Origin of the sequence: Aeromonas sobria, from assembly GCF_050266975.1 — a bacterium.
In the GTDB taxonomy this organism is placed as follows: Bacteria; Pseudomonadota; Gammaproteobacteria; order Enterobacterales; family Aeromonadaceae; genus Aeromonas; species Aeromonas sobria_B.
Genome location: NZ_JBKISU010000020.1, coordinates 1 through 56,090, shown reverse-complemented (window position 1 = coordinate 56,090; position 56,090 = coordinate 1). Strand labels below are relative to the sequence as shown.

General features: G+C 62.4%; 55 protein-coding genes, 2 tRNA genes and 1 riboswitch (1 of these 58 running past the window's edge). Of the genes, 39 read left to right on the top strand and 18 right to left on the bottom strand.

Going from position 1 to position 56,090, the window contains the following annotated elements:
* The 5 genes in view from ACLHZ1_RS12810 to ACLHZ1_RS12790 are tightly spaced (at most 51 nt apart) and all read left to right on the top strand, a layout consistent with a single transcriptional unit that may run on beyond the window.
* On the top strand, window positions 1-464 hold the 3' portion of the coding sequence (locus ACLHZ1_RS12810) for a tRNA-uridine aminocarboxypropyltransferase (protein WP_427262390.1). Its footprint begins 160 nt before the window's first position; only the last 464 of its 624 coding nucleotides appear in the window; its start codon lies beyond the left edge, outside the window; it ends in the stop codon at window positions 462-464.
* A gap of 13 nt (window positions 465-477) precedes the next feature.
* Window positions 478-1,167 (top strand): 7-cyano-7-deazaguanine synthase QueC, encoded by a 690-nt coding sequence (gene queC / locus ACLHZ1_RS12805; RefSeq protein ID WP_408796491.1) that lies wholly within the window; start codon window positions 478-480, stop codon window positions 1,165-1,167.
* A 51-nt stretch (window positions 1,168-1,218) separates the two neighbouring features.
* On the top strand, window positions 1,219-1,890 hold the full coding sequence (queE, locus tag ACLHZ1_RS12800; protein ID WP_427262389.1) for a 7-carboxy-7-deazaguanine synthase QueE: 672 nt from the start codon (window positions 1,219-1,221) through the stop codon (window positions 1,888-1,890).
* Window positions 1,891-2,121, top strand: a complete 231-nt coding sequence (locus tag ACLHZ1_RS12795; protein ID WP_408796489.1) for a DUF3820 family protein — start codon at window positions 1,891-1,893, stop codon at window positions 2,119-2,121.
* A complete protein-coding gene (locus ACLHZ1_RS12790) occupies window positions 2,118-2,678 on the top strand; it encodes a cob(I)yrinic acid a,c-diamide adenosyltransferase (protein ID WP_427262388.1) in 561 nt (186 codons plus the stop codon). Before ACLHZ1_RS12795 ends, ACLHZ1_RS12790 begins: the two co-directional genes overlap by 4 nt.
* A gap of 82 nt (window positions 2,679-2,760) precedes the next feature.
* On the opposite strand, the gene ACLHZ1_RS12785 is transcribed toward ACLHZ1_RS12790, so the two are convergent.
* A complete protein-coding gene (locus ACLHZ1_RS12785) occupies window positions 2,761-3,162 on the bottom strand; it encodes an H-NS family nucleoid-associated regulatory protein (RefSeq protein WP_041994249.1) in 402 nt (133 codons plus the stop codon).
* A gap of 316 nt (window positions 3,163-3,478) precedes the next feature.
* A riboswitch (Lysine riboswitch) is annotated at window positions 3,479-3,650 on the top strand.
* An 86-nt stretch (window positions 3,651-3,736) separates the two neighbouring features.
* On the opposite strand from ACLHZ1_RS12785, the gene ACLHZ1_RS12780 reads away from it, so the two are divergent.
* Both ACLHZ1_RS12780 and ACLHZ1_RS12775 read left to right on the top strand, forming a co-directional pair.
* The gene (locus tag ACLHZ1_RS12780; RefSeq protein ID WP_427262387.1) at window positions 3,737-5,311 is read left to right on the top strand and encodes a Na+/H+ antiporter NhaC family protein; all 1,575 of its coding nucleotides are present in this window, start codon (window positions 3,737-3,739) and stop codon (window positions 5,309-5,311) included.
* A gap of 80 nt (window positions 5,312-5,391) precedes the next feature.
* Window positions 5,392-5,973, top strand: coding sequence for a thymidine kinase (locus tag ACLHZ1_RS12775; protein ID WP_041994243.1), 582 nt, complete (start codon window positions 5,392-5,394; stop codon window positions 5,971-5,973).
* 80 nt (window positions 5,974-6,053) lie between these two features.
* On the opposite strand, the gene ACLHZ1_RS12770 is transcribed toward ACLHZ1_RS12775, so the two are convergent.
* Entirely contained in the window at window positions 6,054-7,391 is a 1,338-nt protein-coding gene (locus ACLHZ1_RS12770; protein ID WP_427262386.1) for a flavohemoglobin expression-modulating QEGLA motif protein, read from the bottom strand.
* 156 nt (window positions 7,392-7,547) lie between these two features.
* On the opposite strand from ACLHZ1_RS12770, the gene ACLHZ1_RS12765 reads away from it, so the two are divergent.
* Together ACLHZ1_RS12765 and ACLHZ1_RS12760 are read left to right on the top strand one after the other, a co-directional pair.
* Window positions 7,548-8,003, top strand: coding sequence for a YbjN domain-containing protein (locus ACLHZ1_RS12765; protein ID WP_408795337.1), 456 nt, complete (start codon window positions 7,548-7,550; stop codon window positions 8,001-8,003).
* A 135-nt stretch (window positions 8,004-8,138) separates the two neighbouring features.
* Window positions 8,139-8,226, top strand: a tRNA-Ser gene (locus tag ACLHZ1_RS12760).
* Between the two features lie 199 nt (window positions 8,227-8,425).
* On the opposite strand, the gene cspD is transcribed toward ACLHZ1_RS12760, so the two are convergent.
* The gene (gene cspD / locus ACLHZ1_RS12755; protein WP_041994233.1) at window positions 8,426-8,644 is read right to left on the bottom strand and encodes a cold shock-like protein CspD; all 219 of its coding nucleotides are present in this window, start codon (window positions 8,642-8,644) and stop codon (window positions 8,426-8,428) included.
* A 230-nt stretch (window positions 8,645-8,874) separates the two neighbouring features.
* On the opposite strand from cspD, the gene clpS reads away from it, so the two are divergent.
* Window positions 8,875-9,192, top strand: coding sequence for an ATP-dependent Clp protease adapter ClpS (gene clpS / locus ACLHZ1_RS12750; RefSeq protein WP_041994230.1), 318 nt, complete (start codon window positions 8,875-8,877; stop codon window positions 9,190-9,192).
* 59 nt (window positions 9,193-9,251) lie between these two features.
* On the top strand, window positions 9,252-11,504 hold the full coding sequence (gene clpA / locus ACLHZ1_RS12745) for an ATP-dependent Clp protease ATP-binding subunit ClpA (protein ID WP_427262385.1): 2,253 nt from the start codon (window positions 9,252-9,254) through the stop codon (window positions 11,502-11,504).
* 65 nt (window positions 11,505-11,569) lie between these two features.
* Here the strand turns inward: clpA and infA are convergent, their stop codons facing one another.
* The 3 genes from infA to aat form a co-directional block, all read right to left on the bottom strand.
* On the bottom strand, window positions 11,570-11,788 hold the full coding sequence (gene infA / locus ACLHZ1_RS12740; protein ID WP_005300033.1) for a translation initiation factor IF-1: 219 nt from the start codon (window positions 11,786-11,788) through the stop codon (window positions 11,570-11,572).
* Between the two features lie 68 nt (window positions 11,789-11,856).
* Window positions 11,857-12,573: an arginyltransferase gene (locus tag ACLHZ1_RS12735; protein WP_408795343.1), complete on the bottom strand. Its 717-nt coding sequence runs from the start codon at window positions 12,571-12,573 to the stop codon at window positions 11,857-11,859.
* Complete coding sequence (gene aat / locus ACLHZ1_RS12730) at window positions 12,570-13,277, bottom strand: leucyl/phenylalanyl-tRNA--protein transferase (protein ID WP_427262384.1); 708 nt, start codon at window positions 13,275-13,277, stop codon at window positions 12,570-12,572. The genes ACLHZ1_RS12735 and aat overlap by 4 nt, the downstream gene beginning before the upstream one ends.
* A gap of 20 nt (window positions 13,278-13,297) precedes the next feature.
* On the opposite strand from aat, the gene ACLHZ1_RS12725 reads away from it, so the two are divergent.
* Window positions 13,298-13,768: a glycine zipper 2TM domain-containing protein gene (locus ACLHZ1_RS12725; protein ID WP_427262383.1), complete on the top strand. Its 471-nt coding sequence runs from the start codon at window positions 13,298-13,300 to the stop codon at window positions 13,766-13,768.
* A gap of 103 nt (window positions 13,769-13,871) precedes the next feature.
* Here ACLHZ1_RS12725 and ACLHZ1_RS12720 read toward each other — a convergent pair whose 3' ends face one another.
* Together ACLHZ1_RS12720 and trxB are read right to left on the bottom strand one after the other, a co-directional pair.
* The gene (locus ACLHZ1_RS12720) at window positions 13,872-15,113 is read right to left on the bottom strand and encodes a diguanylate cyclase (RefSeq protein WP_427262382.1); all 1,242 of its coding nucleotides are present in this window, start codon (window positions 15,111-15,113) and stop codon (window positions 13,872-13,874) included.
* Between the two features lie 57 nt (window positions 15,114-15,170).
* Entirely contained in the window at window positions 15,171-16,121 is a 951-nt protein-coding gene (gene trxB, locus ACLHZ1_RS12715; protein WP_427262381.1) for a thioredoxin-disulfide reductase, read from the bottom strand.
* A 1,072-nt stretch (window positions 16,122-17,193) separates the two neighbouring features.
* Here trxB and lrp point away from each other — a divergent pair.
* From lrp to purF, 8 genes are all read left to right on the top strand, one after another.
* Window positions 17,194-17,685, top strand: a complete 492-nt coding sequence (lrp, locus tag ACLHZ1_RS12710; RefSeq protein WP_005300047.1) for a leucine-responsive transcriptional regulator Lrp — start codon at window positions 17,194-17,196, stop codon at window positions 17,683-17,685.
* Window positions 17,686-17,876: 191 nt separating this feature from the next.
* Complete coding sequence (locus ACLHZ1_RS12705; RefSeq protein WP_427262380.1) at window positions 17,877-20,375, top strand: DNA translocase FtsK 4TM domain-containing protein; 2,499 nt, start codon at window positions 17,877-17,879, stop codon at window positions 20,373-20,375.
* Window positions 20,376-20,430: 55 nt separating this feature from the next.
* Window positions 20,431-21,039, top strand: a complete 609-nt coding sequence (lolA, locus tag ACLHZ1_RS12700) for an outer membrane lipoprotein chaperone LolA (RefSeq protein ID WP_408795359.1) — start codon at window positions 20,431-20,433, stop codon at window positions 21,037-21,039.
* Between the two features lie 70 nt (window positions 21,040-21,109).
* Window positions 21,110-22,453 carry a replication-associated recombination protein A gene (locus ACLHZ1_RS12695; RefSeq protein WP_427262379.1) on the top strand — a complete coding sequence of 448 codons (1,344 nt, stop codon included), beginning with the start codon at window positions 21,110-21,112 and terminating at the stop codon, window positions 22,451-22,453.
* Between the two features lie 212 nt (window positions 22,454-22,665).
* Window positions 22,666-23,961 (top strand): serine--tRNA ligase, encoded by a 1,296-nt coding sequence (gene serS / locus ACLHZ1_RS12690; protein ID WP_427262378.1) that lies wholly within the window; start codon window positions 22,666-22,668, stop codon window positions 23,959-23,961.
* A gap of 234 nt (window positions 23,962-24,195) precedes the next feature.
* Window positions 24,196-25,785, top strand: coding sequence for an AbgT family transporter (locus ACLHZ1_RS12685; RefSeq protein WP_427262377.1), 1,590 nt, complete (start codon window positions 24,196-24,198; stop codon window positions 25,783-25,785).
* A 124-nt stretch (window positions 25,786-25,909) separates the two neighbouring features.
* Complete coding sequence (locus ACLHZ1_RS12680) at window positions 25,910-26,401, top strand: CvpA family protein (RefSeq protein WP_041994188.1); 492 nt, start codon at window positions 25,910-25,912, stop codon at window positions 26,399-26,401.
* Window positions 26,402-26,419: 18 nt separating this feature from the next.
* A complete protein-coding gene (gene purF, locus ACLHZ1_RS12675) occupies window positions 26,420-27,940 on the top strand; it encodes an amidophosphoribosyltransferase (protein ID WP_427262376.1) in 1,521 nt (506 codons plus the stop codon).
* A gap of 79 nt (window positions 27,941-28,019) precedes the next feature.
* Here purF and ACLHZ1_RS12670 read toward each other — a convergent pair whose 3' ends face one another.
* A complete protein-coding gene (locus tag ACLHZ1_RS12670) occupies window positions 28,020-28,619 on the bottom strand; it encodes a Yip1 family protein (protein ID WP_427262375.1) in 600 nt (199 codons plus the stop codon).
* Window positions 28,620-28,771: 152 nt separating this feature from the next.
* Here ACLHZ1_RS12670 and miaE point away from each other — a divergent pair, with 152 nt between their 5' ends.
* Window positions 28,772-29,539 carry a tRNA isopentenyl-2-thiomethyl-A-37 hydroxylase MiaE gene (gene miaE / locus ACLHZ1_RS12665; protein WP_427262374.1) on the top strand — a complete coding sequence of 256 codons (768 nt, stop codon included), beginning with the start codon at window positions 28,772-28,774 and terminating at the stop codon, window positions 29,537-29,539.
* Window positions 29,540-29,672: 133 nt separating this feature from the next.
* Here miaE and ACLHZ1_RS12660 read toward each other — a convergent pair whose 3' ends face one another.
* From ACLHZ1_RS12660 to pspF, 6 genes are all read right to left on the bottom strand, one after another.
* Window positions 29,673-30,473, bottom strand: a complete 801-nt coding sequence (locus ACLHZ1_RS12660; protein ID WP_427262373.1) for an ATP-binding cassette domain-containing protein — start codon at window positions 30,471-30,473, stop codon at window positions 29,673-29,675.
* A 97-nt stretch (window positions 30,474-30,570) separates the two neighbouring features.
* Window positions 30,571-31,569, bottom strand: coding sequence for an oligopeptide/dipeptide ABC transporter ATP-binding protein (locus tag ACLHZ1_RS12655; protein WP_427262372.1), 999 nt, complete (start codon window positions 31,567-31,569; stop codon window positions 30,571-30,573).
* An 82-nt stretch (window positions 31,570-31,651) separates the two neighbouring features.
* Window positions 31,652-32,545 (bottom strand): ABC transporter permease subunit, encoded by an 894-nt coding sequence (locus ACLHZ1_RS12650; protein WP_427262371.1) that lies wholly within the window; start codon window positions 32,543-32,545, stop codon window positions 31,652-31,654.
* 35 nt (window positions 32,546-32,580) lie between these two features.
* The gene (locus ACLHZ1_RS12645; protein WP_408795381.1) at window positions 32,581-33,540 is read right to left on the bottom strand and encodes an ABC transporter permease; all 960 of its coding nucleotides are present in this window, start codon (window positions 33,538-33,540) and stop codon (window positions 32,581-32,583) included.
* Between the two features lie 78 nt (window positions 33,541-33,618).
* On the bottom strand, window positions 33,619-35,214 hold the full coding sequence (gene sapA / locus ACLHZ1_RS12640) for an ABC transporter substrate-binding protein SapA (RefSeq protein ID WP_427262418.1): 1,596 nt from the start codon (window positions 35,212-35,214) through the stop codon (window positions 33,619-33,621).
* 63 nt (window positions 35,215-35,277) lie between these two features.
* Complete coding sequence (gene pspF, locus ACLHZ1_RS12635; protein ID WP_427262370.1) at window positions 35,278-36,336, bottom strand: phage shock protein operon transcriptional activator; 1,059 nt, start codon at window positions 36,334-36,336, stop codon at window positions 35,278-35,280.
* A gap of 195 nt (window positions 36,337-36,531) precedes the next feature.
* Here pspF and pspA point away from each other — a divergent pair, with 195 nt between their 5' ends.
* The 16 genes from pspA (at window position 36,532) to alr (ending at window position 50,847) form a co-directional block, all read left to right on the top strand.
* Complete coding sequence (gene pspA / locus ACLHZ1_RS12630; RefSeq protein WP_427262369.1) at window positions 36,532-37,209, top strand: phage shock protein PspA; 678 nt, start codon at window positions 36,532-36,534, stop codon at window positions 37,207-37,209.
* A gap of 3 nt (window positions 37,210-37,212) precedes the next feature.
* Window positions 37,213-37,449: an envelope stress response membrane protein PspB gene (pspB, locus tag ACLHZ1_RS12625; protein ID WP_041994160.1), complete on the top strand. Its 237-nt coding sequence runs from the start codon at window positions 37,213-37,215 to the stop codon at window positions 37,447-37,449.
* Entirely contained in the window at window positions 37,446-37,850 is a 405-nt protein-coding gene (gene pspC, locus ACLHZ1_RS12620) for an envelope stress response membrane protein PspC (RefSeq protein ID WP_427262368.1), read from the top strand. Before pspB ends, pspC begins: the two co-directional genes overlap by 4 nt.
* Complete coding sequence (locus ACLHZ1_RS12615; RefSeq protein WP_427262367.1) at window positions 37,847-39,262, top strand: YcjX family protein; 1,416 nt, start codon at window positions 37,847-37,849, stop codon at window positions 39,260-39,262. Before pspC ends, ACLHZ1_RS12615 begins: the two co-directional genes overlap by 4 nt.
* 59 nt (window positions 39,263-39,321) lie before the next feature.
* The gene (locus ACLHZ1_RS12610) at window positions 39,322-40,359 is read left to right on the top strand and encodes a YcjF family protein (protein ID WP_427262366.1); all 1,038 of its coding nucleotides are present in this window, start codon (window positions 39,322-39,324) and stop codon (window positions 40,357-40,359) included.
* Window positions 40,360-40,545: 186 nt separating this feature from the next.
* Complete coding sequence (gene phhA, locus ACLHZ1_RS12605; RefSeq protein ID WP_427262365.1) at window positions 40,546-41,340, top strand: phenylalanine 4-monooxygenase; 795 nt, start codon at window positions 40,546-40,548, stop codon at window positions 41,338-41,340.
* A gap of 45 nt (window positions 41,341-41,385) precedes the next feature.
* Window positions 41,386-41,724: a 4a-hydroxytetrahydrobiopterin dehydratase gene (locus ACLHZ1_RS12600; protein WP_427262364.1), complete on the top strand. Its 339-nt coding sequence runs from the start codon at window positions 41,386-41,388 to the stop codon at window positions 41,722-41,724.
* A 158-nt stretch (window positions 41,725-41,882) separates the two neighbouring features.
* Window positions 41,883-43,430, top strand: coding sequence for a transcriptional regulator TyrR (gene tyrR / locus ACLHZ1_RS12595; protein ID WP_427262363.1), 1,548 nt, complete (start codon window positions 41,883-41,885; stop codon window positions 43,428-43,430).
* A 204-nt stretch (window positions 43,431-43,634) separates the two neighbouring features.
* Window positions 43,635-44,189: a YfiR family protein gene (locus tag ACLHZ1_RS12590; RefSeq protein WP_427262362.1), complete on the top strand. Its 555-nt coding sequence runs from the start codon at window positions 43,635-43,637 to the stop codon at window positions 44,187-44,189.
* Window positions 44,186-44,950 (top strand): CHASE sensor domain-containing protein, encoded by a 765-nt coding sequence (locus ACLHZ1_RS12585; RefSeq protein ID WP_427262361.1) that lies wholly within the window; start codon window positions 44,186-44,188, stop codon window positions 44,948-44,950. Before ACLHZ1_RS12590 ends, ACLHZ1_RS12585 begins: the two co-directional genes overlap by 4 nt.
* 43 nt (window positions 44,951-44,993) lie before the next feature.
* Window positions 44,994-45,467 (top strand): diguanylate cyclase domain-containing protein, encoded by a 474-nt coding sequence (locus tag ACLHZ1_RS12580; RefSeq protein ID WP_427262417.1) that lies wholly within the window; start codon window positions 44,994-44,996, stop codon window positions 45,465-45,467.
* Window positions 45,464-45,943: an OmpA family protein gene (locus ACLHZ1_RS12575; protein WP_427262360.1), complete on the top strand. Its 480-nt coding sequence runs from the start codon at window positions 45,464-45,466 to the stop codon at window positions 45,941-45,943. The genes ACLHZ1_RS12580 and ACLHZ1_RS12575 overlap by 4 nt, the downstream gene beginning before the upstream one ends.
* A gap of 169 nt (window positions 45,944-46,112) precedes the next feature.
* On the top strand, window positions 46,113-47,228 hold the full coding sequence (locus ACLHZ1_RS12570; RefSeq protein ID WP_427262359.1) for an ATP-NAD kinase family protein: 1,116 nt from the start codon (window positions 46,113-46,115) through the stop codon (window positions 47,226-47,228).
* A gap of 102 nt (window positions 47,229-47,330) precedes the next feature.
* Entirely contained in the window at window positions 47,331-47,609 is a 279-nt protein-coding gene (locus tag ACLHZ1_RS12565) for a YfcL family protein (RefSeq protein WP_041994133.1), read from the top strand.
* A gap of 99 nt (window positions 47,610-47,708) precedes the next feature.
* Window positions 47,709-49,373 carry an AMP-binding protein gene (locus tag ACLHZ1_RS12560; RefSeq protein ID WP_427262358.1) on the top strand — a complete coding sequence of 555 codons (1,665 nt, stop codon included), beginning with the start codon at window positions 47,709-47,711 and terminating at the stop codon, window positions 49,371-49,373.
* Window positions 49,374-49,782: 409 nt separating this feature from the next.
* A complete protein-coding gene (gene alr / locus ACLHZ1_RS12555; protein WP_427262357.1) occupies window positions 49,783-50,847 on the top strand; it encodes an alanine racemase in 1,065 nt (354 codons plus the stop codon).
* A gap of 118 nt (window positions 50,848-50,965) precedes the next feature.
* Here alr and ACLHZ1_RS12550 read toward each other — a convergent pair whose 3' ends face one another.
* Together ACLHZ1_RS12550 and ACLHZ1_RS12545 are read right to left on the bottom strand one after the other, a co-directional pair.
* A complete protein-coding gene (locus ACLHZ1_RS12550) occupies window positions 50,966-52,651 on the bottom strand; it encodes an aspartate:alanine antiporter (RefSeq protein WP_408795421.1) in 1,686 nt (561 codons plus the stop codon).
* Window positions 52,652-53,432: 781 nt separating this feature from the next.
* Window positions 53,433-53,508 (bottom strand) — tRNA-Asn (locus tag ACLHZ1_RS12545).
* Window positions 53,509-53,640: 132 nt separating this feature from the next.
* Between ACLHZ1_RS12545 and uvrB the strand changes: the two genes are divergently transcribed.
* The gene (uvrB, locus tag ACLHZ1_RS12540; protein ID WP_427262356.1) at window positions 53,641-55,653 is read left to right on the top strand and encodes an excinuclease ABC subunit UvrB; all 2,013 of its coding nucleotides are present in this window, start codon (window positions 53,641-53,643) and stop codon (window positions 55,651-55,653) included.
* The gene (locus tag ACLHZ1_RS12535; RefSeq protein ID WP_427262355.1) at window positions 55,650-55,922 is read left to right on the top strand and encodes a YkvA family protein; all 273 of its coding nucleotides are present in this window, start codon (window positions 55,650-55,652) and stop codon (window positions 55,920-55,922) included. Before uvrB ends, ACLHZ1_RS12535 begins: the two co-directional genes overlap by 4 nt.
* 68 nt (window positions 55,923-55,990) lie before the next feature.
* Here ACLHZ1_RS12535 and ACLHZ1_RS12530 read toward each other — a convergent pair.
* A partial coding sequence (locus tag ACLHZ1_RS12530) for an IS3 family transposase (RefSeq protein WP_427262416.1) occupies window positions 55,991-56,090 on the bottom strand: 100 nt, incomplete at its 5' end.

Below are 56,090 nucleotides of genomic sequence, written 5' to 3'. Positions count from 1 at the left end.
TGCTGGCAGCCAGCCTGGCCCATGCCGAGATCCGGGTCGGGGAGGACTTTCGCGAAGACGCGGTCCTGACCCGCTGGCTGACGGATAGGCGCTGCTATCTGCTCTGGCCAGATGAGCAGGCACCATCGCCCGCCAGCTTGCGCGCCAGTCTGCCCGAGCACCTTGAGGCGCCGCCCTGCTTCGTGCTGCTCGACGGCACCTGGCGCAAGGCTTACAAGATGCTGCACCTCAATCCGGCGCTGGCCGCCCTGCCAAGACTCTCCCTCGTTGCGGCCGAGGGGCAGTACCTCATCCGCAAGAAGCCTTTCTCCACGGCGTTATCGACCCTGGAGGCGGGCTATCATCTGTTATCGCAATGGGAGGGCGACGCCGTCAGATACGCCCCCTTGCTGAGCCTCTTCCGTCGTCTCAACGAGCAGTGGCTCTCCTATTCGACGCGCACGCCAGAGTCGCGGCGCCCCTAAGAGGATCTATCCAGTGAGAAAAGCAGTTGTCGTGTTCAGTGGCGGTCAGGACAGCACCACCTGTCTGGTGCAGGCCCAGGCCCAATATGATGAGGTGCACGCCATCACCTTCGATTATGGTCAGCGTCATCTGGCCGAAATTGCGACGGCCCGTGCCCTCGCCACGCAATTGGGGGTGGCGGCCCACAAGGTGATGGATGTCACCCTGCTGGGAGAGCTGGCGGTGTCGGCGCTGACCCGGGACCATATTCCGGTCAGCGCCGAGCTGCAGGACAATGGTCTGCCCAACACCTTCGTGCCGGGGCGCAACATCCTGTTTCTGACCCTGGCGGCCATCTATGCCTATCAGGTCGGGGCAGAGGCGGTGATCACCGGGGTGTGCGAGACCGATTTTTCCGGCTATCCCGATTGCCGCGACGAGTTCGTCAAGGCGCTCAATCACGCGGTCGCCCTGGGGCTGGATCGGGGAGTGCGCTTTGAGACGCCCTTGATGTGGCTCGACAAGGCCGAGACCTGGGCGCTGGCCGACGAGCTCGGTCAGCTGGCGCTGGTGCGCGAGCAGACCCTCACCTGCTACAACGGCCTGATCGGTGACGGCTGCGGCACCTGCCCGGCCTGTATCCTGCGTCGCCGCGGGTTGGATCAGTATCTGGCCGATCGGGTGGGCGTTCGTCAACGCCTCGAGCACAAACGGGGGCGTTGAGCCCCTCTCACCCCGAACGGGGTCACAGCCATTGGTAACCGTCGTTTTATGATGCACTACCCGATAAACGAGATTTTTCAAACCATCCAGGGGGAGGGGGTCTTCACCGGCCTGCCCGCCATCTTCGTGCGGCTGCAAGGCTGCCCGGTTGGCTGTCCCTGGTGCGATACCCGCCACACCTGGGTGGTGGATCCGGCGCGAGAGGTGCCCATCAGCCAGGTGCTCAACTGCTCCAATGAGTCTGACGGTTGGAGCGCGATGAGCAGTGCCCAGATAGTGGCCAGTTTTGCGGAACTCGGTTACAAGGCCAGGCATGTGGTGATCACGGGGGGAGAGCCCTGCCTCTATGATCTCGGCGAGCTGAGCGAGACCCTGCATCAGGCCGGGTATCAGCTCCAGATCGAGACCAGCGGCACCAGCGAGGTGCTGACCCATCCGGCCACCTGGGTGACCGTCTCGCCCAAGATAGGCATGCAGGGTGGCCTGAGTGTCTTGCCAAGCGCCCTGGCGCGGGCCAACGAGATCAAGCATCCCGTGGCCATGATGCGCCATGTGGAGGAGCTGGACGCCTTGCTGGCCGGTGCCAGGCTGCGGGAAGATGTGGTCATTGCCCTGCAACCCATCAGCCAGAAACCCAGGGCGACCGAGCTCGCCATGGCGGTCTGCATCGAGCGTAATTGGCGCCTCTCCATTCAGACTCATAAATATCTGGATATCGATTAAATGACCCCCTTGGCCGACGAGCAGGTATTGCTGACCCTTGCCAACCCCATGCCCTATGGGAAATACCGTGGCAGACGGATCATCGATTTACCCGAACCCTATCTGGTATGGATGGCCCGTAGCGGGTTCCCGGCCGGTTCACTGGGCCAATCCCTGGCATTGGCTTATGAAATCAAATTAAATGGGCTCGAAACCATGATAGTGCCCATCATCGACAGGATATCAGGATGAGAATATATACCCGGCAAGGGGACAAGGGGATGACCCATCTGGCTGACGCGACCCGCATCGCCAAAAATCATCAACGCGTGGCCAGTTATGGCGATATAGATGAATTAAATTCTCATATAGGTCTGCTCGCTGCAAAAATAGCCGATTCACATACTGAACTATTAGCCGATCTGACCCTTATTCAGCAGGAGTTATTTGATCTTGGGGGAGAACTGGCATTTTCGAGCGAGGCGCAGTCGAGCGCTATTTGGCAAGTCAATGAGGGTTGGACCGCGCGCCTGGAATCCCAGATAGACCACTACAGCGCGCAGTTGCCTCCCTTGCGCCAGTTTATTTTACCCGGCGGCTCGGAGGCGGCGGCGCAGGCCCATGTGGTGCGCACCCTCACCCGCCGCTGCGAGCGGCAACTGCTGACCTTGAGCGAGCAGGAGCAGATAAACCCTGCCGTCATCCCCTATATCAACCGGCTCAGCGACTGGTTCTTTACCCTGGCCAGGTTCGTACTGCGCCAGGAGGGCAGGGCCGAAGTGTGCTGGGTCAAGGCCGCGGACCGGTAATAGGGCAGGGATATGCTGCTGCCGCGACCAATAAAAAACCCTCGCATCGCGAGGGTTTTTTTAATGACTTGGCCTGGCCATATCAGATGGCGAAATCCGTCAGGGATTTACCTTCTTCGATGGCTTTGGCGATGGCGGAAGGCATGCGGCCTTGACCGGTCCAGGTCTTTTCAACCCCGTTATCATCATAACGGTATTTGGGCGGACGCGGCGCACGCTTGCTGCCTTTTGCCGGCTCGGCGCTGGGCGCGGCGCTGACCAATTCCGCCGGATCTATGCCTGCGGCTTTCAGCATTTCGGTATATTCATTGATTTTACGCTGACGCTCTTCGCGAGCCTGACGATCTGCAGCCTCATCTTCCTGACGTTCGGCAACGATGGCGGAGAATTTCTCCAACCCTTCTTCCAGTTGTTCCAGAGTCAGCTCACGGCAAGCGGCACGCAGGCTACGGATATTCAGCAATACTTTCAAAAATTCAGTCATAGTGGTTACCACGCGAGCAAGAAAAGGGATAAATATGAATAGCTATTTTCAGGTAATTTATACGTCAGGGTGACATTAAGTCAAGCTGCGATAATTAATAATCAAGTTATAAGGATCTGGAACATTATTTTTTCTCTCTGTCGATGGGTTAATTGACGCTATGGGCTTGCAGCGTGTGCCAGCCGACTAAAATCTCGCCACTCGCCTCCTGGGTGAAGTCTTGCACTGGTTTTGCAGGGGAGGTATCGATTCGAATGAGTATTTAATCAAAAAACTTGATATAAAATAGCGGCAAGATAAAATACGCACCGAATACCTTTTAAGTAGAGGCGCGCTGCCTATAACTATTCATGTCGAGGGTGATGCCTGCGACGCATGGAGAAAGGAGTCAGCGCCGAAGTGATCATGCCATCATGCAGGGTCGCTGGGATTGCATCGAACAGGTGCAGTACTGCCATAGTCAATCACTATGGAGCGCTACTGAAGGGGCGGAGGAGTCACCCCTCACGGGCTCGTTTTCTTCTTTATCCTCTCGGTAGATCTCCACCTTATTCGTTACAGGTGCCAAGAGATCATGGACATTACCCATTACGCCGATTCGGCGTGGTCCCTCATTCCCCCCCTGGCGGCCGTCGTGCTGGCCGTGACCACCCGCAAGGTGCTGCTCTCCCTCGGGGTGGGTATCGTACTGGGCTGCCTGTTGGTCAACCAATTCGCCCCCCTGGCCAGCGCCCAGTATCTGGGTCAGGTTGCCAAGGGGATCGTCTGGTCTGACGGCGCCCTCAATGGCTGGAATGTCAACATACTGCTGTTCCTGCTGCTGCTGGGGGGCATCATCAGCCTGCTGACGGTCTCGGGGGCGACCCTGGCGTTCGCCGAATGGGCCGCCGCACGCATCAAAGACAGGCGGGGTGCCAAGCTGCTGACCGGGCTGCTGGTATTCCTGTTCTTCATCGATGACTATTTCCACAGCCTGTCGGTGGGGACCATTTGCCGCCCCTTGACCGATCGCTTCAATATTTCCCGCGCCAAGCTGGCCTATCTGCTCGACTCCACGGCGGCCCCCGTCTGCGTGCTGATGCCCATTTCGTCCTGGGGGGCTTATATTATCGCCCTCATCGGCGGCATCCTGACGGCCCATGGCATCCAGGATCAGAGCCCCATCTCCGCCTTCGTGCAGATGATACCGATGAACTTCTATGCCCTGTTCACCCTGGCCATGGTGCTGGTGGTGATCGCCTTCCAGCTCGACATCGGCCCCATGCGTCGTCATGAGCAACGGGCGCTCGAGGGGCAGTTGTGGGATCCGGCCAAGGGCGTGCCCCCTGGCAGCAGCGGGGACTTGCCCGTGTCCAGCCATGGCCGCGTACTCGATCTGGTGCTGCCCATCCTGACCCTGACCGCGTCGACCGTCTACTTCATGATGGCTTCCGGCGCCACCGCCTTGGCCGAGAAGGGGCTGCCGTTCGGGGTGCTGGGGGCGTTCGAGAATACCGATGTGGGGGCTTCTCTGGTCAATGGCGGCCTGTGCGGCCTCGGGGTGGCCGTGGTGCTGACCCTGCGCATGGGCCTTGCCCTGCGCACCTGGCTCGAGGTCATCAAGCACGGCGTCATGGCCATGCTGCCCGCCATCTACATACTGGTGTTTGCCTGGGCCATTGGCGCCGTGATCCGCGATGTGGAGACGGGCAAGTACCTCGCCTCCCTGGCCCAGAGCGGTCTGCCGATCTCCTTGCTGCCAGTGGTGATGTTCTGTCTCTCCGGCGCCATGGCGTTCGCCACCGGCACCAGCTGGGGCACCTTTGGCATCATGTTGCCCTTGGCCGGTGACATGGCCGCCGCCAGCGAGATCGGCATGATGCTGCCCATGCTCTCTGCGGTATTGGCCGGCGCCGTGTTTGGCGATCACTGCTCCCCTATCTCGGACACCACCATCCTCTCCTCCACCGGCGCCGGTTGCCATCACATCGATCACGTGATGACCCAGCTGCCTTATGCGCTGACCATCGCCGTCGGGGCTGCCGCCGGTTATCTGGCGCTGGGGATGACAGCGTCGGTCGGTGTCGGCCTGGTGGTCAGCTGTGTCTGGTTCATCGGAGTGACCCTGTTCTACCTCAGAGCCAATCAGAAGGTGGCCGTCACCGTCTGATAGATGGGGCCTGCGGGCCCCTTTGTTTTTGACGCTTCCCTGCGTTAGCATGCGCGCCATCAATTGGCATCGGAGCAAGCATGGCCTCATTACACTACAAATTCGCCGCGATGAACTCGGGCAAGTCCACCCAGCTGATCCAGGCGCACTTCAACTATCTGGAACGCGGCATGCACCCGCTCGCCATGACGCCGGCCATCGATGACAGGTTCGGGCTCGGGGTGATCAGCGCCCGGGTCGGTTTGGAGTTGAAGGTCGAGGTGTTCAGCGACAGCTGCGATCTGTTCGAGATGGTCAAGGCACGCCATGCCGAGCAGCCCATCGATGTGTTCATCGTCGACGAGGCGCAGTTTCTCACCAAGGAGCAGGTCTATCAGCTGGCACGGGTGGTGGACGAGGCGGACATCCCCGTCATCGCCTACGGGCTCAAGACCGATTTTCGTGCCGAGCTGTTCCCCGGCTCTTACCATCTGCTCTGTCTGGCAGACAAGGTGGAGGAGCTCAAGAGCATCTGCTGGTGCGGCAACAAGGCGCACATGAATGCCAGGGTCAATGCCGATGGCCAGGTGGCGCGGGACGGCGCTCAGGTGGAGATTGGGGGCAATGCCCGCTATGTCTCCCTGTGCCGCAAACATTATCTGATTGGTCAGGCATTTCGTTGAGGCGCTCGACACCATGAGGTAAAAAAGGCCCGATTGGGCCTTTTTTGTTGTGCGGGATCTCGATGCCTGAGCCAGCTGGCTCAATCAAATTCGCAATCGACAGGGGTGATGATGGGATCCGCCACCGGCAGGCGGTGGAACAGCTGACGAAAGTGTTGCTGGACCCGGCCGATGTCGACCAGCGACATGCCGGAGGCGAAGCCGAACCAGACGTAGAGACCGGTCAGGTCGCGAAACATGGGGGGCAGGTATTGGGGGGCGGCGATCAGTCCCTCCAGATAGTGCTGATAGAGCACAGGGATGTCATCCAGGGTGACCTTGCCCACGAACAGCATGGGCAGTATTTCGGGCACCCCTTCCAGCACGGCGCTGCGGATGAAGTTGACGGTTTCCACATACCCCTTCACATAGGAGAGATCCTTGGTGAAGCAGGCACCGCCAGCCACCATGCCGCCGCGAAACACCCGCTGGGTGATCTTGTAGGCATCATGCTCGCTCGCCCCCTTGTCCAGGAAGTGGCGATAGAGTTCGATGAAATCGGCGCCACTCTCGGCCATGTCGATGGCCATGACCCGATCCGAGATGCGTTTGGCCCGATCCGGGAAGGAGCTGAAGGTCAGCGTCTCGATCAGCACAGCCAATCCTTCCTGACAGGCGGTGATGCGCGGCGACCCGGCGCTCAGCCAGGTGGCGTAGGGTTGCTGGCGGCCATTGAGGGTGGTACCGACATGCACCCAGCCCTCGTGGACCTCGAGCACCTGCAAGTCCAGCTCGGAGAAACGGGCATGGCTGCTCAGCTTGATGTAATCGCCCCCGGCGGCGGCGTCCGAGACGATGCCATCGCTCAGCTTGACCTGCACCTGACCGTCGCGAAAATAACCGGAAAGCTTCTCCTGTAACCGATCGACGGCGGCTTGCCCCTCGAACTCCTTGGGATAGGGCCGCACCAGGTGGCGTGCGCCGGGCAGGGAGAAGATGTCGCACAATCGCTCCCCCAGTTCGCGCAGGGTTTTGCGATCGCCGCGCAGATGGTCCCGGGCCGAACCATAGAGGTGCTGGCTGTAGCGCAAAAAGTCAGGTTGGCCGCGCTGGCGCAGCATCTCTATCACCACCATGTATTGATCGACGTTGGCCTGGAGGATGCGGCCAAGCTCATCGTGAGGGCCGAGTTTCCTGCGGATCCTGTCCCTGAGTTCCTTGAGCTCCAGATACTTGTTGCGGGGATCGAAACCGAGGGCCAGCCGCTGATAGAAGTCGGCATCGATGGCGGGCAGGGTTTTCCCCCCCTTGGCCAGGAAGTCATGGCCAATACCATGGGGCCACTTGATCGCGTCCAAGATGCGGATCGGCTTTTGCAGCACCAGCAGTTCGTCGGAGAGCGACTTGAGGTGCAGGCGATATTTCTCTTGGATGGTCATCGGTACTCGGTTGAGGGCGGAGGCTTGGGTGGGCTGAGTATAAGGTACTGTTCGTGCCAAAAAGAAGCGCAAACACAGCAGGGGAGGGGCGCTGCTTCAGGTTGGCCACAAATTGGTTTAGACTGCGCCCCTCGCTATCCAGAGTTTCGAAACGTCATGATGAATACACCCAGCTCCGAAATGATAATGCGTTGGTTGCAGCAGGCTCGCATCGAGCATTATGTCTGCGATCAATGCCATGGCATCCACATCGTCTCCCTGCAGTCCGTGGAAGGCATTCAGGAGAGCCGCGTCTTCGTCGAGGAGGAGGGGCTGCTGTTCTCCTCCGAGCTGGAAGTTCGCCCCTCGGCCCTGTTGCCCCTGGTGGCCGAGCTCGGCCGGCTCAACATGCAATACCCGTCTCTCAAGGTGTTTCTCGACATCATAGATGACAACCTGCCGCGCCTGGTGGTAGGGCATACCGTGTTTACCAAGGCAGGTCTCACCGTCGAGCAGTTCATCCTGTTCGTCCAGAGCACCATAGCCGCTACCCATGACGTGGTCGCCGAGTGCGAGCGCCTGGGCTTTCTCAATCTGCCGGAGATGGTGGTCGAGCCTGGCTCTGTACATTAATCCGGCGGTCAGTCGTCAGATGGGCAGAAAGCCGTTGACGGGCGAGCGGCTTTCCCCTAAATTACGCCCCGTTGTCGCGGCGTTGGTCGCCAACGGTTGTGATGCTCAAGCACATTAAACATTGAGTAAAAATTTGGTGAGGTGTCCGAGTGGCTGAAGGAGCACGCCTGGAAAGTGTGTATACGGCAACGTATCGAGGGTTCGAATCCCTCCCTCACCGCCAAATTGAAAAAACCGACCTCAGGGTCGGTTTTTTGCTATCTGCAGCGTTTGCCTGCGCCGTGCGCCAGCCATAGACCCAAGTCTTGGCAGCTTGGCAGAAGGAGGGCCGCATCTGCCCGGCTCGGAAGAGGAGCGCTATTGGCAATAAATAAAAAATCCGGCCTGATATGAGGCCGGATTTTTTATTTATCCATCCTGGCTCAGATGTTTTGCGCTTCGTTTGGCACAATAACAGCGGCATGATTCCCCTTCGGACCCTGTTGCAGTTCAAACTGCACGGCCTGGCCCGCCTTCAACGTCTTATAACCTTCCATTTGAATGGTGGAGTAGTGGGCGAAGATATCGTCACCGCCCCCTTCCGGACAGATAAACCCAAATCCTTTTGCGTTGTTGAACCACTTGACTGTTCCGGTTGCCATACTTCTACATCCTTTTATTGATTACCCTGAAGTCGTTGAGTAACCTGCGCCAGCCCATTATAACTAGCTATATCTACCCAATAATGGTGGGGCGCCGATTAGCAAGTAACCAATTTAGTCCAACTGAGAGTCGAGTCAAGAAGTTGTTAACAAGCCCTGTGATCCAGTTAACAACTCTATTGACAGCATGACGGCGGACGGTAGTAATCTAGAGGTACCCAAGCACAGCCATGAGTAAGCAAAAAGAACTCTTTGTTAATGAAGAGATTGCCGAGTCTGAGAAGACCAAGTTGCAGCCACCGCCCATGTACAAGGTGCTGCTCAATAACGACGATTACACCCCGATGGAGTTTGTGGTCGAGGTGTTGCAGCGGTTCTTCCGGATGGATCTGGAGAAGGCAACCCAGATCATGTTAAGTGTGCATTATAGTGGTAAAGGGATCTGCGGCACCTTCACCGCCGAGATAGCGGAGACCAAGGTGGTCCAGGTCAACACCTATTCACGTAATAACGAACATCCACTGCTATGTACGATGGAAAAGGCCTAAACGACATGACGTGATGACAAGACGACACCACATTGTTGCTGTACTGAGGGGAGGTGCCTATGTTGAACAAAGAGTTAGAGAAGACGCTGAACGAGGCTTTCAAGCTCGCTCGAGATGAGCGTCACGAATTCATGACCGTCGAGCACCTGTTGTTAGCCCTGCTGGATAACAGCTCAGCCCATGAGGCCTTGAGTTCATGTGGTGCGGATGTGGAACTGATGCGCAAGGAGATCGGTGCCTTTATCAGCCAGACGACACCGCTGATCGCTGCCGATGACGAAGACCGGGAGACCCAGCCTACCCTGGGCTTCCAGCGTGTACTGCAACGCGCTGTATTCCATGTGCAATCCTCGGGCCATACCGAGGTCAGTGGCGCCAACGTATTGGTCGCCATCTTCAGCGAGCAGGAATCCCAAGCCGCTTATTTCCTGAAGAAAGCCGACATCAGCCGGCTGGATGTCGTCAACTTTCTCTCTCATGGGGTCCGCAAGGACAGCAAACCCGACTCCCCGCCCAATAGTGCCGAGTCGGACGACGACGTCTCTGCCGCCCAGATTGAAAGTTTTGCCACCAACCTCAACCAGCTGGTGCTGGAGGGGAGGATAGATCCCCTGATCGGCCGGGATCAGGAACTGAGCCGTACCATTCAGGTGTTGTGCCGCCGCCGCAAGAACAATCCCCTGTTGGTGGGAGAGGCGGGCGTCGGCAAGACGGCCATTGCCGAAGGCTTGGCCTATCGCATCGTCAAGGGGGATGTGCCGGAGGTGATTGCCGACAGCACCATCTATTCCCTGGACATGGGTTCTCTGCTGGCAGGCACCAAGTACCGCGGTGACTTCGAGAAGCGCCTCAAGGTATTGCTCAAGCAGATCGAGCGTCAGGAAGGGGCCATCTTGTTTATCGACGAGATCCACACCATCATTGGGGCGGGGGCGGCCTCCGGTGGGCAGCTGGATGCGGCCAACCTCATCAAGCCTCTGCTGTCCAATGGTTTGCTCCGCTGTGTGGGCTCGACCACCTATCAGGAATATGCCCAGATATTCGAAAAGGATCGCGCACTGGCGCGCCGCTTCCAGAAGATCGATATCGTCGAACCCACGATAGATGACACCACCCGCATCCTGATGGGACTCAAGAGTCGCTATGAGGCGCACCATAGCGTCCGTTATACCGCCAAGGCCATTCGCGCCGCGGCCGAGCTTTCGGCGAAATATATCAACGACCGTCACTTGCCTGACAAGGCCATCGACGTGATCGACGAGGCGGGTGCGGGTCAGCGGCTGCTGCCGGCGAGCAAGCGTAAAAAAGTGATCAACGTGGCCGAAATTGAGGCTATCGTGGCCAAAATTGCGCGGATCCCGGAGAAGTCAGTCTCTTCTTCCGATAAAGAGGTGCTCAAGAATCTGGAGCGCAACCTCAAGATGGTGGTATTTGGTCAGGACAAGGCGATCTCTGTGTTGACCGATTCCATTCGCCTCGCTCGCTCCGGCCTGGGCAATGAACACCGCCCTGTGGGCTGTTTCCTGTTTGCCGGCCCGACCGGGGTGGGCAAGACGGAAGTGACCCAGCAGCTGGGCAAGGCGCTCGGGGTAGAGATGCTGCGTTTCGACATGTCCGAATACATGGAGCGGCACACGGTATCACGCCTGATCGGCGCGCCTCCCGGCTATGTCGGTTTTGAGCAGGGGGGGCTGTTGACCGACGCGGTGATCAAACATCCCCATGCTGTCTTGCTGCTCGATGAGATAGAGAAGGCGCACCCGGATGTGTTTAATCTGTTGCTGCAGGTGATGGACAACGGGACCCTGACCGATAACAACGGCCGTAAAGCCGATTTTCGCAACATCATCCTGGTGATGACCACCAATGCCGGCGTACAGGAGACCCAGCGCAAGTCCATCGGCTTCCAGCAGCAGGATCTCAGTCATGACGCCATGGAGGTGATCAACAAGACCTTCAGTCCCGAGTTTCGCAATCGACTCGACCACACCATCTGGTTCAATCATCTGGATATGGCGGTGATCTACCAGGTCGTCGACAAGTTCATTGTGGAACTGCAGGTTCAGCTGGACGCCAAGGGCGTGTCTCTGGAGATTTCGGAGGGAGCCCGTCACTGGCTGGCCGAGAAGGGCTATGACAGGGCGATGGGAGCCAGACCCATGAGTCGGGTCATTCAGGAACACCTCAAGAAACCCCTGGCCAATGAGATCCTGTTTGGCTCACTGGTCGATGGGGGTATCGTCAAGGTTGAGATGGTAAATGATAGCCTCAGCTTCGATTTTCAGGTCGATGTTGAAGCCGTGTCCCACTGATAAAACGCCATGAAACGACAAAAAACCCCAACCATCAGGTTGGGGTTTTTTGCTGAATTCCTGGCTTAGCGAGAGCGGAAAACAATACGACCCTTGGAGAGATCGTAGGGAGTCAGAGCGACTGTCACCTTGTCTCCAGTCAGGATACGAATGTAGTTTTTGCGCATCTTGCCTGAAATATGAGCGATAACCACGTGACCATTCTCCAGTTCCACACGGAACATGGTATTGGGCAGGGTTTCCAAGATAGTGCCCTGCATCTCAATACTGTCTTCTTTAGCCATTGAATCCTCTTGATAAGCCACAACAAAAATCCGCTGGATCATGCCGGATTTAAGCCAATGTGTAAAGTTTACTCGGGCTTGGTGACGATATTTTTCCATTCACCCTGGATGAGACGCTCGTGGGGGAGGAAGCGACTCTTGTATTTCATCTTGCGGCATTTTTCCACCTGATACCCCAGATAGAGCCAGTGACGACCGGTTCTGCGCCCCAGATCCAGTTGGCTCAAGATGGCAAAGGTGCCGAGGGAGCGATCGGCAAATTCGGGATCGAAGAAGGTGTACATGGCGCTCAGGGAGTGGGGCAGGAGATCGGTGACGGCGACCCCAATCAGGCGGTTGTCCAGACGGATCTCCAGGTAGAGGGGAGGCATCCAGTCGCAATGGAGGAACCCTTTATACTGGCTGCGGCTGGGCGGATACATGCTGCCATCCCGATGACGCTGGCGGATATAGCGCTCGTACAACTGATAATACTCGGGCTTGTCGTCATAGCTCAGCACCAGGTTGAGGTCCTGATTCTGCTGCGAGATACGTTTCTGGCTGCGGCTGGGGACAAATTGCTCGCTGTGGATGCGCAGCGACTGGCAGGCGTTGCAACTCGGGCAATGGGGGCGATAGATGTCGTTGCCGCTACGCCGAAAACCGGCGGTGAGCAGGCGCTCATAGCCATTGGCGTTGAGCAGTTCGTTATCCATCAGTACCAGCAACTGCTCCTGCTGATGCTCGAGATAGCTGCAGGCATGCTTGGGGGTCAGGCCGACCTTGAGGATCACTTCTTCTGTCATAGGCTGATGAACCTCGCTTGCCAGCATCCCTCACGGAGCGTTTGTTGTCGCAGCGTCGCCAGTGCCGCGAGGAAGTGGCTGCGGGGCCACTCTTCGATGCCCAGCGTGGCCAGGAAGTGGTTTTGCATCTGGCAGTCGATGAGGGCGCCATCATGGCACTCGAAATGACGGCACAGTGCCCACATGGCGACTTTGGCTCCGTTGTCGATCCGGCTGAACATGGATTCACCACAGAAGAGGCGCCCGACGGCGATACCGTAGAGCCCGGCTTGCAGCTGACCATCTTGCCACACCTCCACCGAGTGGGCGTGACCCAGGCGGTGGAGCGCCTGATAGGCGGCGATCATCTCATCGCTTATCCAGGTGCCGCTGGCGCCAGGCCTGGGAGCGGCGCAGGCGGTGATCACCTCATTAAAGGCACGGTTGATGGAAATATCGAATCTGTGGCGGCGTAAAAATTTCTGCAGACTGCGACCGACATGCAGGCGCGAGGGTACCAGGACACCGCGGGGATCCGGTGACCACCAGAGCAGGGCCTGGTGGGGTTCATTCCAAGGGAAGATCCCGTTGTGATAAGCTGCGAGCAAACGAGGAGCACTGAGGTCCCCCCCGATCGCCAGCAGGCCGTTGGGCTCATCCAGCGCGTGCTTGGGGTGAGGGAACCGGTTCGGCTCATCATCCAGTTGGGTCAGGTAGCAAGACATAGCATCGAGAGGTTTCGCAGATGAAGGCCATTATCCTGATAGTATCCAGCCTGCTGTGCTTTGTCACGGCGCAGGCCGGTGCCGAGGTGTACCAGCGCAATACGGCGCGGCCGGTCAACCAGGTGGTGTTTGGTCAGGTGGAGACGATGCGCAACATCACCCAGCGCCAGGTGATCGAGTCGGCGCAGTCGGGCTGGAAGACATTGGGCGGGGCCCTGATCGGTGGCCTGCTTGGCAACCAGTTCGGCGGCGGTCATGGCCGGGAGATTGCCACCGCAGTGGGGGCGCTGGCGGGCGCCGGGGCCGCGCAATATTACCAGTCCGGCAGCGAGGTGGTGGAGAACAAGCTGGTGGAGCTACTCATTCGCAGCGATCAGGGGGCGCTGGTCAATGTGATCCAGGATTTTGACTCGGCCATGGTCTTCGCCCAGGGGGACAAGGTGCGGATCCTCTATTTTGATGACGGGGTGCGGGTCGACAAGACCTACTGACAGGACAAGCAGGGAGAGAGGCAGGCAGGGAGGGGAGAATCACCCGGCTGCCGCCGCAAGGGGCGCCGGGCGGTACTACACGGAATGGCTGTGCGAGGGGCGTTCAGAGAGCCTGAGTGACTATCTTGTCGCGGCCGGTGTTCTTCGCCTGATAGAGCTGGCGATCCGCCTCGCGCAATGCCTCGTCCATGGAGAGCCGCCCGACGTTGATGACACCAAAGCTGGCGCGCACGAACAGAGGGTGCTCCCGGGAGAGTGGCTGCTGCCGCATCTGCTGGCGCAGTCCTTCGAGGCGCTTGAGCAAGACGGGCACGGTGCAATGGGGGGCCATCAGGGCGAACTCTTCGCCGCCGAACCGGGCTATCATGGCATTGGGGAAGAACTGGGTGAGCAAGCGACTCAGGTGGCAGAGCAGCATGTCGCCGATGGCATGACCCCAGTGATCGTTGACCTGCTTGAAATGGTCCACGTCGAGCACGCACAGGGCGAGTTGCGTCTGCAGCCGCTGATGCTCCTCGAACCACTTCTGTCCCTCGTTGAACCAGTAGCGCCGGTTGTAGAGCCCGGTCAGGTAGTCGCGATTGGCCGAATCCTGGATGCTGTTGAACTGCTCCAGGGCTTCCAGATTGTGGCTGACCCGACACTGCAGCTCTTCCGGCTCAAATGGCTGGTTGAGAAAGTCATTGGCTCCCTGCTTGAGATACCGGGCGGAGAGGCCATGCTTGTCCGACACCGAGATGCCGATGATGGCGAGCTGCTGCTTGCTGTAGCGCTCCCGCAGCATTCGCACCAGGCTGATGCCGTCTATCTCCGGCATGTAGTAGTCAACCAGCACCAGCCGGATGGCGGGATGCTGCTCAAGCTGGGCCAGCGCCTCGCGCGCATGGCTCGCCTCATGTACCTGCAACAGCTGTTTGCGCAACTGGGCGGCGGTGCGATGGCGGGAGGTGAGCGAGTCATCCACCACCAGCACCTCGATCCCCTGATTGAGGTAGAGGCGATGCACCAGACCGACGGCATATTGCAGGGAGTGGCGTGAATCCTTCATCACATAGTCCATCACCCCGGCCTCCAGCCAGGCCGCCCGCTTCTCTTCGCTGATATCGGCGGTGAGGATCACCACAGGCAGACCCCTCTCCATCAACACCTTGACCGCTTCGCCAGCGGGGGCATCCGGCAGGGTGAGATCCACCAGGGCGACGAAATACTCTTCTCCCTGGCAGTGACGCGCCCCCTCCAGGGTATCGAAGGTATCGATCTCCAACCCGGTTTGCTGGGCGATGGCCTGGGTCAGCATGCGGCGGATCGTCAGGCTGTCTTCGACTATCAATATTTTTCGCTTCATCAGACTCCTTAAAAGAAAAAGGGCATGCCAATTGGCATGCCCTTTATATCCTTGTGCTTATTGTGCGTCCAGATATCGCTCGGCATCCAGGGCGGCCATGCAGCCTGTCCCGGCCGAGGTGATGGCCTGACGGTAGACGTGGTCGGCCACGTCGCCGGCGGCAAAGACCCCCTCGATGCTGGTCTGGGTGGCAAAGCCTTGCAGGCCGCCACGCACCTGGAGATAGCCGTTCTCCATGGCCAGCTGGCCTTCGAAGATCTGGGTGTTTGGCTGATGGCCGATGGCGATGAAGACCCCCATCAGCGGCAGCTCGGAGCTGCTCTCGTCCCGGGTGCTGCGCAGGCGAACCCCGGTGACACCCATGTCGTCACCCAGTACCTCGTCCAGGGTCTGGTGGGTGTGCAGCACTATGTTGCCGCTTGCCACCTTGTCGTGCAGGCGCTTGATCAGGATCTTCTCGGCGCGGAACTCGTCGCGGCGGTGGATCAGATGCACCTTCTTGGCGATGTTGGCCAAGTAGAGCGCCTCTTCCACGGCGGTGTTGCCGCCGCCGACCACGGCCACCTCCTGGTTGCGATAGAAGAAACCGTCGCAGGTGGCGCAGGCGGAGACGCCGCGCCCCTTGAACGCCTCTTCCGAGGGCAGCCCCAGGTACTTGGCGGAGGCGCCGGTGGCGATGATCAGGGCATCGCAGCTGTATTCACCACTGTCACCCTTGAGGCGGAACGGACGCTGGGTCAGGGAGACCTCATTGATGTGATCGAACAGGATGCGGGTCTCGAACTTCTCCGCGTGCTCCTTCATGCGCTCCATCAGTGCCGGACCGGTCAGCCCTTCCGGATCACCCGGCCAGTTCTCCACTTCCGTGGTGGTGGTCAGCTGGCCACCCTGTTGCATGCCGGTGATGAGCAGTGGATTGAGGTTGGCACGGGCGGCGTAGACGGCGGCCGTGTAGCCCGCGGGGCCTGAACCCAGGATCAGCAATTTGCTGTGAATGACTTCGCTCATGGTGTGATTTCCGAGAGGTAATGAGTTTGCGCGATTGTAGGGAATTCGTGATCCGGGGTCAAAGGGCGGCGTGCCGATTGTCCCAATCGTTTCGGCGGCAGCCTTTGTCGGCGAACATGCCCCCTGGCTCCTCTCTCGTACCGCAGGGAGCGGGGGACGAAACCAGCACCAGGGACGCTCGCTTTCATGACCCAATGCCGATGGGGCCGCCTGTCAACGGGTGGAGGCAGCTCGTCTGTGTCCCCGCTTGGCGGTATTGCCATGGCCTGCGCCGGGCGAGGGGAATGAGGCCTTGCCAGATGGAGGCGCATTCATAGGGGCTGCCCTTGCTCGCCAGATCCGCGTCATGGGGTTGCATCATGGCGCTGATCTGGGCACGGATGACAACTCCTGGCGCAGTGCCGCCCGGGCTGGCGAGGCGTCTGCCGGCAACGTGGCCAGAGAGGGTCTGCGGGGCCTCGATACCCAGGCCGCGGTGTCTGGGACGTGCCAGCCAGCATATTGCTCTTTCATGAGGGGCTGGCTGGTGGATGGCCATGTGCATAGACATGCGTGCGGTGCTGCGGGTGAGGGCGGCCCGCAGGGCGAGGCCACCCCGATGACAGATCCCTGCCTCTGACCCGAGGATGATGGCGCCGCCGCCGGCCTCTGGGGCCCAAGGTCGCGTGGGCGAACGGTGCGGCATGGTGCCTTCCATTGCCCGATCTTGGTTGCCCCTAAGGATGGCGAAAACATAGGCAGAGAAGGCCATGATCGCGCCAGCGACAGCGTGATAATCTGCGCCGATGGAGCCTGCAGGGCTTCTCGACCCGCTTTGGACGAAAACGGTATGGTTTCATGCTGTCAGTTCACGTACACTGGCCACAACCATGCCTACGCGATATTCATGGTTTTTTATTTCTTCAGGTACACCGATAATCATGCTATCCCTCGTCTATTGATCGGTGTTTCATGTCGCCCTGATGTTGTGCGGCATTTGCACCTTCTTTATTCAGGCATTGACAGGATTTGTGACCATAATTATAAAATGACTGGTGATTCTTACCAAAAAATAGCCAAAGGATGGAATTAAATGATGGAAGCTAAGAGTCGGCTAAAGGATTTGGACAGGATTGACCGCAACATTCTGAATGAGCTGCAAAAGGATGGCAGGATTTCGAACGTTGAGTTGTCCAAACGAGTTGGCCTGAGTCCCACACCGTGTCTGGAACGGGTTCGTCGCCTCGAGCGGCAGGGGTATATCGAAGGGTATGCCGCCATTCTGAACCCTCATTATCTGGATGCGTCTCTGCTGGTGTTTGTGGAGATTACCCTCAATCGTGGCGCCCCCGATGTGTTTGAGCAGTTCAACAAGGCTGTTCAGGTGCTCGAGGAGATCCAGGAGTGCCATCTGGTCTCCGGCGATTTCGACTACCTGCTCAAGACTCGCGTCAGCGACATGTCCGCCTATCGCCGCCTGCTGGGGGAAACCCTGCTGCGCCTGCCGGGTGTCAACGATACCCGCACCTATGTGGTGATGGAGGAAGTGAAACAGAGTAGTCGTCTGGTGATAAGCACCCGATAGAGTATTTTGTGCTGTGATGTAACGAGCGATTGATGCATCATAAACGTCAGAAACGAGCGGCAGGTCCGCTCGTTTCTGCTTGTCGGACTTGTCGCGTCAATGGGCACGCAGGCTGACAAGCGATAGGATTTTCAGGGATACTGGGCCCCCTTGTCCCATGCGTTACCATGTTTTCAGAAAGGAGCCGGAGTTTGGCCGAGAAAAAGCTGTTTACTCCATTATCAGGCACCCAACGGATCTTCGAAGCCGTCTTGATCGCCATCACGCTGTTGGCCGCCTACCTCTTGCTTGCCCTGCTCACCTATCACCCCGCCGATCCCGGTTGGTCACAGACCTCCTGGCAGGGGGAGGTGAAGAATCTGGCGGGCAGCGCCGGCGCCTGGATTGCCGATATCACCATGTTCACCTTCGGAGCCTTCTCCTATCTGGTGCCCCCCCTGATGGTGCTGCTGGGCTGGAGCCTGTTCTGGCGGCCGAGCCGGCTGCTGGACGTGGACTACCTGACCCTGTCGGTGCGCATCGTCGGCTTCCTGCTGACCGTGCTTGGCATGTCGGCCATTGCCAGCATGAACTTCAACGACATGCAGAACTTCTCCGCCGGCGGCCTGGTCGGCGATGTGATCGCCTCCGCGGTGATCCCGCTGTTTGGCGGCGTGGGGGCCAACCTGATGCTGCTCTGCTTCGTGGCCACCGGCATCACCCTCTTTACCGGCTGGTCCTGGCTCACCATAGTCGAGCGGCTCGGCAGCGCCTGTACCGGCGGTGTCTGCGCCCTCTATCACCTGCCCACCACCCTCGGCAACTGGTTGAACGGCGGCTGGCGTCAGCCCCGTTTTGAGGGACCGGATCCCCTGCTGGAAGGCAGCGCCGGCGCCCTGGCGCTGGAGGATGAGGAGGATGAGCCTCATGGCGGCTGGGTGCGCCGTACCAAGGCGCCCCAGCCAGCGAAGGGGAGCAAGGCGGCCAAGTCCGATGACTGGCTCCCTGAGCTCGACGAGGATACCTTCCAGTTCGATCCCGATTTCGACGACGAGGACGATCAGCCAGCCCCGCCCAGGCGCGCCCCGCGTGCCCGCCAGCCTGTGGTCATGGCCAGGGAAGAGGAGATGGATCTGCCCTGGGCCGACAATGGGGACGAGGCGCCGAGCCCGGCCCCCGCAGCCCGCCCCGTCTCCCGGCGCACCGCCATGGCCGGCATGGCGCCGCTGCCGAGTCTGGAACTGCTCGATCGCCCCCCGGTCAAGACCCAGTCCATGAGCCCGGATGAGCTGGAGCGCATGGCGCGCCTGGTGGAGGCCAAGCTGGCGGACTACAACGTGCAGGCCAAGGTGGTCGGCGTCTATCCTGGCCCCGTCATCACCCGTTTCGAGCTGGATCTGGCCCCGGGCATGAAGGCGAGCAAGATAACCAACCTGTCGCGGGATCTCGCCCGTTCTCTCTCTGCCAGCAGCGTGCGGGTGGTGGAGGTGATCCCGGGCAAGACCTATGTCGGCATCGAGCTGCCCAACCGGGTGCGCCAGACCGTCTACCTGCGCGAGACCCTGGATTGCGAGGCCTTCTCGGCCAGCCACAATCCGCTCACCATGGGCCTGGGGCAGGACATCGCGGGGGAACCCGTGGTGGTGAATCTGGCCAAGATGCCGCACCTGCTGGTGGCCGGTACCACGGGCTCGGGCAAGTCGGTGGGGGTGAACACCATGATCATCTCCATGCTCTACAAGTCCTCCCCGGACGATCTGCGCTTCATCATGATCGACCCCAAGATGCTGGAACTCTCGGTCTACGAGGGGATCCCCCACCTGCTGACCGAGGTGGTGACCGACATGAAGGATGCCGCCAACGCCCTGCGCTGGTGCGTGGGCGAGATGGAGCGCCGCTACAAGCTGATGTCGGCGGTCGGGGTGCGCAACCTCAAGGGGTACAACGACAAGGTGCTGGCCGCCATCGAGGCGGGGGATCCCCTGCTCGATCCCCTGTGGCGCCCGGGCGATTCCATGGATCAGATGCCGCCCGAGCTGGAAAAACTGCCCCACATCGTGGTGGTGGTGGACGAATTTGCCGACATGATGATGATCGTCGGCAAGAAGGTGGAAGAGCTGATCGCCCGTATCGCCCAGAAGGCGCGGGCCGCCGGCATTCACCTCATCCTCGCGACCCAGCGCCCCTCTGTGGATGTCATTACCGGCCTCATCAAGGCCAACATCCCGACCCGGATCTCCTTCCAGGTGTCGAGCAAGATAGATTCCCGCACCATATTGGATCAGGGCGGCGCCGAATCCCTGCTCGGCATGGGGGACATGCTCTACATGCCGGCCGGTACCTCCAACCCGACCCGGGTTCACGGCGCCTTCGTCGATGACCACGAGGTGCACAAGGTGGTGGCGGACTGGAAACTGCGGGGCGAGCCGAACTACATCGACGAGATCCTCTCCGGCGAGTCGGAAGAGGGGGGCAGCGGTGGTGGTGAGTACGGCGGCGGCGACGAGGAGCTGGATCCCCTGTTCGACGAGGCGGTGGCCTTCGTGGTGGAATCGCGCCGTGGCTCCACCTCCAGCGTGCAGCGCAAGTTCAAGATAGGTTACAACCGGGCGGCCCGTCTCATCGAGCAGATGCAGGATCAGGGCATCGTCAGCAGCCCGGGCGGCAACGGCCAGCGCGACGTGCTGGCACCGCCCCCGGTGCGCGATTAACCGCAGTGGTATTCTGGCCATGCCCTCGGGGCGTGGCCTTTTAGCGAGAGACCCTATGAAAAAAACCTTACTGATGGGCACTGTGCTGCTCATCGCCAGCGGCCAGGCCTGGGCCGATGCGGCCAGCGATCTCAAACAGAAGCTGGCGGCGGTCAACCTATTCTCCGCCCGGTTCCAGCAGACCGTCTATGACAGCAAGGGCAAGGAGCTGCAAAAAGCGAGCGGCGACCTGCTGGTATCCAGGCCCAATCGTTTCAACTGGCATACCCAGAGCCCGGACGAGAGCCTGATCGTGGCGGACGGCAAGGATGTCTGGATCTATGATCCCTTCGTCGAACAGGTCACCGCCCTCAAGCTGCAGGACGCCGTGGTCAATACCCCCTTCATCCTGATCGCCAGCGGCGATGACAAGTACTGGAAGCACTACGACGTGGTGCGTCAGGGCAATGTGTTCACCGTCACCAGCCGCAACCAGGATGAGCTGATCGCCTCCTTCCGGGTCAGCTTCGATCGGCAGGACAACATAGAACGCTTCGACGTGAAAGAGGCCCAGGGGCAGTGGAGTGAATTCACCCTCAGCCGCTTCAACCGCAAACCGGCGCTCAAGGGGAGCGAGTTCGTGTTCAAGATGCCCAAGGGGGCCCAGCTGGACGACCAACGCTGATGGTTCGCCTGTCACTGGAATCTTCGTCAGGCCGCCCCGCGTGGGCGGTCGCCACAACCCAGAGCGGTCGATGCAGATGAGCAACTTGTCCCTGGATTTCTCGTCGGACTTTCGTCCGCTGGCGGCCCGGATGCGGCCGCAAACCCTCGACCAGTACATAGGCCAGCAGCATATCCTCGGGCCCGACAAGCCCCTGCGAAAAGCGATCCTGGCGGGGCACTGCCACTCCATGATCCTGTGGGGGCCGCCCGGCACCGGCAAGACCACGCTCGCCGAACTGATGGCCCACTACTGCCAGGCCGAGGTGGAGCGGCTCTCCGCGGTCACCTCCGGCATCAAGGAGATCCGAGCCGCCATCGACAAGGCCAAAGAGAACAGCTGGCGCGGGGTGCGCACCATCCTCTTTGTCGATGAGGTGCACCGCTTCAACAAGAGCCAGCAGGATGTCTTCCTGCCCCACATCGAAGACGGCACCATCACCTTCATCGGCGCCACCACAGAAAACCCCTCGTTCGAACTCAACAACGCGCTGCTCTCCCGGGCCCGGGTCTACCTGCTCAAGCGGCTGGAGGAGGAGGACATCCTCGCCATGATCGACCAGGCGATGACCGATCCCCGCGGCCTCAATGACCCCAGCCTCACCTTTGCCCCCGGGGTGAAGGCGGCGCTGGCCAAGGCGGTGGACGGGGACGGGCGCAAGTCCCTCAACTACCTGGAGCTGCTGGCCGACATGGCCGAGGCCGACGGCCAGGGGCAGCGCCTCATCGACAGCGCCCTGCTCGCCGCCGTGGTGGGGGAGCACGTGGCACGCTTCGACAAGGGGGGGGATCACTTCTACGACCTCATCTCGGCGGTGCACAAGTCCATCCGCGGCTCGGCGCCGGATGCCGCCCTCTACTGGTATGCCCGCATGGTGAGCGCCGGCTGCGATCCCCTCTACATCGCCCGCCGCCTGCTGGCGATTGCCTCGGAAGACGTGGGCAACGCCGACCCCAGAGCCATGCAGGTGGCGCTCTCGGCCTGGGACTGTTTCCACCGCGTCGGCCCGGCGGAAGGGGAGCGAGCCATCGCCCAGGCCATCGTCTATCTTGCCTGCGCCCCCAAGAGCAATGCGGTCTACACCGCCTGGAAGGCGGCGCTCAATGACGCCAAAAACCTGCCGGACTTCGAGGTGCCGCCGCACCTGCGCAACGCCCCCACCAGGCTGATGAGCGAGCTCGGCTATGGCGCCGAGTACCGCTATGCCCACGACGAGGAAGGAGCCTATGCCGCCGGGGAGGAGTATTTCCCCACCGAGCTGGCCGGGACTCGCTACTATGAGCCGACCGAGCGTGGCCTCGAGAAGCAAATAGCGCAAAAACTCGCGTATTTGCAGGGGTTGGACCGGCAGAGCCCCCATAAACGGCACAAATAGTCCCTGTTCGGGCGGGGGGGCGGTCTGATACACTGCCCCTCTGACCCCGCTTGTCTCGGCCTTGCGCCATCTTCTTGATTTCTTGGGCCGATGTTGATGCCCGATGGTGAAGACGATAGGGGTGCGCCAACCGATGTTAACTCCCGGATCTGTGTTTTTGCCCAATCATGATGACCCGGGCCCAGATCCCATTTTAAAAAAGTAGGTAAACCATGCTGGATCCCAAATATCTGCGCGGCGAAATCGACGACGCTGCCGCTCGTCTGGCGACACGTGGCTACGTTCTGGACGTAGCGGCGGTCAATGCTCTGGAAGAGAAGCGCAAGGATCTGCAGTCCCGCACCCAGGAGCTGCAGGCCGAGCGCAACGCCCGCTCCAAGTCCATCGGCGAGGCTGCGCGTCGGGGTGAAGACGTGGCGCCGCTCAAGGCCGAGGTGACCAAGATCAACGACGAGCTGGAAACCAGCAAGGTCGAGCTCGAGGCCCTGCTGCGGGATATCAAGGAGATCGCCGACGCCACCCCCAACCTGCCGAGCGACACCACCCCGGTGGGCCGTGACGAGAGCGACAACGTCGAAGTGCGTCGTTGGGGCACCCCGCGCACGTTCGATTTCCCGGTGCGCGATCACATCGACATAGGTGAAGCGGTCAAGGGCGTGGACTTCAAGAACGGCGTCAAGCTCTCCGGTGCCCGCTTCGTGGTGATGAAGGGGCAGATTGCCCGCCTGCACCGTGCCCTAGCGCAGTTCATGCTGGATCTGCACACTCTGCAGCACGGCTATACCGAATGCTACGTGCCCTATCTGGTCAACCCGGACAGCCTGTACGGCACCGGTCAGCTGCCCAAGTTCTCGCAAGATCTGTTCAACACGGGTATCGAGGGCGAAGGGGAAGACGAGGGCAAGATGCGCAAGTTCTCCCTGATCCCGACCTCGGAAGTGCCGCTCACCAACATGGCCCGCGACGAGATCTTCGACGAGCAGGAGCTGCCCATCAAGATGACGGCCCACAGCCCCTGCTTCCGCTCCGAAGCCGGCTCTTATGGCCGTGATACCCGGGGTCTCATCCGCATGCACCAGTTCGACAAGGTCGAGATGGTGCAGCTGGTTCACCCGGCAACATCCTGGGATGCGCTGGAAGAGATGGTGGGTCACGCCGAGAAGGTGCTGCAACTGCTGGAGCTGCCCTATCGCGTGATGGCGCTGTGCACCGGTGACATGGGTTTCTGCGCCGCCAAGACCTACGATCTGGAAGTGTGGCTGCCGGCCCAGGATACCTACCGCGAGATCTCCTCCGTCTCCAACTGCACCGACTTCCAGGCGCGCCGCATGCAGGCTCGGGTGCGCATCGACGGCAAGCCCCAGCTGCTGCACACCCTCAATGGCTCCGGCCTGGCGGTGGGCCGCACCCTGGTGGCGGTCATCGAGAACTATCAGCAGGCCGATGGCCGTATCGCCATCCCGGCGGCGCTGCAGTCCTACATGGGCGGCCTGACCCATATCGGTTGATTGGCCTCCATTGCATGTTAAAAGCCATGGCTCGCCATGGCTTTTTTGTTATTAACATTCTCATTCATATTCCATTCAGTTAACTGACGGTAAAAGGCTCGCGGTCAATTCATCAGGGATTGGCTCGGTCCGGTGATCAGGGTGTGCACTCCGTCCTTGCTCAGGTTCATCAGAAACGCAGGCGCATCGGCTGCACCGGCCGACAGCATGTTTCAAATGGATAAGGAGTAATGAATGACGTCGAGGACGACACAGCTGGCACCCGCACGCCCAGGCCTGTTCAACCGCTTTCTCAGCGGTGTTGAGTGGCTCGGGAACCTGCTGCCGCACCCCATCACCCTGTTTGCCCTGTTCTCCCTCACCCTGATCCTGGCCTCCGGCATCGCCGCCTGGTTTGGCGTCAGCGTGGCGGATCCACGCCCAGAAGGGGCGCCCGGTCGCAGCGCGGACGGCATGATCACCGTGGTCAGCCTGCTCGGCGCCGAAGGCTTGCAACGGATCGTCTCCAACCTGGTGACCAACTTCACCGGCTTTGCCCCCCTGGGGACCGTGCTGGTGGCCCTGCTCGGGGTCGGCATCGCCGAACACTCGGGTCTGCTCAGCGCCGCCATGCGTGGCATGGTGATGAGCGCCTCCCGCCGCATGGTCACGCTGACCATCGTCTTTGCCGGCATCATGTCCAACACGGCGGCCGAGCTCGGCTACGTGGTGCTGATCCCGCTGGCGGCCATGATCTTCCACTCCCTGGGGCGCCATCCCCTGGCGGGGCTGGCGGCGGCCTTTGCCGGCGTGTCCGGCGGCTACTCCGCCAACCTGCTGCTGGGCACGGTGGATCCTTTGCTGGCCGGCATCACCCAGATCTCGGCCCGCATCATCGATCCCGGTTATGTGGTCGGCCCCGAGGTGAACTGGTACTTCATGTTCGTCAGCACCTTCCTCATCACGGGTCTGGGCGCCTGGGTGACCGAGAAGGTCGTCGAGCCCAAGCTCGGCAAGTATGATGCCAGCGAGGCGAGCGTGGTGCTGGATCAGCAGGCCGAGGCCCTGAGTGCCCGGGAGAAGCGCGGGCTCTGGTCGGCCCTGGTGGCCGTGCTGGTGGTGAGCGGTCTGCTGGCCCTGACGGTGGTGCCGGCGGACGGCATCTTGCGTCATCCCGAGACGGGCGCCATCGCGGGTTCTCCCTTCCTGCACGGCATCGTCGCCTTCATCTTCGTCTTCTTCGCCGTGCCCGGCTTCGTCTACGGTAAGGTGGTGGGCACCATGAAGAGCGACAAGGAGGTGATCCAGGCGATGTCGGGCAGCATGAGCACCATGGGCATGTACATAGTGCTGGTGTTCTTCGCCGCCCAGTTCGTGGCCTATTTCTCCTGGACCAACTTCGGCACCGTGTTTGCGGTCAAGGGGGCAGGGGCCCTGCAGGCTCTGGGCCTGACCGGCCCGGGTCTCTTCTTCGGCTTCATCTTGATGTGCGCCGTCATCAACCTGATGATAGGCTCGGCCTCGGCCCAGTGGGCGGTCACGGCCCCCATCTTCGTGCCCATGCTGATGCTGATTGGCTACTCCCCCGAAGTGATCCAGGCGGCGTACCGCATCGGTGATTCGGTGACCAACATCATCACCCCCATGATGAGCTATTTTGGCCTGATCCTGGCGGTGGCGGTGCGCTATCAGAAGTCCCTCGGCATAGGCACGTTGATCGCCACCATGCTGCCCTATACCCTGGTGTTCCTGGTGGGGTGGAGCCTGCTGTTCTACCTCTGGGTGTTCGTGCTGGGCCTGCCGGTGGGCCCGGGGGCGGCCACCCTCTACCCGGTGGCAGGCTAAGGGAGAAGGGGCGCCAACTGGGCGCCCCTTCGTCTTTTGGCGGGGGAGGCGAGAAGTTTCCCAAGCAATTCGCAATCGTTTTTGTTAGACTTCGCCGCAATTTTGCAGGACACACGAACGACTCATGGTTTGGATTGATTATGCAATTCTGGGCATAGTGGCCCTCTCCGCACTGATAAGCCTGGTGCGTGGTTTCGTCAAGGAAGCCATGTCCCTCGTCACCTGGTTTGTTGCCTTCTTTATCGCCAGCAACTTCTATTCCGATCTCGCCGTCTTCTTCACCTCCATCACGGATCAACTGCTGCGCAATGGCCTGGCCATCGCCGCCCTGTTCGTGGCGACCCTGATCCTGGGGGCCATCGTCAACTATGTGGTGGGGGAGCTGGTCAGCAAGACGGGGCTCTCCGGCACGGATCGGGTGCTCGGCGTCTGCTTCGGTGCCCTGCGCGGGGCGCTCATCGTCAGCGCCCTGCTGTTTTTTATGGATACCTTCACCAGCCTGCCCCAGGCCGACTGGTGGACGGGGTCCCGGCTGATCCCCGAATTCGGGTTGGTCATCCAGTGGTTCTTTGATTTCATGCAGAACTCATCGAGTTTTCTTAAACAGGTACAGTGACTTCGAGGTAGCAAGGACATGTGTGGTATTGTCGGTATAGTTGGCACCACCCCCGTCAATCAGGCCCTCTACGACGCCTTGACGGTGTTGCAGCACAGGGGCCAGGACGCCGCCGGGATCGTGACCATTGACAGTGGGAACTTCCGGCAACGCAAGGCCAACGGCCTGGTGAAGGACGTGTTTGAAGTGCGTCACATGCAGCGACTGAAAGGGCATATCGGCATAGGTCATGTCAGATATCCCACCGCAGGCAGCTCCAGTGCCGCGGAAGCCCAGCCTTTTTACGTCAACTCCCCCTACGGCATGGTGCTGGCCCACAACGGCAACCTCACCAACGCCAAGGATCTGAAAGAGCAGCAGTTCAAGGTGGCCCGCCGCCACATCAACACCACCTCGGACTCCGAAGTGCTGTTGAACGTGCTGGCCCACGAGCTGGATCTGTGCGACAAGATGGCGCTGCGTCCGGAAGACATCTTCGCCGCGGTGCGCAAGACCCACCAGCAGATCCGTGGCGCCTACGCCGTGGTCTCCCTGGTGATCGGCCACGGCCTCATCGGCTTTCGGGATCCCAACGGCATTCGTCCATTGATCCTGGGCCGCCGGGTCGACGAGCAGGGCCAGCTGGAGTACATGCTCGCCTCCGAGAGCGTGGCCCTCGACGCCATCGGGTTCGAGACGGTGCGCGACGTCGCCCCGGGCGAGGCCATCTACATCACCGAGCAGGGCCAGCTCTTCTCCGAGCAGTGCAGCGATGCCCCCCAGATCAACCCCTGCATCTTCGAGTACGTCTACTTCGCCCGCCCGGACTCCTGCATCGACAAGGTCTCCGTCTATGCCGCCCGCCTCAACATGGGCCGCAAGCTGGGCAAGAAGATCGCCCGGGAATGGGACGATCTGGATGTGGATGTGGTCATTCCCATTCCGGAAACCTCCTGCGATGTGGCGCTGGAAATCGCCCACACCCTGGGCTTGCCGTACCGTCAGGGCTTCGTGAAGAACCGCTATATCGGCCGCACCTTCATCATGCCGGGCCAGACCCAGCGCAAGAAGTCGGTACGCCGCAAGCTCAACGCCATCAGCTCGGAATTCAAGGGCAAGAAGGTGTTGCTGGTGGATGACTCCATCGTCCGCGGCACCACCTCGGAGCAGATCATCCAGATGGCACGGGAAGCGGGCGCCGCCAAGGTCTACTTCGCCTCCGCCGCCCCCGAGATCCGCTTCCCCAACGTCTACGGCATCGACATGCCCACTGCCAACGAGCTGATCGCCCATGGCCGTGAAGTGGAAGAGGTGTGCAAGCTCATCGGCGCCGATGGCCTGATCTTCCAGGATCTGGAAGATCTGGAAGAGGCGGTGCGCGAACTCAACCCCGAGCTGCGCCACTTCGAGACCTCGGTCTTCAATGGCAACTATGTGACCGCCGATGTGGATCAGGCCTACCTGGATCACCTCAACTCCCTGCGCAACGACGACAGCAAGGCGGTGCGTGAGTGGAATGAAGAGACCAACAACCTGGAAATCTTTAACGAAGGCAGTTAAACGTTTTACAGGCTGCGCCCCGGCGCATGAATGAGAACGGAGGCCGATGGCCTCCGTTTTTTATGGTTGTCCCGCAACACTAGCTGGTGAAGACGGGGCCCAGTCCCCAGTCCCAGATCAGTACAGTGCCCGCCATCAGGCAGACCAGCAGCACCAGGCCGCAGGTCACCATGGAACTGGCATAGATGAAGCCTTGCTCCTCCGGGATGTGCATCAGTATGGGGATGCCGGTATAGAGCAGGTAGATGGACCAGGCGAGGCCGAGCAGACCCACCAGCATGATGAACCACATCACAGGATAGAGGGCGGCGAAGCCGGTCATGAACAGGGGAGTGGCGGTGTAGGCGGCCAGCTCCAGGGTCTGGGACATGTTGGGGTCGGCGCCGAAGGTGCGGGCCATCCACAGGGCCAGCACCGCCAGCAGGATGACGGCGACGATGAGGGCCAGGTACATGGCGCTCGCCATCCAGATGCCGCTGCGCATGGTCAGCATGATGGGCTCGCCGTTCCCCACCTGCCAACCCAGATGCACGGCCGAGAAGTAGCTGCACAGGGCGGGGATCAGTGCCATCAGGGCGACGTGGGTGAGGCTGTGGCTGACGGTTTCCTGGTGGTCGTCTATATCGTGCCACTCATCTTTCGGGTGGGCGTAGAGCCCCCATATGTGGTTCAGGATCATGGTATTTACCCCTAAATATGGCGAACCCCGGCTGGTTTGCCTTGCCATTAGTTATTGTTAATGATCGGTTAATCGTCAAGGCGGGGGCCGGACTCGAGTTCGCCGCCAAGATCCGGTAACATGGCGCCCCCATCCCGTTTCGAGGTCATTCGATGGACGCCTTGCTCGCGCCAGTTCGCCAATTTCTGCACTGTGAAACCCCGGATGAGTGGATTGCCGTGGCACGGGATCCCGCTCAGCTGCCGACCCTGCTCATCGATCATGCCAACTGCGAGAACAAGGCCGCCCTGACCGCCCACAGCCTGGTGCGTCGTTACTGCCTGCCCAAGGGCAAGCGCCACCTGCTGCCCAAGCTCGATTTCTATCGCGAGCTCGATGCCCTGCCGGAGAAGGCGCAGATCCTGGGCAAGCGCACCATGGGGGAGGAGGAGAGGACGGTGTTCGAGGAGCTCGAACGCAACGACTTGCTGGTGAAGATGGTGCGCCTCATCCAGGAGGAGCTGCACCATTTCGAGCAGGTGCTCGAGCTGATGGCGGCGCGGGGCATCCATTATGGCCCTGTCACCGCCTCCCGCTACGCGCGGGGCCTGATGCAGCATGTGCGCCACCACGAGCCCGCCGCCGTGGTCGACAAGCTCATCATAGGGGCCTTCATCGAGGCGCGCTCCTGCGAGCGCTTCGCCAAGCTGGCCCCCCATCTGGACGAGGAGCTTGGCCGCTTCTATACCTCATTGCTGCGCTCCGAGGCCCGTCACTATCAGGACTATCTGGCCCTGGCCGAGCAATATGCGGGGGAGAATATCGATGAGCGGATCGCCTTCTTCGGCGCCCTGGAGGCGAGTCTCATCCTCACGCCCGATGAACAGTTCCGCTTTCACAGTGGCCTGCCTGTCAGACTTGACAGTGGTGCCGCCGCGTAGGCGCCCCTATGCTTGCACAGGTTCCTGACGACGAGCGACACAGACTGTTTTGAGCGCGATCCCCGGCCACTGTGCCGGGATTTTTTTGGGAAAAAACCAGGAAGGGCCTGCCGCCCGCCGGGGGCGGCAGGGGTCAGCGGCGATACTCGTTGTTGTAGTTCTGGATAAGCTTCTTGGTCACCTCGTGCTGGGGATCGGCAAAGACCTTGAGGGTCTTGCCCCGCTCCACCACCTGACCGTCGTGCATCACCAGCACCTCGTCGCTGATGTGGCTCACCACCCCGAGATCGTTGGCCACCAGCACATAGCTGAGCCCCATGGTCTCCTGCATCTCCAGCAACAGGTTGATGATCTGGGAACGCACCGAGATGTCCAGGGTCGAGAGGGCCTCATCGGCCACTACTATCTTGGGGTTGAGGATCAGCGCCCGGGCCAGGGCGACCCGCTGCTGCTGTCCCGCCGACAGCATCTGCGGATAGAAGAAGGCGTGATCCGCCAGCATGCCCACCATGCGCAGGGTCTGCATCACCTTCTCCTGGCGCTCCTCCTCGCTCATCTCGGTGTTCAACCGCAGCGGCGTCTCCAGGATCTGGCCCACCCGTATCTTGCGGTTGAGGGAGGAGTTCGGGTCCTGGAAGATCATGCGCAGCAGCTTGCAGCGCGCCTGATAATCCCCGTGGCGCATCAGCTGGCCCTCGATGTGGATCTCGCCACTGGAGGGTTCAATCATGCCCGCCAGGATCCGCGCGAGCGTGCTCTTGCCGGAGCCGGCCTCACCGACGATGGCCAGGGTCTGGCCCACGTCGAGATCGAACGAGAGCGGCTTGACCGCCTGCACGGCCCGGGAGCGAAACAGACCGGTACGGTTCTGGTAGGTCTTGCTCAGCGACCTGACCTGGAGCAGGGAGGGGGGGTAGGTGGGCTCAGTCAGCACGGCGATGACTCCGGAGTCGGCAAAAAGGGCGGGGGCAGGATCCCGGCCCTGGCGTGAAGGGGGGCAACCTGGGGGGTGACCAGATCATGATGGGCCGTCATTTCTTCGGATCTTCCATGTTGAGGGGGAAGTGACAGCTGAACTGATGGCCCTTGACCTTGCTCATCAAGGGAGTCTGCACGCACAGCTTCTGGGCATGGGGGCAGCGCGGGCCGAGCCGGCAGCCGATGGGCAGATGTTGCAAGGGGGGAATGACCCCAGGCAGGGTCTCGAGCCGCGACTTGTGGTGCACCAGCTTGTCAAAATCGGGAATAGATTGCAGCAGGGCATGGGTATAGGGGTGGTGGGGGGAGGTGAGGATCTGCTCCCGGGTCCCCACCTCCACCATCTGGCCGCAATACATGACGTTGATGTTGTCCGTCAGGTTGGCGATGGCGGCGATGTCATTGCTGATGATGAGGATGGTGGTGTTGCCCAGCTTGTTCATCTTGTCCAGCAGCCGCAGGATCTGGGACTGGGTGGTGGACTCCATGGCGCTGGTGGGCTCATCCGCCACCAGCAGACGGGGCTGGTTGGCAATGGCCATGGCGATCATCACCTTCTGGCACATGCCGTCGGAGAGCTCGTGGGGGTAGGCGCGCATCACCTTGCGGTGATCCTTGACGCCGACCCGGTGCAGCAGGGCGATGGCCTGCTTCTTGCGCCACTGGAAGCGCTGCCAGAACTTGCCCTTGAAGGCGCTGGTGGGGATGGCCTCCTCCAGCTGGGTGCCAATCACTTCGGACGGATCGAGGCAGCTGGTGGGATCCTGGAAGATCATGGCGATCTCGCGGCCCATGATGCGCCGCCGCTCCCTCGGCTCCATGGTCAGCAGATCCATGTCATTGAAGCGCATCCGATCGGCGCGCACCACCCAGTTGTCCTTCTGGATGCCGACGATCACCTTGGCCACCAGGCTCTTGCCCGAGCCAGATTCGCCCACCAGGCCGCGGATCTCCCCCTCGCTCAGGGTGAGACTCACCTTGTCCACCGCCCTCACCTTACCCTGGGGGGTGTCTATCTCGATGGTGAGATTGCGAATATCGAGCAGGGGCATCAGTGGCGCTCCTCATGGCGGCTGGGTGCCAGGCACGGGTTGGGGACCTGGGCAAGGGGGTGGGTATCGAGCAAGGGCATCATCAATCATTCCCCTCTTTGAGCGCTTCGCGGATCCCTTCTCCCACCAGGTTGGTGATGAGCACGCTGAACAGGATGGCCATGCCGGGCAGGGTCACGGTCCAGGGGGCGAGATAGATGAGATCGCTGGAGTCGGCCAGCATGGCCCCCCATTCCGGCTGGGGCGACTGGGCCCCCAGCCCGAGAAAGCCCACCGCCGAGATGTCCAGGATGGCGGCGGAGAGGGTGCGGGTGGTCTGGGCCACCAGGGTCTCGACTATGTTGGGCAGCACCGCCAGACGCATGATGCGCCAGGGGGGCGAGCCGTCGAGGCGGCTGGCGATGATGTACTCCTTCTGCATCTCGGTGTGCACCGCGTTGTAGGTGGCACGGATGAAGGGGGGGATCAGCGCCAGCGTGATGGCGATCAGGGTGTTGCCGAGACCGGGCCCCAGGATGGCCACCATGATGATGGTCAGCAGCAGGGAGGGGATGGAGAGCAGGGTATCGAGCAGGTGATGGAGCACGCTCGACTTGAGCCCCTTGCTCATGCCGGCCAGCATGCCGATCAGGGTGCCGACCACCATGGCGATCACCACCACCCCCAGGGCATAGCCGAAGGTGAGCCGGGCGCCAATCACCAGCCGTGACAGTATGTCGCGCCCCAGATCGTCGGTGCCGAGGAAGAAATCGATGTTGCCGCTGCTGGCCCAGGAGGGGGCCAGCAGCAGGTGCTCGCTGTGCTGCTCGTCCATGCCGTAGGGCACCAGCAGGGGGCCTATCAGGGTGAGCAGCAGCAGGGCGGCGAAGCACCAGAGCGCAGCCATGGCCAGGGGATTGCGCCGATAGGAGACCCAGGTCTGCGCCAGGGGCGAGAGGATCTTGAGCTCGGGGTAGAGGTTGGCTTTATCTTGCATGGGATAGGGCGCTCCCGCTCATGCCATGAGTGCGTTCAGTCTTGTTTTGCATAGAGTTCCTTGCGCCGCGCCGGGTAGATGAGCGTGGTGAGCAGATCTGTGCTGACGCTGATGAAGATGACGAAACCGGCGACCACCAGGGTGGCCCCCCGGATGGCGGCATAATCCTGCAGGGCGATGCTGTTGATGAGCCAGCGGCCGATCCCGTGCCAGTCGAACACCACCTCGGTGATCATGGCGGAGGTGAGCACGCTGCCCAGCTGCAACCCGAGCAGGGGCAGCACGGGGGGCAGGGCGTTCTTCAGGCCATGGCGCCAGACGATCTGGCGGCGGGAGAGGCCGCGGCTGGCGGCGGCCTTGATGTAGTTCTGCTTCATCACGTCGATGAGGGAGCTGCGCACGTGGCGGATCACCTCGGTGGTGGGCACCACGGCCAGCACCAGGGAGGGCAGTATCATGTGGCGCAGGGCATCGTGCAGCGCCGCCTCGCGCCAGGGTTCCCGGCTCAGCAGCACATCGACCAGGGCCACCCCGGTGATGGACGGCACGTCATAGAGCAGGCTGAGCTGGCCGGAGGCGGGCAGCCAGCCCAGATCCAGGGAGAAGAACATCACCATCAGCAGGGCCAGCCAGAACACGGGCACCGCATAACCGATGAGGCCGGCGGTCATGATGGAGAGATCCAGCCCGCGCCCCTGATAGAGGGCGGCCAGGGTGCCGAGGGGAATGCCCACCAGCAGGGAGATGGCGAAGGCGGCGACGCACAGGCTCAGGGTGGCCGGGAAGTAGTGGTAGATCTCGTCGAGCACGGGACGCCCAGAGACGCTGGAGACCCCCAGGTCCCCGGCGAAGATGTGGCGCAGGAAGTCGGGGTAGCCCCCCCAGAAACCGGGCTGCTGACCGAGCAGGCGATAGTCGAGCAGGTAGGCGACCAGGGTCAGCGCCAGCAGGGTGATGAGCAGCAGATTGATGCGGCGCACTATGTAGAGCAGCATGTCAGTCCCTCCGCCTGTGGATGATGGGGAATGTGAACCGGGGCGGCGAGCCCGGCGCGCGGCAAGAGAGCACCATGGTCATTTCCTGTGCACCTGGTTGAACGAGGTGCCGCCAAAGGGCATCAACTCCAGCCCCAGCACATCCTTGCGGCTGGCCTGGATGCGCAGGGCATGGGCCAGGGGGATGAGCGGCAACTGCTCGTTGAGCATGTGCTGGGCGTAATAGTAGTTGCGCAGCCGAAACGAGAGCTGGCCGCTGCCGACCGCGTCATCGAGCAGCTGATCGAAGGCGGGGTTGCACCAGCGGCTGTCGTTGTTGCCCTGGGCCACGGCGCTGCAGCTGAGCAACTGGCGAAAGAAGTTGTCCGGGTCGGCGTTGTCGGCCATCCAGCCCGACAGCAGGCTGTCGTAGTCGCCTTTGCGCAGACGCTGCTCTATCACGGGATCCTCCTGCTGCACGATGTGCAGCTTTATTCCCACCTCCGCCAGATCGTTGCGGATCAGCTGGGCCGTCTTCAGGGCATCCGGGTTGTAGGGGCGCGAGCCCGGTCCCACCAGCACCTGCATCTCGAAGCCCTGGGGCAGGCCTGCCTCCGCCAGCAGGGTGCGGGTGCTGGCCAGATCCGGCTTGCGGACAGGGGAGCCGGGGTCGTATCCCCAGGAGCGCGGCGGCAGCAGGCTGTTGGCGCTCTGGCCCGTGCCGAAATAGACCGCCTGCAACAGGTTGGGCACATTGATGGCGCTGGCGATGGCCTGGCGCACCTGTACCTTGTTGAAGGGCGCCTTGCGGGTATTGAGGGCCAGGAAGGCCACGTTCATGCCGGGCTGCACCGCCAGGGTGAGATCATCATGCTGCTGGATCACCGACAGCTGGCTGGCGGAGGGGTAGCTCATCACGTCGCACTCGCCGGTGAGCAGCTTGGCGAGGCGCTTGGAGGACTTGGGGGTGATGTCGTAGACCAGCTGCTCGAGGGGCGCCGGGCCACGCCAGTAGCCGGGATGGCGTTCGAAACGGATGAATTCGTTGTGGCGATAGGCCTTGAAGCGAAACGGCCCGGTGCCGATGGGGCGGCTGTCGAGCAGGGCCGGGGTCCCGGCGGCCAGCATGGCCTGCCCATATTCGGCGGAGAGCACCACGGCATAGTCGCTCGCCAGGGTGGCGAGGAAGGAGGCATCGGGGCGGTTGAGCTCGAACACCACCTGATGGGGGCCGTTGGCGCGCACCTGGCGCAGCAGCTGATCCAGCCCGAGGCTGGAAAAATAGGGATACTGGCCACCGGAGACGGCGTGGTAGGGGTGCTGAGGGTCGAGCAGGCGCTGCCAGGTGAAGACCACATCGTCGGCATTGAAGGGGCGGCTCGGGGAGAACCAGGCGGTGTGATGGAACAACACATCCTGGCGCAGGTTCAGGGTATAGGTGAGCCCGTCCTCGCTCACGGCCCAGTCGAGGGCCAGGCCGCCGCGCAGGGCCAGGGTCGCGGGATCCGACTCCAGCAGCCGATCGTAGAGGGGGCGGGCGCTGGCATCCAGGGTCGCGCCGGAATTGGCCAGCTGGGGGTTGAAGGTCTGGGGAGCCCCTTCGCTACAGTAGATGAGCCCCGTCCTGGAGGCCTCCGTCTGTTTCTGACACCCGCCGAGCAGCACGAGACTGGCGAGCAGCAGTGGTTTGAGCATTCTCATTGTGAAACCATGTCGTTAGCAGGTTGGTGAGGCGGATGACCCGGGATCATCGGCCTCTCAGGCGGGGTCATTGTCCCCGTCCAGCAGCTGGTATTTGCGCAGCATGCCGCGAAACTGGTGGTAACTCAGGGCCAGCAGTTTCGCGGCTTTGCGCTGATTATACTGGGATTGTCGCATCGCTTGCTTGAGTAAATCCACCTCGACCCGCGCCACCTGGGTTTTCAGGTCGCAAGGCAGGGTCGGCAACCCGGCATCATGGGCCTCTTTTGTCTCCGCTTCAGCCATCTCCCAGCCCGGGCCTGCCTGGGAGGTGGCGGGCTGGCGCGCGCTGCGGGGACGCCAGGGGGAGTCGAAGGGGTTGAGCACCAGCTCCGCCAGGGCCAGTCTCGGGTTGCCCTGACGATAGATGCTGCGCTCGATCACGTTCTTGAGCTCCCGCACGTTGCCGGGCCAGGGGTAGTCGTGCAGCAGGGCCTTCACCTCCCGGGAGAAGCCGGCAAACAGCTCGTAGCCGAGCTCCCGGGTCATGCCATGGGCAAAATGTTCCGCCAGCAGCAGGATGTCATCCTGCCGCTCGCGCAGGGGGGGCAGGGTGATGACGTCGAAGGCCAGCCGATCGAGCAGGTCATGGCGAAAATCGCCGCGCTCGGCCAGGGCGGGCAGATCCTCGTTGGTGGCGCACACCAGGCGCACGTCCACCTTGAGCGCCTTGGCGCCGCCCACCCGCTCGAACTCGCCATACTCGATGACCCGCAGCAGCTTCTCCTGCACCCGGGCGCTGGTGGTGGCCAGCTCGTCGAGGAAGAGGGTGCCGCCGTCGGCGCGCTCGAAACGGCCCTGATGACGCCTGGCGGCGCCGGTGAAGGAGCCCGCCTCGTGGCCGAACAGCTCGGTTTCCAGCAGGCTCTCGCTCAAGGTGGCGCAGTTGATGGTGACAAAACTTTGATCCCAGCGCGCCGAGAGATAATGTAGGCGGTGCGCGATCAGCTCCTTGCCGGTGCCCCGCTCCCCTATGATGAGCACGGGCTTGCGCAGGGGCGCCAGGCGAGAGGTCTGTTCGATGATCTCGAGAAAGGCGTTCGACACGCCGAGCAGGCTTTCCGTGGCCGTGGTCATGATGATCCCTGTGATTGATAAAAGCTGGTCAATCTTACCAAGAGTTGGCTATTTTTATCACCTGTCCGTTTGCATTTGAGTCGGTGTAACATAGTATGCCGATATAAATCATAGAGTTAACTTGATTCAAAAGATTGGCATGATGGTTGCTATATTCCCAGCGTAACTCACCCATGCAATCACAGGAGTCTCATCATGAGCATTTTTTCCCGGTTGGCCGACATCATCAACTCCAACCTGACGGCGCTGCTGGACAAGGCGGAAGATCCCCAGAAGATGGTGCGCCTCATCATCCAGGAGATGGAAGACGAACTGGTCAAGGAGCGCTCCAACCTGGCCCGCTTCCTGGCCGAGCAAAAAGAGATAGGTCGCCAGGTCGCCCGCCATCAGGAGCGGGTCGACGAGTGGCAGGGCAAGGCCGAGCTGGCCCTCGCCAAGGGACGGGAAGATCTGGCCCGCGCCGCCCTCATCGAGAAGAAGAAACAGGCCGAGCTCGGCGACAACCTGGCACGTGAGCGCCAGGCGGTGGATGCCGGCATCGAGAAGCTGGGCGACGAGATCCGCCAGCTCGAGGCCAAGCTGGAAGATGCCCGCGCCCGCCAGAAAGCCATGGCGATCCGTGGCGAGGCGGCCAGCAGCCGGTTGAACGTGCAGAGCCAGGTCGCCCGGGGCGGCAGCCAGGGGGTGGTGGACAAGTTCGAGCGCATGGAGCGTCGCATCGACGAGATGGAGGCGCGGGCCGATCTGGGTCAGTCCGACAAGACCCTGGCCAGCCAGTTTGCCGAGCTGGAAGTGGACGATCAGATCAGCCGTGAACTGGAAGCCCTGCGCCAGAAGATGGGCCAGGGCAGTGACGGCAAGCAGGGAGAGTAATGGATGGAAGACATTCTTGGGGTATTCGTGACGCCCATCATCGTCTTCATGGTGGTGGTGGCGCCCATCTGGCTGGTGCTGCACTACCGGGCCAAGGGGCGGATCGGGGTCGGCCTTGCCGATAACGAGCGCGAGCAGTTGCAGGGTCTGCTGCAAACCGCAGACAAGATGCAGGAGCGGGTCGGTGCACTGGAGTCCATTCTGGATGCCGAAGTGCCCGGCTGGAGGAATCGGGTATGAGCCATTCGTTCGGACAGGAACAGCGCCGCAACCTCTATCGTGACCCCCAGAAGGGGCGGATCGCCGGGATCTGTGCCGGCCTTGCCGACTACTTCGGGGTCGAGATTTGGATAGTGCGGCTGCTCGCCATCAGCGGCCTCATCTTCGCCGGTTTCATCACCTTCACCGCCTACATCGCGGCCTGGTTCCTGCTCGACAAGAAGCCGGTGCTGCTGACCCCGGAGCCGGCGCCCATGGAGAGCCGGATGAAATCCCATAGCTGGGAGGCGGGGATGACGCCGCTCCAGGCCATGGAGAAGGTGAGTCGCGAGCTGGCCGCCCTCGAACCCAGGGTCCAGCAGATCGAGAAACTGGTGACCTCCAAGGAGTTCACCCTGCAGCGAGAATTCAACAAACTTTGATACGCACACTGGAGAGAAAGCTCTCGGCCTTGCAGCACAAGGCCGAGGATGCGGTCAACCGGGTACGCGACCGCCACCTGCGACTCGCGGTGACCGGGCTGTCGCGCAGCGGCAAGACCGCCTTCATCACGGCCCTGGTCCATCAGCTGGAGCGGGCCGCCGTCGATGGCCGTCTGCCCCTGTGGGATGCCGCGCGCCAGGGGCGGCTGCTGGGGGCCCGCCGGGTTCCCCAGCAGAACCCCCAGATCCCCACCTTTGCCTATGAACGGGGCCTGGGCGCCCTGTTCGCCGAGCCGCCGGCCTGGCCCGAGGCGACCCGCGGCGTGGCCGAGGTGCGTCTCGAGCTGCGCTATCGCACCCGCCATCCCCTGCGCCGTCACTTGGGCGAGGTCTCGACCCTCTATCTGGATCTGGTGGACTATCCCGGTGAATGGCTGCTGGATCTGCCCCTGCTGGCACTGAGCTACGGCCAGTGGAGCCAGCAGGTGCGCGAGCAGCTCACGCGTCCTGCCCTGGCGGCGCTGGCGGCCCCCTGGCTGCGGACCGAGCAGGGGGAGCCCTGGCAGCCGGATCGCCCCTTCGACGAGGGGGAGGTGGCGCGCCTGGCCGAGCGCTACACCGCCTATCTGCATGCCTGCAAGGACGAGCTCGGCCTGCACCTCATTCAGCCGGGGCGCTTCGTGCTGCCCGGCGAATACCAGGGGGCGCCCATGCTCCAGTTCGTGCCCTGGGTCTGGGATCCCCCCGTGGGCACCCCGGCCGAGGATAGCCTCTATGCCACCCTGGGCCGCCGCTTCGAGCAGTACAAGCAGCATCTGGTGCAGGGGTTTTATGAGCAGCATTTCGCCGGCTTCGATCGCCAGATCGTGCTGGTGGACTGCCTGGCGCCCCTCAACGCCGGGGCCGAGAGCTTCGCCGACATGCAGCAATCCATCGCCCGCATCATGGAGAGCTTCGCCTACGGCAAGAGCAACTGGTGGCGGCGCCTGTTCGCCCCGCGCATCGACAAGCTGCTGTTCGTGGCGAGCAAGGCCGATCACGTCACCCCTGAGCAGCATGGTCCCCTGGTCTCCCTGTTGCAGCATCTGGTGCAGCAGGGGCGCGGTCAGGCCCGCTTCGAAGGCATCGCGACCGAGTGTCTGGCCCTGGCGTCCATCAAGGCCACCGAGGCGGGCAGGGGCATGGCGGGCGGGCGCGAGTTTCCCGCCATCAAGGGCACCAGCCTGGCCGGTGAGCCGCTGCTGCTCTTCCCGGGCGAGGTGCCGGCCCAGATCCCGCCCGCAGGCTGGTGGCAGGGGCAGCAGTTCGACTTTCAGGCCTTTCGCCCCCTGGCGATGAGCCCCCATCAGGCCATGCCCCACATTCGGCTGGATGCCGCCCTGGAGTTTCTGCTTGGCGACAAGCTTGAATAACCGGGCAAGGCGCCCCGGATCCATGCCCCTGAGTCCCAGGCGGCACGAGGAGAATCATCATGAGTGACGCTGGCCACAAGCCCGGATTGCAGGGCCGGATAGTGCTGGAGGAGACGGTCTCCTCCCCCGAGCCTGCGCCCCTGGCCCGGGCTCGCCTGCTGGAAGAGGCGAGTTTCGAGGCCCTGGAAGCCCTGGATCCCCTGACCGAGGTCGAACCCGCGCTGAGGGTGCGGCCGCGCCGTCGTCACCGCTTGCTGGCCTGGGGACTGGGGGCGATCGGCCTGTTGTCCCTGGGCCAATTTGGTGCCTTCCTGGTGGATCAGTTTGCCGCCTCTCCCCTCTGGGGCGGGGCCTGGCTGCTGGCCTCCGGCCTGGTGCTGGTGGGCACCGCCACCGTGGCGGGGCGCGAGTGGCTGCGGCTGCGCAGGCTCAAGCGGCGCCAGGATGTACGCTCCCGGGCCGAGGATCTGCTGGCCCATCAGGGGGTGGGGCAGGGGCAGGCCTTCTGCGAGACCCTGGCCGCAAAGAGCGGCGACAAGGGGCGGGAGGGGTATCGCACCTGGCTCGCCCAACAGGACGAGAGCCACAGCGATCGGGAGGTGCTGACCCTCTACAGCCAACTGGTGCTGACCGAGCGCGACAAGCTGGCCCAGGCCAGGGTGGCGAAATGGTCGGGGGAGGCCGCCGTGCTGGTGGCCCTGAGCCCGCTCGCCACCGTCGACATGATGCTGATGCTGTGGCGCAACCTGCGCATGATCGAGGACATCGCCGATGTCTACGCCATCGAGCTGGGCTATTGGAGCCGCATTCGCCTCATCCGCCAGGTGTTTCGCAACATGCTCTACGCCGGCGCCACCGAGCTGGTGACCGAGGTGGGCATGGATCTGCTGGGGGCCGAGCTCACCGCCAAGCTCTCCGCCCGGGCGGCGCAGGGGGTGGGGGCCGGCCTGCTCACCGCCCGCCTCGGCCTGCGGACCATGGAGGCCTGCCGCCCGCTGCCCTGGTGTGCGGACGAGAAGCCCAGACTCTCCGAGATGCGCAAGGGGCTGGTGCGCAAGCTGGCGGGTTACCTCAACGGCGAGCGCCCCGCGCCCTGACAGACTGGCTTGTCACATTTTCTTTACATTCAGCCGCAGGCAGCCGACCCAGGGTCGGCTGCTTTTTCAGGAGGCAAATCGTTACAGTGATCCCATGAGGTGCCGCTTTCGCCCCCTCGCCATCACTCCGTCGGCGGCATGGAAGGCAGGGGGGCACCATGGCCACAGCTGCAGCAGGATGCCAGCATGGGAACTCACTACCACGCCCACCAGCCAGATGGCCAGGGGCTTATCGCTTACAGCCAGGAGGAGCATGCCACCTGGCAGACCCTGATCGAGCGCCAGCTGCCCTGCCTCGAGGGGCGCGCCTGCCGCCAGTACCAGGACGGACTGAGCCTGCTCGACTTGCCCCGGGATCGCATCCCCCAGCTCGGCGAGATCAATGCCGTGCTCACCCCCTGCACCGGCTGGTCCGTGGTGGCGGTGCCGGCGCTCATCTCCTTTGACCGCTTCTTCGACCTGCTCGCCCATCGCCAGTTTCCGGTGGCCACCTTCATCCGGCGCCGGGAGGAGCTGGACTACCTGCAAGAGCCGGACATCTTCCACGAGATCTTCGGCCACTGCGCCATGCTGACCAACCCGGCCTTCGCCGACTTCACCCACACCTATGGCCAGCTGGGGCTGGCGGCCAGCAAGGAGGAGCGGGTCTTCCTGGCGCGGCTCTACTGGTTCACCGTGGAGTTCGGTCTGCTCCAGACCCCGGAGGGGCTGCGCATCTATGGCGGCGGCATCCTCTCCTCCATCGGCGAGACCAGCTATGCCCTGTCGGGCAGGCCGCGTCTCGAGCCCTTCCGGCTGCTGGACGTGCTGCGCACCCCCTATCGCATCGACATCATGCAGCCGATCTATTATGTGTTGCCGAGCCTGGACAGCCTCTACCAGCTGACCCGGGAGGAGATACTGGCCAGTCTGGCGCAGGCGAGGGCGCTGGGGCTGTTCGCCCCCGCCTATCCCCCCAAACCGGGCAGGGCCGCCGGCTAGGGCCGCCCGTCACGTCGTTTTCGTCATAGCAAACAGGAGAGAGAGATGTCCCAATTGGCAAACCAGCATTGCGAGGCATGCCGGGCCGATGCCCCCAGGGTGAGCGAGGAGGAGCTGGCACAGCTGATGCGCGCCCTGCCCGACTGGCAGCCGGTGAGCGAACAAGGGGCGCTGCAACTGCGCCGGGAGTTCACCTTTCGCAACTTCAAGGAGGCGCTGGCCTTCACCAACCGGGTCGGCGAGCTGGCCGAGGCCGAATTTCACCACCCCGGCATCCTGACCGAATGGGGCAAGGTGACCGTGAGCTGGTGGACCCACAAGATCCATGGCCTGCATCGCAACGACTTCATCATGGCGGCACGCACCGACGCGCTGCTTGACTAGGAGCAGGTCGTCGGGGCCCATGCCCCGGCGTCATGACGGCGGGCCCGCCCGGAGCAGATCGGGGCGGGCCCGCATTTTTGCCGGGCAAGTCTCGCGCTGGCGGGGACGAGACGTTATTATCACGCCCATCATGAAGTTAGCCAGGAAGTGTGTCTCGAATGCGTCTTGAAGTCAGCTGTGAAGACCGCCTGGGGTTGACCCGGGAATTGCTCGATCGTCTGGTGGAGCACAACATCGATCTGCGCGGCATCGAAATCGATACCACAGGCATCATCTACCTCAACTTCCCCGAGTTGGAGTTTCGCGACTTCCAGCATCTGATGCCGGAGATCCGCCGCATCCCCGGGGTGCACGACGTCAAGACCATCCCCTATCTGCCCTCGGAGCGGGAGCATCACGAGATCCGCGCCCTGCTCAAGGCGCTGCCGGATCTGGTGTTCTCCCTCGACAGCCGTGGCCGCATCACCCAGGTGAACCAGTCGGCCCTGACCACCCTCAACCTGCCGCTGGCGGAGGTCAAGGGGCAGCCGCTGAGCTCCCTGCTCAAGGGGTTTGCCTTCACCCGCTGGCTCGAATCGACGGACATCAAGCCCCAGACCTGCAAGCTGAGCCTGGGGGGAGAGGAGTACCTGGCGGATCTGATGCCGCTGTTCGTGGCCGAGGAGAAGGGCAGACAGGCCCTGGCCGGCGCCGTGGTGGTGCTGAAATCCGCCCGCCGGGTCGGCCTGCATTTCAGTGCCCTCCATGCCATCGAGGTGGGGGGCTTCGAGCATCTCCAGGCCGAGAGCCCCAAGATGAAGCAGGTGCTGGCCCAGGCCAGCAAGCTGGCGATGCAGGATGCCCCCTTGCTCATCGTCGGCGAGACCGGCACCGGCAAGGAGCTGCTGGCCCGCGCCTGCCACGGCGCCAGCCTGAGATCCAGCCACCCCTTCATGGCGCTGAACTGCGCCGCCATGCCCGATAACGTGGCCGAGAGCGAGCTGTTCGGTTACGCCCCCGGCGCCTTTGGCAACAACACCGAGGGCAAGCGCGGCGTGCTGGAGCTCGCCAGTGGCGGCACCCTGATGCTCGACGAGATTGGCGACATGTCTGCCCATCTGCAGACCAAGTTCCTGCGGGTGCTGCAAGACGGGGTGTTTCGCCGGGTCGGCGACGAGCAGGAGGTGAAGGTCAATGTGCGCTTCATCTGCACCACCCAGAAGCAGCTGCTGGATCTGGTGGCCGAGGGCAAGTTTCGCGAAGATCTCTACTATCGCCTCAACGTGCTGAGCCTGGGGCTGCCGCCCCTGCGCGAGCGCAAGGCCGATATCATGGCCCTGGCCCAGCAGTTCGTGGCCCGCTTCGCCAGCGAGTTGCAGCGCCCCAAGCCGCGCTTCACCCGCAACATGGCCGAGTATCTCACCGCTTACCGCTGGCCGGGCAACGTGCGCCAGCTGCGCAACTGCCTCTACCGCGCCATGACCCTGCTGGAAGGGGACGAAATTGGCCCGGAGCAGATCGATCTGCCGGTGGCCCAGGAGGCCATGCCGCTCATCGACGAGTGGTTCGAAGGCGATCTGGACGAGGCGGTCAAGCGCTTCGAGAGCCGCTTGCTGGCGCGCCTCTACCCGGCCTTCCCCTCGACCCGCCAGCTGGCCAAGCGGCTCGGGGTCTCCCATACCGCCATCGCCAACAAGCTGCGGGAATACGGCATCGGCAAGAAGTAGCGCCGCGTCGCCGCAAGGAAAAGGAGAGGGGCCGTCAGGGCCCCTCGTCATGTCTGCGCCGGCCTGGGTTGGGGGAGGGGCGCTGGCGTCGGCATCCTCCGGCAGGGGGAATTTGACAAAACGTGACCCGCTGCATTGCCGTAGGCTAACTCTCTCTGGCGGGGCCGTGTTAGGATCTGTTCGGCTATTAACAAGAACAACTTTATGCATCTATCGTATCTGCTCCACTTGCTGGGTGGTCTCTGTCTGTTGGCGAGCTCGCTGGCACTGGCCGACACCCAGCCTCCGAATCGCGTTGCCAACCAGGCCGAGCTGCGGGTTGACCATGTGCGCCAGACGGTGCTCGATATCCTCAGCTATACCCGCTGGCCGGTGGAGCCTGCGCGCTTGCGCATCTGTGTGGTGGGCCCCACCGAATATGCCGACGGCCTGTTTCAGATCCGCCGCCAGGCCAATGGCCGTGTGGTGAGCGTGCGCCGTTACAGCGCCGGAGACCCCCTGATCCCGGCCCAGTGCGATGTGCTCTATCTGGGCACCCTGACCGAGGAGGAGCGCCTGACCCTGTTCGCCCGCCTGCAAGACGTCGCCATCCTCAGCGTCAGCGAGCAAGGGGGGGCCAACAGTGCCAACAGCGTCTTCCGCCTGCTGGTGAGTGACGATCGGGTGCGCTTCAATGTCAATCTGGATGCCCTGGCCCTGAGCGGGGTCAAGGTCCATCCCGCCGTGCTCAAACTGGGCCGGGCCGGAGGCCTGCCATGATCGCCTTCTTCCGGTTCGGCAAGCAGCGGCTCTCCCTGCGTCAGAGCCTGGACCGTACCCACCTGATGGTCTCCCTGACCGGGGTCTGCCTGGTGGGCGGCTTGCTCACCTGCGTGGCCCTGCTCTCCCTGCGTTTCTATACGGATCACAATCTGGATCTGGTGGCCCGCGCCATCAGCTACACCACGGAAGCCGCCGTGGTGTTCGAAGATGGCGAGGCGGCGCGCGAAGCGCTGCAAAACATTGCCTCTCACGAGGACGTGGCCGAGGTGAGCATAGTGCTCAGCTCGGGGGAGGTGCTGGCGAGCTGGAGCAGGCATGCCTCAAAGCCCTGGTTTGCCCTGGAACGGCAACTGGCGGAGCTGGTGCTGCCCGGCCCCATCATCTTGCCCATGGCCCACAATGGCCGCGAGATCGCCACCATCAAGCTGGTGGGTCATGGCCAGTATCTGCTCAGCTTTCTGATCCAGGTGCTGGCGGCCATGCTGCTCTGCATGCTGCTCAGTACCCTGGGCGCCCTCTATATTGCCCGCCTGATGCAGCGATCCATCACCACTCCCTTGCGCTCCCTTGCGCTCCCTGGCGCGGGTGGCGCACGGGGTGAGCCGGGAGCGCTCCCTCGCCCTGCGGGTCCCGGCGGCCAGCATCACCGAGCTCGATACCCTGGGTCAGGACTTCAACTCCCTGCTCGACGAGCTGGAAGCCTGGCAGGCCCATCAGCAGCGGGAGAACGCCAGCCTGCTGCACCAGGCGACCCATGACAAGCTGACCGAGCTGCCCAATCGGGCACTGTTCGAGGCCCGTTTGCAGCAGGCGGTGCTGGAGGGGCTGCGCCAGCACGAGCGTTTCGCCTTGCTCTACCTCGATTGCGACAACTTCAAGCAGATCAACGATACCCTGGGCCATGGCGCAGGGGACGAGGTGCTGGTGACCATTGCCCGCCGGGTGCAGCACCAGCTCAGGCCCCAGGATCTGGTGGCGCGCCTGGGCGGCGATGAGTTCGTGGTGCTGCTCAGCGTCATCTCGGCGGATCAGGATGTCATCGACATCATGATGCGCATTAGTCAGGCCATGGCCGAGCCCATCGCCCTGGCCGATGGTCATCGCCTCGATTGCAGCCTCAGCATAGGGGCGGCCCATTTCCCTGCCGATGGCCAGACGGCCGAGACCCTGCTGCACCATGCGGATCATGCCATGTATCTGGCCAAGCGTCGGGACAAGGCACGGCGAGCCAGGCAAGAGAAGGTTCACACACCAACAGAGGAAGAGAAGCAATGAAGATGGCTATTCGCACCGCCCTGGTCGGGATCCTGCTGGCCGTGCTCGGCGGCTGTGCGACCCAGACCGGGCTGAGCGCCGAGCAGATCGCCATGCTCAAGGAGCAGGGGTTTCGATTGACTGAGGAGGGCTGGACCCTGGATCTCTCCAATCGAGTGCTGTTTGCCAATGACGTGGGCCGGCTCAGCGATCAGACCAGGGGCACGGTCGAGAAACTGGCCGACAGCCTGCAGCTGGTGGGGCTCAGCCGGGTGCGGATCGAGGGTCATACCGATACCAATGGTCCGGCCGATTATAACCAGCGGCTCTCCCTCACTCGGGCCCAGTCGGTGGCGGATGTCATGGTGGCCGCCGGCATGAAGCCCGGGGATCTGATCATCCAGGGGCGGGGAGAGGTCGAGCCCATCGCCGACAACAAGACCCGGGAGGGGCGTGCCCAGAACCGGCGAGTCTCCATCGTCGTCCCCAGCCAGTAACCGTGGGCCGTGGCGCCCGGGCGCCGGTGTGTGATGCAAGAGAGGGGTGCCCAGGGGCGCCCCTCTTGTCGTTGACGAGCAGTGGGAGCCTGCGCTTTTGCCCCTTGTGCCCGGGCGGGCGCTGGTTAGAATAGCGGCCACTATCGGACAGGATGCAGGGAGAAGAGCCATGTTTCGGCTAGGAGTGATCATCAACCCGGTCGCCGGCATAGGGGGTCAGGTTGCCCTCAAGGGGAGCGACGGCATGCTGGCCGAGGCCCTGGCCCGCGGGGCCGTGCCGAGGGCCAATGAACGGGCCCGCCTGGCACTGCAACCCCTGCTGGAACTGTCGCGCCCGTTCGAGGTGGTGACCGTTGCCGGGGAGATGGGGGAGCGCCTGGTGACCGAGCTTGGCCTGAGCCACAGCGTCATCTATCGTCCAGCGGCCCCCCAGACCACCCCGGAGGATACTCGGGCGGCGGCGCGGCGCATGCTGGAGGCCGGTGTGGATCTGCTGCTGTTCGCCGGTGGGGATGGCACGGCGCGGGACATCTGCGCCGAGGTGGGGGAGCGGCTCCATGTGCTCGGCATCCCCGCCGGTTGCAAGATCCACTCCGGTGTCTACGGCGTGACCCCCCAGGCCAGCGGCCGAGTGGCCGCCCGCATGATAGAGGGGGAGCTGCTCAGTCTCATGGAGGGGGAAGTGATGGACATCGACGAGGCGGCCTTTCGCGAGGGGAAGGTGCGTGCTCGCCACTATGGCCAGCTCAAGGTACCCGGGGATCTGCGCTACGTGCAGGCGGTCAAGCAGGGGGGCCGGGAGAGCGAGGAGCTGGTGCTCGAGGAGATCGCCGCCGAGATAGTGGAGCAGATGGCTCCCGACACCCTCTATCTGATGGGGTCGGGGGGCACGGTCGCCGCCTGCATGGCGCACCTTGGCCTGGAAAATAGCCTGCTTGGTGTGGATCTGGTGGAAAATGGCCGGCTGATCGGGCAGGATCTGGGCGCCCGCGAGATCCTGACCCGGATCCAGGGCCGTCGCTGCCGGCTGATCGTGACCCTGATCGGCGGTCAGGGACACCTGTTTGGCCGCGGTAATCAGCAGCTCAGCCCGGAGGTGATCCGGGCGGTCGGTCTGGACAACATCCAGATAGTGGCCAGCAAACGCAAGCTGGCCCGGCTCGACGGACGCCCCCTGCTGGTGGATACCGGTGACGAGGCGCTGGATCGGGCGCTGTGTGGTTATCGGCGCATCATCACAGGATATCGGGATCAGGTCATCTATCCGGTGGCCAACCCGCAATAGCACAGCAAGGATGCGGCTGACCCCGTGGCGCCCGGTCAACCGGACCTGGGCTCCACCCCAACGTTATCTTGCCGGCCACCCCGGCGCATGAGGCTGCGTTAAATGACGATTCATGATTTTGAGCACAAGTTGTTGGAACTGATAGACAGCATGGTCGCCACGGCGACCGATGACGAGCTGTTTGCCGGGGGCTATCTGCGAGGCCATATTTCGCTGGCGGTGGCCAGGGCCGAGCTGGAGGGCAAGACCCTGGTGCGGGATGTGAAGAGCTATGTGCTGCGCAGCCTCAACGAGGCGATCCTGCAGGGGGAGTTGTCGGAGCAGGATGAGACCCTGGTGCAGGGCATGTGGAAACGGCTGCAACTGCAGGCAGAAGCTTGATCCCAGACACAATTCAAACACAAGTTTAAGATTGGCGCTTTCCCGAAAGTTAACAAAAGGTTAATAATAAATAACCTCATCTGTTTCAGGGAAAGCACCATGACCAGCGCCTCCACCATCGCCCAGCGACTGCCCCTCGACATGCTCTATCACTGGGAGCAGCACTGTCCGGATCGGATCTACCTTCGTCAGACCATCAACCGTCAGTACCACGACTTCAGCTGGGCCAGGGTGGCCGATGAGGCGCGTCGCCTGGTGACGGCCCTGCGGGCCATGGGGTTCGAGCCGGGGGACAAGATTGCCCTGCTCTCCAAGAACTGCGCCCAGTGGTTCATCGCCGATCTGGCGATGCAGATGGGCCAGTATGTCAGCGTGCCCATCTATCCCACCGCCAACGTCGATACCATCGAATATGTGCTGCGTCACAGCGAGGCCAGGGCCGTGTTCGTCGGCAAGCTGGACGACTGGCGCAGCCAGGAACCGGGTCTGCCGGCGGATCTGCCGCGCATCGCCATGCCCTATGACACCATGCCGGCTCAGCATCAGTGGGATGCCCTGCTGGCCAGTCACGAGCCGGCCCGGGATCTGCCTGCCCAGCGTGGCGAGGATCTGCTGAGCCTGGTCTACACCTCGGGCAGCACCGGCAAGCCCAAGGGCGCCATGCTCAGCGTCGAGCGTTACGCCTGGTCCTGCGAGAAACTGGTGGAGGCCGTGGGGCTGAGGGAGCAGGATCGCGGCTTCTCCTACCTGCCCCTGGCCCACATCACGGAGCGGGTCTACATCTATGGCGGCAGCCTGTTCAGCGGCGCCGAAATCAGCTTCCCCGAGTCCCTCGACACCTTCATCGACGACGTCAAACGTTGCCGTCCCACCGTTTTCATCTCGGTGCCCCGTCTGTGGGCCATGTTCCGCATCAAGATCCACGAGAAGCTGCCCCAGAAGAAGCTGGCGCTGCTGCTCAAGATCCCCCTCGTCTCCGGCCTCATCAAGCGCAAGCTGCAACAGGGGCTGGGGTTGGATCAGGCCAGGGTGCTGGGCTGCGGCTCGGCCCCCGTGGCCCCGGCGTTGCTGGCGTGGTACCACAGCATAGGCCTCAACATCACCGAGGCCTGGGGCATGACGGAGAACCATGCCTACGCCACCCTCAACTATCCCTTCCGGGCCGACAAGATAGGCACGGTCGGCAAGGCGGGGCCCGGGGTGCGCATCCAGATCTCCCCGGAGGGGGAGATCCTCTGTCGCTGCGAAGGCATGATGCTGGGCTACTACAAGGATCCCGAGCACAGCAGTGAGGCCATCGATACCGAAGGCTGGCTGCACACCGGGGACATGGGCAAGCTCGACAGCGAGGGCTATCTCACCATCACGGGGCGGATGAAGGATGTGTTCAAGACCGCCAAGGGCAAGTACGTGGCTCCGGTGCCCATAGAGGGGCTGCTCGGACAGGATCCCATCATAGAGCAGCTGTGCGTCATCGGTTACGGCATGCCCCAGCCCATCGCCCTGGTACAGCTGGCCGAGCGGGCCATGCAGGGGGATCATGCCGAGATAGACGCCCAGCTGGAGGCGGCGCGGCAACGGGTCAACGGCCAGCTGGAGGCCCATGCCAGGCTGAGGGGCATCCTGGTGGTCAAGACCCCCTGGAACATAGAGAACGGGGTGCTGACCCCGACCATGAAGATCCGCCGCCATCTGCTGGAGCAGAAATATGCCGAACTGGGGGAGCAGTGGCCGGCCGATCGCAGCGTGGTGTGGGAATCCTGACCCCTCCCGCCGCGTTATTCTCCGAAAGCCCCGCCATGCGGGGTTTTTTGTGGCAGCGGCAGGGTGAGGGGCAGGATGGCAGCGTGATGGACTAGACTGCTCGCCTCTTTTTGGGGGATTGTTTTACATATTCATGGAATGGCCAGTAATGATGTCTATTGCATGCCACTTTTGTAGATTGTTGTTTTGTTGATTATGTGTTTTTCTTGTTAAAAGAGCGCAAAAAGCTGTAACCCCTATCGTATACTGCCTCCATCGTGAACCGGCCCACTGGCGAGCCTTCGTCCAGCTTGGCAGGCCGGGGATCCATCATCAGCCGTCTCCCAATTTTGCGAACCACAGGGATCGCGAAACGGCGTTGTTTTGCCCGATATCGCCGCGGGTAGCGGCGAGTGAACAGGAGGTTCCAGTGAGAGCGGAGATAAGCGTAGCGGCGCTACGGCACAACGTGGCGGTATTGCAGGCCCAGGCGGGGGATCGCCGGATCATGGCGGTGCTCAAGGCCAACGCCTATGGGCACGGCATGTTGCAGATGGCGCAGGCGCTGGCCGAGGCCCCGGCGTTCGCCGTGGCCCGTGTCGATGAGGGGATCCAGCTGCGCCGCCATGGCATCAGGCAGCCCATCCTGGTGCTGGGCGGTTTCCATGACGCGCAGCAGCTGGCCGAGATGGCCGAGTGGGAATTGCAGACGACCCTGCACTGCCACGAACAGGTGACGCTGTTGGAGCAGGCGGCGCCGAGCCGCCCCGTCACCCTCTGGCTCAAGATAGACACGGGGATGAACCGGCTCGGGATCCGGGGCGAGGAGCTGGCCGCTGTGCTGGCGCGCCTCGCGCGCTGCCCCTGGGTGGCGCAGCCGGTGCGGCAGATGACCCATTTTGGCCGCGCCGACGAGCTTGACTGCGAGGCGACGGCCGAGCAGATCACCCGGTTTCATGCCCTGACCCGCCACCTGCCGGGGGAGAAGGCCCTGGCCAACTCGGCCGGCCTGCTGGGCTGGGCCGATGCGCTGGGAGACTGGGTGCGGCCCGGACTCGCGCTCTATGGCATCTCCCCCTTCGCCGGGGAGAGCGGAGGCGATCGCGGGCTGCGTCCCGTGATGACCCTCAAGAGCCGGCTGATGGCGGTGCGTGATTGCCCGGCCGGGGCGCCCGTTGGCTATGGTGCCCACTGGCACGCCCCCCATGCCACCCGGCTCGGGGTGGTGGCGACCGGTTACGGGGACGGTTATCCCAGACTGGCGCCGACCGGGACACCCATGCTCGTCAATGGCCGCGAGGTGCCGATCGTCGGGCGGGTCTCGATGGACATGCTGACCGTGGATCTCGGCCCGGCGGCGACCGATCGGGTGGGGGACGAGGTGGTGCTGTGGGGGGAGGGGCTGCCGGTCGAGCGGGTAGCCGAGCACATAGGCACCATCCCCTACGAGCTGGTGACCCGGCTGACCGGGCGGGTCGCATGGCAGATGTGCTGAGTCGCCAGCTTGCAACAGGCCGCCCAAGGGCGGCCTGTTTGTTGTCATGGCGCGAGGAGGCGAGCGGACACCGCAGACAAAAACGCCTCCCAGGGGGAGGCGTCTTAGGACAGGGTCGCTAGAACCAGAAGCCGATGATGAAGGAGCCCGCCAGGGTCAGCATGACGTTGGCCACCGCATAGGTGCCGGCGTAGCCGAGCGCCGGGATGGAGCTGTTGGCGGCCTCGTTGACCACGTCCATGGCCGGGGCGCAGGTACGGGCCCCGGTGATGGCCCCCAGCAGCAGGGCCGGGTTCATCTTCAATACCCAGACCCCGAACAGGTAGCCCACCAGCACCGGCAAGGTGGTCACCAGCATGCCGGAGAAGAGCACCACGGCCCCCACCTGGCTCAGGTGATCCAGGATGCCGCTCCCCGCCTTCAAGCCCGTGCTCACCATGAAGACGGCGAGGCCCAGATCCTTGGCCAGGCGCAGGGCGCCCGGCGGCACATAGCCGACGGTGGGGTGGTTGGCCCGCAGGTAACCCATCAGGATCCCCGCCAGCAGCAGGCCGACGGCGTTGCCCAGACCAAATTCCAGCTGGCCGAATACCAGGGAGACGGAGCCGATCAGCAGGCCCAGCACGAAGAAGGTGGCGAAAGCCACCAGATCCGTGGTCTGGCTATGGATGCTGATGAAGCCGATCTTGTTGGCCAGCTGCTTGACCCGCTGCTTCTCGCCGCTGATCTGCAGCACGTCGCCCTTTTGCAGCATGATGTTGCGATCGAACGGCATCTCTATCTGGGAGCGCACCACCCGGTTGAGGAAGCAGCCCTTCTCGGTGAGGTTGAGCTCCACCAGATGGCGGCCCACCACGGCGTCGTTCTTCACCACTATCTCTTCGGTGACGATCTGCAGATCCAGCAGGTTGCGGTCAAACACCTCCTTGCCGTTGCGGTAGTTGACGTCCAGCTTCTCGTGACTCTCGGGATAACCCACCAGGGCGATCTCGTCCCCCTCCTGGATCACGGCGTCGCCATCGGGGCTGGCCAGTATGCCGTTGCGGCGAATGCGCTCCACATAGCAGCCGGTGTGGGGATAGATGCCGGTTTCCCGCAGGGTGCGGCCACCTATCCAGGCGGCGAGCTCGGGGCCGACTCGATAGGCGCGGATGATGGGCAGGTAGGTCTTGCGATTCTCGCTGTCCGACAGTCCCCGCTCACGGGCGATCTTCTGGGCCTCGGTGCTGAGATCGAGCCGTGCCATGGCGGGGAGATAGCGCACCACCAGCATCAACCCCACCAGGCCCACCAGATAGGTCAGGGCGTAGCCGATACCCATGTTGTCGAGCACGGCGCGCATGTCGGTCTCATGGGGCAGGTTGAGCAGGCCGCTGCGCAGGGCATCCTGGGCACCGACCAGGGCCGGAGTGGAGGTGAGCGAGCCCGCCAGGATCCCGGCCGCCATGCCGGGCCCCAGGTTGAAGAACTTGGCCAGACCCACGGTGAGCAGCAGGGCGGTCAGCAGGATCACCAGGGTCAGGGTGATGTAGTGGATGCCGTCGCGCAGGAAGACGCTGAAAAAGTGCGGTCCCGCCTCGATGCCGACGCAGAAGATGAACAGCATGAAGCCGAGGTTTTCCGTGGTGGCGGAGAACTGGAAGCCCATCTGGCCAAACAGCAGGGCGGTGAACAGCACCCCTATGGTGTTGCCTATCTGGAAGTTGCCGACCCGCACCTTGCCCAGCAGCAGGCCGAAGGCCAGTACCACGAACAGCAGCAGGGAGTCGCTTTGGTGTAGCAGTGTCACGAAATCTATGGTCATGCCCGGAAAAACCGAGGAAAAAAGTGGGGCCGGTATTGTGCCGGATCCCTCGCCAATAAAGAAGCGTCGGATGGGACAAATCGGCATCTCGGGCGGGTGCCCCGTTCGGGGGCATGGGGTTTTCACCCTCTTGGGCGAGCGCGCGAGTTTTTCCGTCTGTCAGAGCCGCTGTCAATGAGTGATTCATGCTGTCTGGCCCCCGGGAAGGAGCCGACCGAGGCGGCGTTTAGAGAATGCTGCCCCGGGCGCGATTTCGCCCCCATAACAGAGCATGATGCTGCCGGATTGGCACAGGGGAGCCTCCCCTTGACGGCGTGGCAACCTGGTGCCATGCCCCGCTGACCCACGGCATCTGGGCTCGCCCATCAGTCAGCAAAAAAGTGGCGTTGCCAGGCCGATCCTGCTCGCGTCGGCCCTGGCTGGAAAACAGCAGAAAATCGGGTTGGACCGGGATGGGGAGGGGAGGCGGGGCCTGAATGGGCCAAACGCAGGCGCCGTCTGGGCTAGGGGCACTTACCCACAGATTCTGTGGATAACCCTGTGCGTGAAAATTGAAAAAGGGGCGCCAGCCCTTGCGGTTACTGGCCTGGCAGGCCTGTTCAAAAAATACCGCTGAAAATATGTTTCTATAAAAATCAAATAGTTAAAGGCGGCAGCACAAAACACTGACGGGGGAGCAAGGGAGGCAAGGGGAGTGAGATGCGCGTCAAGGAGACTTGTGCATTAAATTTGGCAGAGGGGGGCACTAAAGTGGATAACTTGCACCGAGATGGTGAGGAATTGGCTCCCCCGACTGGACTCGAACCAGTGACATACGGATTAACAGTCCGCCGTTCTACCGACTGAACTACGGGGGAACATCAGGCAAGGAGGAGTACTATACAGATAGCGCCACGTCGGGTCAATAGCCGCTCGGGGGTGGAGAGCGATACCCGTCACGGGGAAAGTCGGGGTACACTTGCGCTTTGCTTTTCTTGTCCGGAGTCGCCATGAGCAAGTCGTTTCAACTCGTCAGCCAATTTGCACCCGCGGGGGATCAACCCGCCGCCATCGGTCAGCTGCTCGAGGGGATTGAGTCCGGTCTCGCCCACCAGACCCTGCTCGGGGTGACGGGGTCGGGCAAGACCTTCACCATGGCCAACGTCATCGCCACCCTCAACCGCCCCACCATGATACTGGCGCCGAACAAGACTCTGGCCGCCCAGCTCTATGGGGAGATGAAGGAGTTCTTCCCCGATAACGCGGTGGAGTATTTCGTCTCCTACTACGACTACTACCAGCCGGAAGCCTATGTGCCGACCACGGACACCTTCATCGAGAAGGATGCCTCCATCAACGATCACATCGAGCAGATGCGGCTGTCGGCCACCAAGGCGTTGCTGGAGCGGCGCGACGTGGTGATCGTCGCCTCGGTGTCGGCCATCTATGGCCTGGGGGACCCGCAAGCCTATCTCAGCATGATGCTGCACCTGAAAGTGGGGGATCTGATCAACCAGCGGGACATCCTGCGCCGCCTCGCCGAGCTGCAATATACCCGCAACGACATGGCCTTCCAGCGCGGCACCTTCCGGGTGCGCGGCGAAGTGATCGACATCTACCCGGCCGAATCGGACAAGCTGGCCCTGCGGGTGGAACTGTTTGATGAAGAGATAGAGCGGCTCTCCCAGTTCGATCCCCTGACCGGCGCCATCGAGCAGACGGTGGTGCGCTACACCATCTACCCCAAGACCCACTATGCCACGCCGCGGGAAACCATCCTCGGGGCCATCGATCACATCAAGGAGGAGCTCAAGGGGCGCCGCGAGCAGCTGCTCGCCCAGCACAAGCTGGTGGAGGAGCAGCGCATCAGCCAGCGCACCCAGTTCGACATCGAGATGATGCAGGAGCTGGGCTACTGCTCCGGCATCGAGAACTACAGCCGTTATCTGTCGGGCCGCGCCCCCGGCGAGCCGCCCCCCACCCTGTTTGACTACCTGCCGGGGGATGGCCTGCTCATCATCGACGAGTCCCACGTCACCGTGCCCCAGATAGGCGCCATGTTCAAAGGGGACAGATCCCGCAAGGAGACCCTGGTGGAGTACGGCTTCCGGCTCCCCTCGGCCCTCGACAACAGACCCCTGAAGTTCGACGAGTTCGAGGCCCTGATGCCCCAGACGGTGTTCGTCTCGGCCACACCAGGCCCCTACGAGCTGGAGAAGTCCGGCGGCGACCTGGTGCAGCAGGTGGTGCGCCCTACCGGCCTGCTGGATCCCGAGATCGAGGTGCGCCCGGTCGGCACCCAGGTGGACGATCTGCTCTCGGAGATCCGCAAGCGGGTGGCGGTGGAGGAGCGGGTGCTGGTCACCACCCTCACCAAGCGGATGGCGGAGGACTTGACCGAATACCTGGCCGATCACGAGGTGCGGGTGCGCTACCTGCACTCGGACATCGACACCGTGGAGCGGGTGGAGATCATCCGGGATCTGCGCCTGGGCAAATTCGACGTGCTGGTGGGCATCAACCTGCTGCGCGAAGGCCTCGACATGCCTGAGGTGTCGCTGGTGGCCATCCTGGATGCGGACAAGGAGGGCTTCCTGCGCTCCACCCGTTCGCTGATCCAGACCATAGGCCGGGCGGCGCGCAACCTCAACGGCCGGGTCATCCTCTACGGCGACACCATCACCAACTCCATGCAGGTAGCCATAGAAGAGACCGAGCGGCGCCGCGCCTTGCAGCATGCCCACAACCTGGAACACGGTATCACCCCCAAGGGCCTCAACAAGTCGGTGGGGGACATGATGGACATGGGGGGCAGTCGCAGCGCCGGCAAACCGGGCCGGGGCAGTCGCAAGGCCGCCGAGCCGCAAGGGGGGTACCATGCCCGCTCCGCCAGCGAGATCGCCAAGGAGATCAAACGGATGGAAGAGCAGATGTTCCAGCATGCCCGGGATCTGGAGTTCGAGCAGGCCGCCGCCCTGCGGGATCAGATCCAGCGGCTGCGCGGCGAGTTGATCGAGAGTTGAGGCCGCTGCGCACCCTGCTGGGGATTGGGCCCAGACTGCGTCGCCTCTATCTGGGCTTTCGTCACCCGGATACGCCCCTCTGGGCCAAGGGACTGGCGCTGCTGGTGCTGGCCTACGGCATCAGCCCCCTGGATCTGGTGCCGGACGTCATCCCCCTGTTCGGCTGGCTCGACGATCTGACCCTGTTCGCCTGGCTCATCTGGGGATGGGAGTCCTGCCTGCCGGCCAAGGTGCGCCAGGCCATCGCCCAGCAGACCCAGTCGAAATAGCGCGACCCATCCCTCAGGCGTAAAAAAAACCGGACCCATTATGAAGTGAACCCCATTTATTGGACACATTAGTTGGCGGATGACATGGCCTGAGTTCGGTACTGTACCGGGCTCAGGCCGTTTAGTTTTGCTTTGATCCGCTCGTGGTTGTAGTAGTGGATGTATTCA

Coding starts and splice junctions, on each gene's coding strand:
- ACLHZ1_RS12590 (WP_427262362.1), top strand. CDS start 43,635: ATGCATCTATCGTATCTGCTCCACTTGCTGGGTGGTCTCTGTCTGTTG.
- ACLHZ1_RS12790 (WP_427262388.1), top strand. CDS start 2,118: ATGAGAATATATACCCGGCAAGGGGACAAGGGGATGACCCATCTGGCT.
- ACLHZ1_RS12685 (WP_427262377.1), top strand. CDS start 24,196: ATGACGTCGAGGACGACACAGCTGGCACCCGCACGCCCAGGCCTGTTC.
- ACLHZ1_RS12650 (WP_427262371.1), bottom strand. CDS start 32,545: ATGCAAGATAAAGCCAACCTCTACCCCGAGCTCAAGATCCTCTCGCCC.
- ACLHZ1_RS12600 (WP_427262364.1), top strand. CDS start 41,386: ATGTCCCAATTGGCAAACCAGCATTGCGAGGCATGCCGGGCCGATGCC.
- ACLHZ1_RS12585 (WP_427262361.1), top strand. CDS start 44,186: ATGATCGCCTTCTTCCGGTTCGGCAAGCAGCGGCTCTCCCTGCGTCAG.
- ACLHZ1_RS12575 (WP_427262360.1), top strand. CDS start 45,464: ATGAAGATGGCTATTCGCACCGCCCTGGTCGGGATCCTGCTGGCCGTG.
- trxB (WP_427262381.1), bottom strand. CDS start 16,121: ATGAGCGAAGTCATTCACAGCAAATTGCTGATCCTGGGTTCAGGCCCC.
- ACLHZ1_RS12610 (WP_427262366.1), top strand. CDS start 39,322: ATGAGTGACGCTGGCCACAAGCCCGGATTGCAGGGCCGGATAGTGCTG.
- lolA (WP_408795359.1), top strand. CDS start 20,431: ATGAAAAAAACCTTACTGATGGGCACTGTGCTGCTCATCGCCAGCGGC.
- tyrR (WP_427262363.1), top strand. CDS start 41,883: ATGCGTCTTGAAGTCAGCTGTGAAGACCGCCTGGGGTTGACCCGGGAA.
- ACLHZ1_RS12775 (WP_041994243.1), top strand. CDS start 5,392: ATGGCCTCATTACACTACAAATTCGCCGCGATGAACTCGGGCAAGTCC.
- ACLHZ1_RS12735 (WP_408795343.1), bottom strand. CDS start 12,573: ATGACAGAAGAAGTGATCCTCAAGGTCGGCCTGACCCCCAAGCATGCC.
- ACLHZ1_RS12780 (WP_427262387.1), top strand. CDS start 3,737: ATGGACATTACCCATTACGCCGATTCGGCGTGGTCCCTCATTCCCCCC.
- ACLHZ1_RS12645 (WP_408795381.1), bottom strand. CDS start 33,540: ATGCTGCTCTACATAGTGCGCCGCATCAATCTGCTGCTCATCACCCTG.
- ACLHZ1_RS12655 (WP_427262372.1), bottom strand. CDS start 31,569: ATGCCCCTGCTCGATATTCGCAATCTCACCATCGAGATAGACACCCCC.
- serS (WP_427262378.1), top strand. CDS start 22,666: ATGCTGGATCCCAAATATCTGCGCGGCGAAATCGACGACGCTGCCGCT.
- ACLHZ1_RS12765 (WP_408795337.1), top strand. CDS start 7,548: ATGATGAATACACCCAGCTCCGAAATGATAATGCGTTGGTTGCAGCAG.
- clpS (WP_041994230.1), top strand. CDS start 8,875: ATGAGTAAGCAAAAAGAACTCTTTGTTAATGAAGAGATTGCCGAGTCT.
- ACLHZ1_RS12680 (WP_041994188.1), top strand. CDS start 25,910: ATGGTTTGGATTGATTATGCAATTCTGGGCATAGTGGCCCTCTCCGCA.
- purF (WP_427262376.1), top strand. CDS start 26,420: ATGTGTGGTATTGTCGGTATAGTTGGCACCACCCCCGTCAATCAGGCC.
- ACLHZ1_RS12785 (WP_041994249.1), bottom strand. CDS start 3,162: ATGACTGAATTTTTGAAAGTATTGCTGAATATCCGTAGCCTGCGTGCC.
- clpA (WP_427262385.1), top strand. CDS start 9,252: ATGTTGAACAAAGAGTTAGAGAAGACGCTGAACGAGGCTTTCAAGCTC.
- sapA (WP_427262418.1), bottom strand. CDS start 35,214: ATGCTCAAACCACTGCTGCTCGCCAGTCTCGTGCTGCTCGGCGGGTGT.
- pspF (WP_427262370.1), bottom strand. CDS start 36,336: ATGACCACGGCCACGGAAAGCCTGCTCGGCGTGTCGAACGCCTTTCTC.
- ACLHZ1_RS12670 (WP_427262375.1), bottom strand. CDS start 28,619: ATGATCCTGAACCACATATGGGGGCTCTACGCCCACCCGAAAGATGAG.
- pspA (WP_427262369.1), top strand. CDS start 36,532: ATGAGCATTTTTTCCCGGTTGGCCGACATCATCAACTCCAACCTGACG.
- cspD (WP_041994233.1), bottom strand. CDS start 8,644: ATGGCAACCGGAACAGTCAAGTGGTTCAACAACGCAAAAGGATTTGGG.
- ACLHZ1_RS12695 (WP_427262379.1), top strand. CDS start 21,110: ATGCAGATGAGCAACTTGTCCCTGGATTTCTCGTCGGACTTTCGTCCG.
- uvrB (WP_427262356.1), top strand. CDS start 53,641: ATGAGCAAGTCGTTTCAACTCGTCAGCCAATTTGCACCCGCGGGGGAT.
- ACLHZ1_RS12770 (WP_427262386.1), bottom strand. CDS start 7,391: ATGACCATCCAAGAGAAATATCGCCTGCACCTCAAGTCGCTCTCCGAC.
- aat (WP_427262384.1), bottom strand. CDS start 13,277: ATGTCTTGCTACCTGACCCAACTGGATGATGAGCCGAACCGGTTCCCT.
- queE (WP_427262389.1), top strand. CDS start 1,219: ATGCACTACCCGATAAACGAGATTTTTCAAACCATCCAGGGGGAGGGG.
- pspB (WP_041994160.1), top strand. CDS start 37,213: ATGGAAGACATTCTTGGGGTATTCGTGACGCCCATCATCGTCTTCATG.
- ACLHZ1_RS12795 (WP_408796489.1), top strand. CDS start 1,891: ATGACCCCCTTGGCCGACGAGCAGGTATTGCTGACCCTTGCCAACCCC.
- pspC (WP_427262368.1), top strand. CDS start 37,446: ATGAGCCATTCGTTCGGACAGGAACAGCGCCGCAACCTCTATCGTGAC.
- ACLHZ1_RS12560 (WP_427262358.1), top strand. CDS start 47,709: ATGACCAGCGCCTCCACCATCGCCCAGCGACTGCCCCTCGACATGCTC.
- ACLHZ1_RS12550 (WP_408795421.1), bottom strand. CDS start 52,651: ATGACCATAGATTTCGTGACACTGCTACACCAAAGCGACTCCCTGCTG.
- ACLHZ1_RS12570 (WP_427262359.1), top strand. CDS start 46,113: ATGTTTCGGCTAGGAGTGATCATCAACCCGGTCGCCGGCATAGGGGGT.
- ACLHZ1_RS12725 (WP_427262383.1), top strand. CDS start 13,298: ATGAAGGCCATTATCCTGATAGTATCCAGCCTGCTGTGCTTTGTCACG.
- ACLHZ1_RS12565 (WP_041994133.1), top strand. CDS start 47,331: ATGACGATTCATGATTTTGAGCACAAGTTGTTGGAACTGATAGACAGC.
- miaE (WP_427262374.1), top strand. CDS start 28,772: ATGGACGCCTTGCTCGCGCCAGTTCGCCAATTTCTGCACTGTGAAACC.
- lrp (WP_005300047.1), top strand. CDS start 17,194: ATGATGGAAGCTAAGAGTCGGCTAAAGGATTTGGACAGGATTGACCGC.
- ACLHZ1_RS12720 (WP_427262382.1), bottom strand. CDS start 15,113: ATGAAGCGAAAAATATTGATAGTCGAAGACAGCCTGACGATCCGCCGC.
- infA (WP_005300033.1), bottom strand. CDS start 11,788: ATGGCTAAAGAAGACAGTATTGAGATGCAGGGCACTATCTTGGAAACC.
- phhA (WP_427262365.1), top strand. CDS start 40,546: ATGGGAACTCACTACCACGCCCACCAGCCAGATGGCCAGGGGCTTATC.